The sequence below is a fragment of the Paenibacillus jiangxiensis genome, assembly GCF_046098255.1.
Taxonomy (GTDB): Bacteria; Bacillota; Bacilli; order Paenibacillales; family Paenibacillaceae; genus Paenibacillus; species Paenibacillus jiagnxiensis.
In genome coordinates this window covers 177,442-224,346 of sequence record NZ_JBJURI010000006.1, presented here as the reverse complement: position 1 = coordinate 224,346, position 46,905 = coordinate 177,442, and the positions used below count along the sequence as shown (strand labels likewise).

At 51.8% G+C, this 46,905-nt stretch carries 36 protein-coding genes and 1 pseudogene; 16 read left to right on the top strand and 21 right to left on the bottom strand.

The window, feature by feature from the left end; genetic code table 11:
* Positions 1-388 precede the first annotated feature (388 nt).
* The 8 genes from ACI1P2_RS08900 to ACI1P2_RS08865 form a co-directional block, all read right to left on the bottom strand.
* Entirely contained in the window at positions 389-1,969 is a 1,581-nt protein-coding gene (locus ACI1P2_RS08900; protein ID WP_355318841.1) for an FAD-dependent oxidoreductase, read from the bottom strand.
* 47 nt (positions 1,970-2,016) lie between these two features.
* Positions 2,017-2,934 (bottom strand): ROK family protein, encoded by a 918-nt coding sequence (locus ACI1P2_RS08895; protein ID WP_355318839.1) that lies wholly within the window; start codon positions 2,932-2,934, stop codon positions 2,017-2,019.
* A 78-nt stretch (positions 2,935-3,012) separates the two neighbouring features.
* A complete protein-coding gene (locus ACI1P2_RS08890) occupies positions 3,013-4,605 on the bottom strand; it encodes a DUF4127 family protein (RefSeq protein WP_355318837.1) in 1,593 nt (530 codons plus the stop codon).
* 13 nt (positions 4,606-4,618) lie between these two features.
* Complete coding sequence (locus ACI1P2_RS08885) at positions 4,619-5,419, bottom strand: carbohydrate ABC transporter permease (RefSeq protein WP_408976180.1); 801 nt, start codon at positions 5,417-5,419, stop codon at positions 4,619-4,621.
* Between the two features lie 92 nt (positions 5,420-5,511).
* A complete protein-coding gene (locus tag ACI1P2_RS08880; protein WP_355318833.1) occupies positions 5,512-6,402 on the bottom strand; it encodes a carbohydrate ABC transporter permease in 891 nt (296 codons plus the stop codon).
* Between the two features lie 40 nt (positions 6,403-6,442).
* On the bottom strand, positions 6,443-7,720 hold the full coding sequence (locus tag ACI1P2_RS08875) for an ABC transporter substrate-binding protein (protein ID WP_355318831.1): 1,278 nt from the start codon (positions 7,718-7,720) through the stop codon (positions 6,443-6,445).
* Positions 7,721-7,908: 188 nt separating this feature from the next.
* A complete protein-coding gene (locus tag ACI1P2_RS08870) occupies positions 7,909-9,024 on the bottom strand; it encodes an AbrB family transcriptional regulator (protein ID WP_355318830.1) in 1,116 nt (371 codons plus the stop codon).
* Between the two features lie 826 nt (positions 9,025-9,850).
* The gene (locus tag ACI1P2_RS08865; protein ID WP_355318828.1) at positions 9,851-10,414 is read right to left on the bottom strand and encodes a DUF420 domain-containing protein; all 564 of its coding nucleotides are present in this window, start codon (positions 10,412-10,414) and stop codon (positions 9,851-9,853) included.
* 399 nt (positions 10,415-10,813) lie between these two features.
* Here ACI1P2_RS08865 and ACI1P2_RS08860 point away from each other — a divergent pair, with 399 nt between their 5' ends.
* Positions 10,814-11,242, top strand: a complete 429-nt coding sequence (locus ACI1P2_RS08860) for a chemotaxis protein CheW (RefSeq protein WP_355318826.1) — start codon at positions 10,814-10,816, stop codon at positions 11,240-11,242.
* A gap of 70 nt (positions 11,243-11,312) precedes the next feature.
* On the opposite strand, the gene ACI1P2_RS08855 is transcribed toward ACI1P2_RS08860, so the two are convergent.
* The 5 genes from ACI1P2_RS08855 to ACI1P2_RS08835 all read right to left on the bottom strand — a co-directional run bounded on the left by ACI1P2_RS08855 (position 11,313) and on the right by ACI1P2_RS08835 (position 16,251).
* Positions 11,313-12,116, bottom strand: a complete 804-nt coding sequence (locus ACI1P2_RS08855) for an NAD-dependent epimerase/dehydratase family protein (RefSeq protein ID WP_355318824.1) — start codon at positions 12,114-12,116, stop codon at positions 11,313-11,315.
* Positions 12,117-12,468: 352 nt separating this feature from the next.
* A complete protein-coding gene (locus tag ACI1P2_RS08850) occupies positions 12,469-13,257 on the bottom strand; it encodes a hypothetical protein (protein ID WP_355318822.1) in 789 nt (262 codons plus the stop codon).
* 618 nt (positions 13,258-13,875) lie between these two features.
* Entirely contained in the window at positions 13,876-14,598 is a 723-nt protein-coding gene (locus tag ACI1P2_RS08845; protein WP_355318861.1) for an amino acid ABC transporter ATP-binding protein, read from the bottom strand.
* Positions 14,599-14,608: 10 nt separating this feature from the next.
* Complete coding sequence (locus ACI1P2_RS08840; RefSeq protein WP_355318820.1) at positions 14,609-15,259, bottom strand: amino acid ABC transporter permease; 651 nt, start codon at positions 15,257-15,259, stop codon at positions 14,609-14,611.
* 134 nt (positions 15,260-15,393) lie between these two features.
* Positions 15,394-16,251 (bottom strand): basic amino acid ABC transporter substrate-binding protein, encoded by an 858-nt coding sequence (locus tag ACI1P2_RS08835; RefSeq protein ID WP_408976177.1) that lies wholly within the window; start codon positions 16,249-16,251, stop codon positions 15,394-15,396.
* Between the two features lie 366 nt (positions 16,252-16,617).
* Between ACI1P2_RS08835 and ACI1P2_RS08830 the strand changes: the two genes are divergently transcribed.
* From ACI1P2_RS08830 to ACI1P2_RS08805, 6 genes and pseudogenes are all read left to right on the top strand, one after another.
* Positions 16,618-17,571, top strand: a complete 954-nt coding sequence (locus ACI1P2_RS08830; RefSeq protein ID WP_355318816.1) for an ATP-dependent DNA ligase — start codon at positions 16,618-16,620, stop codon at positions 17,569-17,571.
* A gap of 239 nt (positions 17,572-17,810) precedes the next feature.
* A complete protein-coding gene (locus ACI1P2_RS08825) occupies positions 17,811-18,551 on the top strand; it encodes a hypothetical protein (RefSeq protein ID WP_355318814.1) in 741 nt (246 codons plus the stop codon).
* A 130-nt stretch (positions 18,552-18,681) separates the two neighbouring features.
* Positions 18,682-19,179: a DinB family protein gene (locus ACI1P2_RS08820; protein ID WP_355318812.1), complete on the top strand. Its 498-nt coding sequence runs from the start codon at positions 18,682-18,684 to the stop codon at positions 19,177-19,179.
* 297 nt (positions 19,180-19,476) lie between these two features.
* Positions 19,477-20,448 (top strand): helix-turn-helix transcriptional regulator, encoded by a 972-nt coding sequence (locus ACI1P2_RS08815; RefSeq protein ID WP_355318810.1) that lies wholly within the window; start codon positions 19,477-19,479, stop codon positions 20,446-20,448.
* Between the two features lie 58 nt (positions 20,449-20,506).
* The gene (locus tag ACI1P2_RS08810) at positions 20,507-21,454 is read left to right on the top strand and encodes a helix-turn-helix transcriptional regulator (RefSeq protein ID WP_355318808.1); all 948 of its coding nucleotides are present in this window, start codon (positions 20,507-20,509) and stop codon (positions 21,452-21,454) included.
* Positions 21,455-21,540: 86 nt separating this feature from the next.
* A pseudogene (locus tag ACI1P2_RS08805) lies at positions 21,541-21,669 on the top strand (DinB family protein); the annotation flags it as partial.
* Between the two features lie 80 nt (positions 21,670-21,749).
* Here the strand turns inward: ACI1P2_RS08805 and ACI1P2_RS08800 are convergent.
* Positions 21,750-22,682: a manganese-dependent inorganic pyrophosphatase gene (locus tag ACI1P2_RS08800; RefSeq protein WP_355318807.1), complete on the bottom strand. Its 933-nt coding sequence runs from the start codon at positions 22,680-22,682 to the stop codon at positions 21,750-21,752.
* A gap of 347 nt (positions 22,683-23,029) precedes the next feature.
* On the opposite strand from ACI1P2_RS08800, the gene ACI1P2_RS08795 reads away from it, so the two are divergent.
* Positions 23,030-27,352 carry a S8 family serine peptidase gene (locus tag ACI1P2_RS08795; protein ID WP_355318805.1) on the top strand — a complete coding sequence of 1,441 codons (4,323 nt, stop codon included), beginning with the start codon at positions 23,030-23,032 and terminating at the stop codon, positions 27,350-27,352.
* Between the two features lie 92 nt (positions 27,353-27,444).
* On the opposite strand, the gene ACI1P2_RS08790 is transcribed toward ACI1P2_RS08795, so the two are convergent.
* Together ACI1P2_RS08790 and ACI1P2_RS08785 are read right to left on the bottom strand one after the other, a co-directional pair.
* Complete coding sequence (locus ACI1P2_RS08790; protein WP_355318803.1) at positions 27,445-28,980, bottom strand: sensor histidine kinase; 1,536 nt, start codon at positions 28,978-28,980, stop codon at positions 27,445-27,447.
* Positions 28,977-29,663 (bottom strand): response regulator transcription factor, encoded by a 687-nt coding sequence (locus ACI1P2_RS08785; RefSeq protein WP_355318801.1) that lies wholly within the window; start codon positions 29,661-29,663, stop codon positions 28,977-28,979. The genes ACI1P2_RS08790 and ACI1P2_RS08785 overlap by 4 nt, the downstream gene beginning before the upstream one ends.
* Positions 29,664-29,932: 269 nt before the next feature.
* Here ACI1P2_RS08785 and ACI1P2_RS08780 point away from each other — a divergent pair, with 269 nt between their 5' ends.
* The 5 genes from ACI1P2_RS08780 to ACI1P2_RS08760 all read left to right on the top strand — a co-directional run bounded on the left by ACI1P2_RS08780 (position 29,933) and on the right by ACI1P2_RS08760 (position 35,665).
* Complete coding sequence (locus tag ACI1P2_RS08780) at positions 29,933-32,326, top strand: glycosyltransferase family 39 protein (RefSeq protein ID WP_355318799.1); 2,394 nt, start codon at positions 29,933-29,935, stop codon at positions 32,324-32,326.
* Between the two features lie 20 nt (positions 32,327-32,346).
* Positions 32,347-33,447: a glycosyltransferase family 2 protein gene (locus tag ACI1P2_RS08775; RefSeq protein WP_355318797.1), complete on the top strand. Its 1,101-nt coding sequence runs from the start codon at positions 32,347-32,349 to the stop codon at positions 33,445-33,447.
* Positions 33,448-33,452: 5 nt separating this feature from the next.
* The gene (locus ACI1P2_RS08770; protein WP_355318860.1) at positions 33,453-33,866 is read left to right on the top strand and encodes a GtrA family protein; all 414 of its coding nucleotides are present in this window, start codon (positions 33,453-33,455) and stop codon (positions 33,864-33,866) included.
* Positions 33,860-34,756, top strand: a complete 897-nt coding sequence (galU, locus tag ACI1P2_RS08765; RefSeq protein ID WP_355318858.1) for a UTP--glucose-1-phosphate uridylyltransferase GalU — start codon at positions 33,860-33,862, stop codon at positions 34,754-34,756. Before ACI1P2_RS08770 ends, galU begins: the two co-directional genes overlap by 7 nt.
* An 84-nt stretch (positions 34,757-34,840) precedes the next feature.
* The gene (locus ACI1P2_RS08760) at positions 34,841-35,665 is read left to right on the top strand and encodes a class I SAM-dependent methyltransferase (protein WP_355318795.1); all 825 of its coding nucleotides are present in this window, start codon (positions 34,841-34,843) and stop codon (positions 35,663-35,665) included.
* A gap of 348 nt (positions 35,666-36,013) precedes the next feature.
* Here the strand turns inward: ACI1P2_RS08760 and ACI1P2_RS08755 are convergent, their stop codons facing one another.
* Positions 36,014-36,754 carry a glycerophosphodiester phosphodiesterase gene (locus ACI1P2_RS08755; RefSeq protein ID WP_355318793.1) on the bottom strand — a complete coding sequence of 247 codons (741 nt, stop codon included), beginning with the start codon at positions 36,752-36,754 and terminating at the stop codon, positions 36,014-36,016.
* 125 nt (positions 36,755-36,879) lie between these two features.
* Positions 36,880-38,397, bottom strand: coding sequence for an arabinosylfuranosidase ArfA (arfA, locus tag ACI1P2_RS08750; RefSeq protein WP_355318791.1), 1,518 nt, complete (start codon positions 38,395-38,397; stop codon positions 36,880-36,882).
* Positions 38,398-38,773: 376 nt separating this feature from the next.
* On the opposite strand from arfA, the gene ACI1P2_RS08745 reads away from it, so the two are divergent.
* Complete coding sequence (locus tag ACI1P2_RS08745) at positions 38,774-39,478, top strand: DsbA family protein (protein WP_355318789.1); 705 nt, start codon at positions 38,774-38,776, stop codon at positions 39,476-39,478.
* A gap of 70 nt (positions 39,479-39,548) precedes the next feature.
* Here ACI1P2_RS08745 and ACI1P2_RS08740 read toward each other — a convergent pair whose 3' ends face one another.
* The 3 genes from ACI1P2_RS08740 to ACI1P2_RS08730 are packed head-to-tail and all read right to left on the bottom strand — an operon-like array spanning position 39,549 to position 42,590.
* A complete protein-coding gene (locus ACI1P2_RS08740) occupies positions 39,549-40,421 on the bottom strand; it encodes a carbohydrate ABC transporter permease (protein ID WP_408976176.1) in 873 nt (290 codons plus the stop codon).
* Positions 40,421-41,302, bottom strand: coding sequence for a carbohydrate ABC transporter permease (locus tag ACI1P2_RS08735; RefSeq protein ID WP_355318785.1), 882 nt, complete (start codon positions 41,300-41,302; stop codon positions 40,421-40,423). The genes ACI1P2_RS08740 and ACI1P2_RS08735 overlap by 1 nt, the downstream gene beginning before the upstream one ends.
* A gap of 34 nt (positions 41,303-41,336) precedes the next feature.
* Positions 41,337-42,590: a sugar ABC transporter substrate-binding protein gene (locus ACI1P2_RS08730; protein ID WP_355318783.1), complete on the bottom strand. Its 1,254-nt coding sequence runs from the start codon at positions 42,588-42,590 to the stop codon at positions 41,337-41,339.
* Positions 42,591-42,976: 386 nt separating this feature from the next.
* Between ACI1P2_RS08730 and ACI1P2_RS08725 the strand changes: the two genes are divergently transcribed.
* A complete protein-coding gene (locus tag ACI1P2_RS08725) occupies positions 42,977-46,342 on the top strand; it encodes a GH36-type glycosyl hydrolase domain-containing protein (RefSeq protein WP_355318781.1) in 3,366 nt (1,121 codons plus the stop codon).
* Positions 46,343-46,422: 80 nt separating this feature from the next.
* On the top strand, positions 46,423-46,905 hold a 483-nt coding region (locus ACI1P2_RS08720), incomplete at its 3' end, for a LacI family DNA-binding transcriptional regulator (protein ID WP_355318779.1).

The following is a 46,905-nucleotide window of genomic DNA, read 5'->3' as shown; positions in this document are numbered from 1 at the left end:
AAGAGCGATTAAGCTCATTTGAATCTGACGAGATTAATATCTCAATGTTCGCTCCGCCATTTATTCTGTCATAGACACGAACCAAATGGCTTCGCGGGTCGGTTTTACGATGTAAAACCTACTCACTCGTTGTTCAGTTTTCAAAGATCAAACTTTATAACCTGTCGTTTTGTGACAGCTATAAGATCATAACATGTCAGCCAGTGAATTGCAAGAACTTTTTTTCGAAAGTTTCAATTCCAATCATTCTGCATTTCATTTTCGCCAACTGCTGCTTCAATGTCAGCCGTAATAATATATCACAATAAACTTACCTTAATCAAGCTTTTTTATACATTTTTTTATCAAAAATTATGGAACTCTAATTTCCTCTCGAATTTGACTGGCCTTAAACACCTTCCAGATCGTCAGGCCAGTGCAGCTCCACTCCATGCTCTCGAAGCAGCCCTTGATATCGGTTCAGATGCTCGCAGGATTCCCTTATCTCATACGGGTATTGTTTGCTGCCTATAGCATATGCCGCTAACAGCGCCGCCGACTCCCCTATATTCCACTCTGTAGGATGGAGCCTGTAGCACCCGTTGGCAATTTGCGTCATACCAATATTTTTGCAGGCAGGGAGCAGGTTTTTAATTCTGACTGGTATCAGCGAACCGAGTGGGATTTCATAAGGGTAACTCGGAATATAAAAGGAGCGCTGTGATACGGTCGTCGGATGAAGATCCAGATGATAGCTGCCCACACCGACACTGTCCTTATATCTTTTGATGCCTGCTTCCCCTCGCAGTTCCTTGCTTACATCATGCTCCGTAACGGTGTACAGTGCTTTGATACGGCGCGACTCGCGGATGTAAGGCATTTTGGTCAAGCCATCCTTCGTCCCGAGCGCTCTCCCGCAAAGTCGGACCCCTGGATAGCCTGTTCCACCATCCAAACGTGGAGCCTCGGTTTGCAGCCAATAAATAAGGGATAGGGTAAGGGAGCGTGCGCACTGCAAATGGTATTCCCTTTCTTTTGAAGACACTCCTATAACGGAGCCGAGATAATAATCGTTCTGCGGCCAGTTTAATAAAGTGATCTCTCCATCATAGAGCCGCCTGCACAACAGGGAGGGGTCCAAAATCCTCCGGTAATCCCACAGGGACGTGACACCGCAGTTATTCGGAAACATGGTGAACTTTTTCGTTTTAGTCATATCATTTGAGTCGGAAGCATACCAACTCAAGATTGGAAATGGGGAGAACTCGGGCTTGTAGCTTTCCCAAAAAGAATAGTTATCCGGACGATCGATCACAAAATTGCCGCCCTCAATATACTCCACTGCAGCAACATGGGTAATGGACTGCATATCCAGCGGGTTGGCTTCCGCCAAAGCATGCGGCTCCCCTGTATCCGCAATCGATTCGGCCCCGGACACGAATTCTGCTCCCGCCAGCGGCAGCAAATCCCCGCAATCCGTTGCATCTAGATAGTAAGCCCCTCGGAGGAAGATTTCATCCCCTTTCCGATCACGAACAATAACGGAAGTAACCATATCCCCACAAACTTCTGCTCTATGTATTTTGGTATGATAGAGAATCTTTAACCTGCCCGAATGAATATAAGGCGACATCATATCTTCAAGCACACGCAGGGCAACTCTCGGCTCGTGGCAAAGACGGCTGACCCAGCCGTTGCCCGGATTGAGCACTGGATTTTGACGCGCTTCTTCCGTTAAAGGATAATTTACACGGTAATAATCACGCACCCTGTTTCGGAATTCACGGTAGGATGCCGTACAGCCAAAGCTTTCAATCCAGCGATGCTCATCGGGTGGAACAGCCTGGGATGTGAGCTGTCCGCCGATCCAGTCCGTCTCCTCCGTCATAACCACCTTCATGCCTGCTTTGGCTGCCGCCAGAGCTGCTGCGGTTCCGCCGAGACTGCCTCCGATAATAACAATATCCGCTTCATACAACCGCTGGTCCATGGCCCCTCCTCCATTCTTATTTAAATGATGAATTGTTAAAGGATCGACTACTTACCGCCTAAAACATGGTCTTCTTTGTCAAACGCCAATTTGGCTGCTCCTATGAAGCCTGCTTTGTTGTCCAAAGAGGCTTTGCGGATTTTCATTCCCGGATCACAGCCATCCAGCTCTTCTTCGAGCCATTCCCACCATAGACCAGACGAATCAGCAACGCCTCCTCCAAGGATGACTGCATCCGGATCAAGGGTGCTGTAAATGTTAAAGATTACAACAGCGAGTTCCTGTAAAAATGCCTTGGTCTCCTTCAGTGCCACAAGATCTCCCTGGTGTGCAGCCGCCAGCAAATCAAGCCCCGATGCATATCGTCCTCCAGATGCTTCACGGGCACGCCGATTCAGTGCGGTCCCGGACACGTACTGCTCGACACAACCGCGTTTCCCGCAGTTGCAGGGCAGCCCGCCAGGCACAAGTATGCTGTGCCCCCATTCTCCCCCGCTCCAGCGTCTTCCTCGGCAAAGCTCCCCTTTATTGATGTAGGCACCCCCGACTCCCGTTCCCAGTGTGAGCATAACCAGCTGTTCCCGGAAAGTCCCTGCACCGCACCAAGCTTCCCCTACCAAAGCAGCATTGGCATCGTTATCAACTGCTGCTTTCAGGCCAAACGCCTCCCAAGCCCAATCAAACAGCCGAACCCCCTGCCAGCCCGGCAGATTATCTGTGGCATATACAACCTCACCGGTATCGGAGTTGATCCTGCCCGCCGAAGCAATTCCAAGCCATCGCACCTCCGGCCAGATATTCAACAGTGGACGTATTCCCTCCACCAAGCGGAGCAGCAAAGCATCCCGTCCCTGTGCGGCATCCGTTGCAAAAGAGAACTCCTCAAACAAGGTTCCATCCCGCCCGATTACTGCCCCTTTTACGGATGTGCCGCCAATATCAATACCAATGATCTTATTGGTCATGCCTAATCCACTCCTATGCAACTGACGGTATGGCTTACACACATTTTCAAGCAAACTGCTCCCTAATTCTGTCAAGATTCAAACTGTTTGCTCAGCGGTATGTTTTGCCGACACAGGATGATAGCTAACGCTCAGTCCAACCTCAAAAGTACGGTTCCAGGGCATGTAACAGTCCGTAATTTCCACCCAGCCATCCTCTCCGTTAATCCGTTCCTCAAGCGCCTGATGCAGTTTAGTCCGGATCAGAGCTGCTGCTTGCCCACGCTGCCCATCCAGCATGAATTTACTCAACCCCATCGCCTCAACCACTCCGTTGTTCATTTCCGTGCGAACGAGCGAGCAGTAGCAGACATCCTCTGCATAACGCAGTGCGAGGAAGTTCAAATGCTCTGGGGTGCAGCCATAGTGAAGGAACAGCATGGACTGCGCAATAGCCGTCCCCAGAGTGTTCGAGCTGGTGTTCCATCCGGCATAACCTGCTAGGGAGAACATCATGTTTTTCTGGCGCAGCAGCCGGATCAGCTTCAAGTCGCCCCCATTCGCATACCCGACATCCGCAACAGCCACCGGCTTGCCCTCATGGAAGAGCATGTATCCCCCGAATTCGGCAAGCTCGGCAATATTCCTCAGGACATCATATCCGGCCATAGGCCGCCCCTGCGTAGACGCTTCAGACATGGTGCCCCCCGGCGTGTTCACGAGCAGCACCAGATCCGCTTCTGCAGCAGACGGCACAATCAGCCCGCCCGCAGCCAACACCTGATACTTCAGGGACTCATAAAAATAACGATCCTCATACAAAGGAGTAACAAAAGCCCCCTGCACTGATGACAGCCGCGGATAGATCAGGGGTATCCGGCCTGTATCCTTGTTTACCATTCTGGCAAACAAGGTGCATCCCACTTCATCCGCACCCGGATACATATATACGCTAAGCTCCAGCCCCAGTTCGGAAATCCGCCGCCTGATCTCCTCTTGATCCCTGGCTGTATAGCCATAAGGAGCAGAGTCATCCTGCGGTATAATCAAAAATTCGATGACTCCTTCCGCAACGAGCTCCAGAGCTGCCCGGTTTAGCGCCGCGTTGACTGCCCGACGTCCCAGATAATCGTCCAACACGTCAGAAGGAAGCCGACGATCAATATCCTCCAGCTCGGCCAGTTCATTATTTGTGGCAAGCCCAAGCTCCTTGCGGTGGCTGATGAAGCCTTTGCGGAAAATCTCCCTGCCCCAGTCTTCATAATAATCCGGCTCCTCATCGGCCGATGAATACTGCGGGCAGCGCATAATGAGCTGAAAAGCGTAAATCCTAAGCTCAGGATGATCCGATTTCAAGCCGCGAAACCTGCCCAAACGTTCAAGCAGTTGCTCTCCGTTCATCCCATGAAGACGGGAAGGGACAATGCCTCCATACAGCAGTGTATCCAGAGCCAAAACAGCCCCGTGGGCGCCTGCAGCGGCCTGCTCCAACCAGGCCCATAAACGGTCGGTGTCGCCTGGTGTTTTCTTACGGCCCATTATATCCAGCGAAGGACGCTCGGGCATACAATCCGTCCCCTTAGCCAGCAAAAAAGGAAATTCATAATTGCAGGGCCGCTCATCCAGCGGCATGAATAGAATGCGTTTGCCGTTCTCCACGTATAGTCCACCCGCCTCTCTACGGTTTGACATCCGTTTCCAAAGCTCAACCCTTAACCGCGCCTGCCAAGCCTTCCATATAATACTTCTGGGTAAAAAGAAACACGAGAATAATAGGCAGCACCGAAATCATTGTACCAGCGGCAATCCAGCCGAAATTATACGCAAACTGGCCATTCAGATAAGTCAGTGCGGCCGCGAGCGGGTACAGCACGGGATCATCCAAAATCACGATCGGCCATATAAAGCTGTTCCAGTACCCCATCACCTCCAGCAGCGCAATGACGGCGATAGCCGGTTTTACAAGAGGCAGCACAAGCTGCCACCAGATGCGAAATTCGGAGGCACCATCCATCTTTCCCGAATCCCTTACATCCGCAGGAATGTTCAAAAAAGTTTGCCTCATCAGAAAAATATTAAAGACAGACACAGCGGACGGAAGAACGACCCCCAAATAAGAGTTGCCCAGATGCAGCGCCTGAATGGTCAGATAATGGACAATAATGGCGGTCGAGGCCGGAATAATCATGGTGGCAATCAGGAGGCCGAAAATGACATTCCTGCCCCGGAAACGGAATACCGCCAGCGGATATCCTGTCATACAGGCCAAAATGATATTTAAAGCTACGCCTAGGACAGTAATAATGACCGTGTTGTAGACATACTGCGGAAAATTCATGAACTGCCATACCTGCACGTAGTTATCAAAATCAATAAAGGTCGGAAAAATGGCAGGCGGGGTGGAAAATACGTTGCGCCCCGGCATCAGAGATACACTGAACAGCCATAGAAATGGCCCCGTCATGAACAAGGCGAGCAGGATCAGAAGGGCATACATGAGGATCATGTAAAAGGTTTTTCTGACTTGACGCCTCTTCTTAACAACAGTTCCGGAATAAGGCGGCTCACCGGTACGAAGCTTCGGGTTCGTAGTATCCATCAGTAGGGATTGACACCGCCTTTCCTGTTCAGCCGGAACACAATGACGCTCAGAACTGCGAGAATCACACTGACGATCAGGCCGAGCGCCGACGCATAGCCGAACTCAAACTGCTGCATTCCTTTTTGAAAAATATACAGGCTCGACGTTAACGTGGAGGTGCCGGGCCCTCCGTTGCCATTGGTCAGGATATACACCTCATCAAATACCCGCAAAGCAGACATTAATGAGATCAAGGTGCAGAACAGGATGTAAGGTCTGAGCAGCGGAATCGTGATCGCCAGGATCAGCCGCCATCTGCCCGCTCCATCTACCCGCGCCGCTTCATACAAATCAGCCGGAATGTTCTGCAAGCCCGCCAGATAGAGCATCATATAATAGCCAAGGCCCTTCCACATCGTGATGAACATCAGGACATACAGCGCCGTGGAGCTGTTGGACAGCCAGTAGACCTGCTCGCTGATGATTCCCGCCCTGGTAAGCAAATAATTCACAACCCCGTTGTTGCCGAGCAGCCAGCTCCAGATCAGCGCTACCGCCACCATTGACGTTACTACAGGAATATAGTAAGCCGTTCTGAAAGCTTTGATGCCCGGAATACGGGTATTATTCACAAGCACAGCCATGAGGATGGAGAAAACCTGAATAAACGGAACGATCAGGACATACACAAGCGAGTTCCACAACGAGATCAAGAAATTACGGTCTGCAAAAGCTTTCCTGAAATTATCCAGCCCGACATATTCCGTCCGCGAAATGACCGAATAATTCGTTAGTGACAAAGGAATCCCGTAAATGATCGGCCAAAATACAAATACAGCCAAAAGAATCAGTCCCGGCGCCATAAACGCCCAGGCCGCAAAGGACTCCGTGCGCAGCCATTTATGCATAACGGTTCACCTCCCGCTTGGCGGATATCATGGACTAATACTACTGCTGCAAAATTCCGTTCACTTCCTGCTCAACCTCGTTCAACGTCTTCTGCGCATCCTGACCGTTCAATAGAATATTTTGCAGGCCGCGCGCAATAGCCGAGTTCACGTCCTGCGCATTCGGCACACCCACCATATAGTCCGTGGCTTTAGCAAGACTTTGTGCCGATACAACCTTCGCCTGGGCCTCAAGCGAACCGTCGGTCTCGCTGAAGAACGGGTCCTGTATGGAGGCCTTGGTGGACGGAAGCGTATTGGCTGCCTTGGAGAAGGACGTCTGGTTCTCCGCATTGGTCACAAATGCCGCAAATTCCACCGCCTCTTTCGGATGCTCCGACTTTGCAGGCACAACCAGATTCATCGAATTGGAAAGACGCAGATCCCCCTGACCTGTTGGAAGCGGAACTGCAATTGTATTTTTGTACACATCAGGAGCCGCTGTTTTGATGAAATTGATGAACGTCGGCCCGCCCAGTTGGAACGCGGTCTGTTCCCCGGAGTAATACTGAATCTGTTTGGTAAAATTAGCGTCTTCCTTAATGATTACCCCTTCATCCATCAGCTTCTTCATGTTATTGATCATAGCCACCGCTTCAGGTGTATTAAAGGCGGCTGCCGTTTTATCCTCCATCAAAATGGAAACCCCCTCGATCGGAAACAGCTTCGATACAAGCTGCTGGGCGTAGCCGGCTTTGCCGGTCTTGGCCTTCACCTGGCGCCCCCACTCCGCCAGCTCTTCCCGGGTCGTTGGAGGGTTGGACGGATCCAGTCCGGCTTCCTTGGCGATTTTGGTATTGATGAACAGCACCTCGGTACCCGTGTACCACGGAAGGGCATACGCCTTGCCATCGATGACTGTGGAATTAAATATACCTTCAAAATAAGCGCCTTTCTGCTCATTGCTCAAATATTCACTCAGATCGACAACAGCTCCCTTGGAGCCCATTTGGCTGGCGAACTCCGTGTTGAGATTAACCACATCCGGGCTGCTGCCGCTGGCAATACTGGTCAACAGCTTGTCGGTTATGGCATCATAAGGGTAATCCTTCCATTCGATTTTGACATTCGGATGATCCTTCTCATACTCGGCGATTAAAGTGTTGAAGTAATCGTTAAAAGTCGGTTGGAGCGCAATCGTCCAAAACTCCAGCGTAATGTGTTCATCCCCCGCCTCATCCGTCGACCCGGATTGTCCTCCGCCGCAGCCGGCAGTTATGATGGACAGCAGCAGGATACAGCAAAGTGTCAACAGCAGGCCTCTGTGTTTCTTTAGCACAGTGCAACCCCCTCAGCTTGAATTTTGGATTACAGATCACATAGGTAATAAAATGGGTAAAAAACCTCTTATGCCCAAAATTATAGCATCGTATTTTTACAAAAAGAATCATTTTCTTTGACTTAGTAAAAAAAGTGCCCCCGCAAGAGACACTTGTAATAAGCACAGTACATTCCATAAAACACGCCTCATTTGGCTTTAGTCATCGCCTTTCCCGCCTGGCGGCGGGAGTACCACTGAAAGCCGAATTTGAGGGCACCAGCCACCACAAAATAAATAAACAATACCCGAAAAAGCTGATATCCGGACACAAACAGCAGGTCCGCACCCACTTCATGCGCCATAATCCCCATCTGATCCATGCCTCCGGGAGCCATGCTGAGGAAAGCTGTGGCCGGGCTGACATGATGAACGGCTTCCAGCCATTTGGCCAGTCCCATCGTTCCGAGGATCAGGATAGAGCCTCCGGTTACAGCCATAATTACCGTTTTAGTTTTGTTTTTCAGATTCTCGGGATGCAGCAGAAGCCCTATGTAAGTACCGATCATAAATTGAGACGCGTTCATCAGACCGTCCGGAAGGGCAGGCCCCTTCAAGCCGGCAACCTGAGCGGCGGCCGTTCCGATCAGAGGACCAAGCATAACCGCGGTTGGAAGCCCGATTTTTTTGCTCGCCCAAGCACAGACGACACAAATAGGCACAAATATGAACACACCCGGAAAGAGCCCGGACCAGGCAGCCGAGGACTGAACAGCTTCCACAGCTGCTGCGGCTTCCGCACCTCCATACACGGGGCTGAACAGTAAAAACGGCACGCAAAACGTAATCATGATAAGCCGTGTGACCTGCATAAAAGTAACGATGGTTACATCCACGCCCTTCACCTCGTCCGCCAGCACCACCATTTGCGTTAACCCTCCGGGAATGCTGCCTGTCATCAAGGTCGGAAAATCAACATCCGTCAGCTTGTAGAACAAATAGGCAACCAGTACGCAAAATGAGATCAACGCAACCGTCATCAGCAGCATGGACGGAAGCTGATAGGCTGTTTGCACAAGCGTATTCAATGTCAGAGTCAGTCCGATAGAATACCCGACGATTCCAATCCCCGTATCCCTTACCGCTGAAGACCACCACAAGGGCAGCTTGAACACCTTAGCTCCAATCAGCGCCGCCGTCATCGGCCCAAGCAGCCAGGGGATCGGGGTGTGCAGAATTGTAAAAAGGGAGCCGCCGATCAACGAGACGGCACATGTCAGCAAAAAGCGCCCCCATTGGGTCAGCCGGATTTCCTGCAACCTCAATTTCGCATTCCTTCCGGCATTCCGTCCCGGTTCCGATTCATCTTCATATGAATATTCCTCCTTATTCTGCGGCAGAACGACCTCTGCCCTTTTCCCACCCGGCTCGTAGAGTTATTTTTATTATACATCACATCCGAAGGGAGACGGGGTTTCAGGAGGATTTTTCTTATTGGCACCATCGGCAAGGCAATGGAAAAAGGGCTGCTCATGAATGCAATCTTCCTTTTGTTCCGGCTCAATTATTGAATCAGTGGGCAGGATGGCAAAATAGCGTAGCGAATACATAGGGTTAACTGAATTATGGATGTTATAAAGGAGTGTGAATTTAAGTTGGGGCAGTTGGGGCAGTTCGTGCAAGACTATGGAGCAGTTCGATGGGAAGGCCGCAATATAAAAGTATCGGCTTTGTAATAATTAGAAATCAACGTTCTTGGAACCAATAACGGTGGTGGCATCCGTTAGAATCGTTTTGTGGTTAGAAATGTACCTTGTCAGATTTGTTGCAATGCTGTTGGTTTATAGCCAAATCAGTGAATTAAAGCCTCTCCTGTCCCGCGGGAGGCGGGTTTCGTGTTTCATTTTTCATCACACCTTCGAATAAATCAACAAAAAAAATCCCTTGAACACGCGAAGCGTTCAAGGGATACTACCCTGCCAAGTGCCCGGAATTGTTCTGGAGAAGCGAAGCGTTCGCCTTTGTCCCCGGATTTCTACCACTGTCCGCTTCAATCAGGGAATCCGGGGACAACAGCGATCGGAAGAACAAACCGGGAACACCCAACCAGCGATCGGAAGAACAATCCGGGTACATCCCGGGCACGCCCACTTAATAATAGGGGGCCATAAAGAGGTACACCAGCACCCCGGTGAAGCTGACATACAGCCAGATCGGCATCGTCCAGCGCGCGATTTTACGGTGCTTCTGCACCTGCATGGTCCATCCCCATACTACGGAGAACAGCGCAAGCGGCACGATAACCGCGGCCAGCACACTATGCGTAATCAGGATGAAAAAGTAAATCGGGCGCACAATACCTTGTCCGCCGAACTTCGCGGTTTCCGGCGAAATGTAGTGGAAGGTCAGATAGGTGATCAAAAACAGCAATGTAGAGGCGAATGCCGCCAAAACGAGCGCCTTATGCACCTTCACATTTTTTCTAAGTATGGCAATCAAGGCTCCCAGCAAAAAAATAAAGGTAAAGCTGTTGAATATCGCATTCATTCTCGGCAGCAGGCTCAAATCAAAATGAACCTCGCCCTGATATCCGATCGGCGAGAAGAACAGCAGCAGAATAATAATATTCGCCACGATGGAAACCGTAACAATCAGCCCGGCAAAATTACGGCGGCTGGTTGGGACATACTGCTCGTCCTTGGTCGCTTTGCTCATGTTGGTTTCTCCTTCATCATAATTATATTGGTCAAACCAGTTGTTTTAACCTGTTGTCCTATAATTCAATTATATTGAACACAATGATCCTCTGTGAAGTGACAACACTATGAACAATTTCACATCCCCTCCACTTTCTCTTATTTAGAATAACTTCATCTAATAAGAAAATTGCATAGTGAAGAAAATAATTTTCGTTTTTATGTAAATTCATGGTTTAACCTCTTCGTTTCTCTCTTGCAGCAGAATACGAAAAAAACGTCGGCATTGTTAGCGAGACCGTTTCACAGTCTAATCAAACAGAAGAAGTTTTCCGACATATTATGGAGATGGTCAATCAATCTTCCCTAAAGGTCAACGAATTTACCGGACAAAACAGAACAACAGGATGTGAGACAAATGTCAGCCTTTCAACAAGCAACTTATATTGAGATTACACTAGATCATCAAAAATTCGCGTTGCCTATAGAAGATACCCGCGAAATTCTCCGCATGCAGCCGCTGACAGCCCTGCCCGATGCTTCCTTTGGCACCAGGGGCGTCATTCATTTGCGCGGGGAGATCGTGCCGGTTGTCAGCCTGCGGGATCTGTTCGCGCTTGCGGATCAGGAGCCTGACGACGCTGTTCGAATCGTAATTGTTCCTTCTTCCGAAGGAATGGTCGGTCTCGTTGTGGACGAAGTGGTGGGCGTTGCTTCCTACGGTGAAGTCAAGCCTGTCAAAGCAGGCTGGAACGGTGGAGGTTATTTGAGCAGTCTGGCTCCCTCCAAGGAAGGGCTTGTCGGTATTTTAAACCTTGGTGACATATTAAAGGATGTACATTTATAGAAATCATCGGGAATTTGGGGGCAGCGGCGGTTGGAAGAACGGTTAGTTCCTGGAGTGCCTGCAAGCATGGTCAGCCCCGTTCCATCGGCTGCCGCTTGTTCAGCGTGCCCCCGCCTTGATATTCCGTTTCATCCTGCCTGAGCGGCTGCCCGCTGGCCTCCGCCTCATAAAGCCATACCGCACCGTTATCCCGGGGATGGTAACCGATCAGCTCCTTTAAATATCCGATATCATAGTAATTCTCCTCATTCGCCGAGGTCCCGTATAAGGACAGAAACTTCATATGATCATCCGCCTCAATACAGCATTCCGCGAGATGCACCAGATCATGGCAGGAAATGTAGATACGCGCCGACCTCTGTGAATGCGGGCGGTTGTCGCCTGCGAAATTGCCAATCCGGACATTAAAGGAGGACAGCCCGTATTTATCGGCATATAATCGTCCAAGCAGCTCAATATAACACTTGCTCAGCCCGTAAAAGCTGTCCGGCCGGTAAGGGGCGTCCGGTTCAATCCTTTCACCGCGTTTGTAAAACCCTGTCGCATGATTGGAGCTCGCAAACACAATTCTTCGCACCCCACTCAGCCGGGCAGCTTCATACAAATGGTAAGCTCCCGTTACATTGACAGGCAGCACTTTGCCGAGAAAATCCTCCTTATCCTGCATCCAGGCACAGTGCACAACGGTATCCACCCCGCGGGTCAGCTCCTTCAGGCATGCAGCATCCGTTACATCAAGAGCTGTGATGCCTCTGTCCGCATCAGCCTTCAGATCTACGGCCACAATGTCGTAGTGCTCATTATTCCTCAGGCCGGCAGCCAAACAGCCCCCGACTTTGCCCGCCGCTCCCGTGATCAGAATCTTTCGTTTCATTCAGGCCTATCCTCCCAGGTTTCAATCTAAATATGTATTAAGAAAAACTCTATCGACGTAAATAGTTTCCCCCTTTCTTCCTTCCGTGAAACGCGGGAATGCCAAAAAGGCGCCGCAAAGGGCGCCCTGATTAAGTCATTCGGTTACAACATTTATAAGATCTTGGGGAGGAAGCTCATCACACGTTCATAGGATGGCCGCTCAAACAGCTGTTGCGGACTGGGTTCTTCGACGATAACACCGCCCTTTATAAACAAACTGATGCCCACTTTACGTTCGAACCTCATTTCACTCGCTACAATCGCTGCGAATCACAAAGAACATCTGCTTGAGCTTCAGGTTTTCACGTATTTCAGGGAATATAAGGATCCCCAACAATCATTAAGCCCACTGTGAAAAAGTCAACCCGACCTCCACTTACAAGCGGATATACATCCGCATCAATTCGAGCACCAACTGAAGATGCACCGCTTGTCTCCAATACGGGAGACCATCCATTATTCCGCACGAGCTCTGTTACCAACGATCCATCTTTTATTATACTCTTTTTATTTAATTTATACTGTTTAGAGCCATTTGCCCCATTTGCAGTAGGACCGACTTGAAAATAGTCCAAGTCAGCTGATACATACCAATTACCCCAGTTCTTATTAGTAAATCGATAATCTATCTTATCGATACCTACATAAAGTTCTGTTGGATCAGATGGTTTTCCTTTATACTTGTCCCAGTAAATTGAAATGTATCCTCTAATGTTCCCTTTATTATCACCAGAGTTTTCGTCCCATTTTCTAATAGCCTGTATCTCTATATCTGTTTTGTACTGAGTAATAACCTCTTCAGTAGTCAGACTTCTCAGTTCTTGTAATGGTCTGGTTTCGTTTTTTACAATTTGAACATCTGAAATTCCTTCATCTGTCCCTACTTGACTATTTGCTATTCCTTGAAGAGAATTTTGTACTGCGTAAATTTGCACTGAGGAATCTTCTATTGGCCCTTCTGAACTATCGAAAATCTTAGCTGTCTCAAAACCTTCTGGTATGTATAGCTCTTCTTGTTGTTCTTCCCCATATACCCTACTCTCAATCCCTAAAAAAGATATGAACAAAGCAAAAACAGTAAAAACTTTTAAAAATTTCAATAATTACATCTCCTTTCGATAATATATAATAAGTATATCATAAATACCTTTTTTTGTAATGGTTTTTTTGGGAAAAAAGGTGACTTTTATGAACCTTCGTCAAAGTTAGTACTTGAGTTTCGTGCCAGCGCTCGATTATATTCAATGAGTAGACTTTGTACTTAACCATCCGTCTTAATTGTAAAATGGTGTCACTTCTACCACCTTGATTCGGTTATTCCTTTCTTCTTACTGTAGCGTTGTTCCCGCCGAAATGCTGGTACCAACTATGCACCGTGAATAAACAAGACTTCGGTTACTAGCCCCCTTTGTAACAAACCCTTATGGAGATGAAGTAGCAACAAACACCGTTAAACCGATGGCGTTAATACCAAAACCGTTTCGAGCCAAAATCAGGATAATACATAACTCGACATATGTGAGCGAGACCTTATTTATTCATGTATTCATGTTGTCGTGAACTTCGCTTTCCATGTGAATTGTTACTGAACTATAAATATATAACAGAAATAGTTTCACTTTATTTTCCTATCGCAAAACGCGGGAATTGCAAAAAAGGCACCCCGTGGGCACCTTTATGCTTTTGTTACTGATTGCTTTAAAGCTGCGTTACATCACTTAGAGAACCTTGGAAAGGAAGCTCTTCGTGCGTTCATGGGATGGTTGTTCAAAAATCTGTTTTGGAGAACCTTCCTCGACGACAACTCCGTCTTCCATAAAGAGTACCCTGTCGCCGACTTCACGCGCGAATCCCATTTCATGCGTCACGATGACCATCGTCATCCCCTCTTCGGCCAGCTCCTTCATAACCCCCAGCACTTCGCCCACCATCTCGGGATCGAGCGCCGAAGTCGGTTCGTCGAACAGCATCACCTTCGGTTCCATGGCCAAAGCCCGCGCAATCGCCACACGTTGCGACTGTCCCCCGGACAAAGAAGCTGGATAAGCGTCCGCCTTCTCAGCCAGATCGACCTTGGCGAGCAGCTCCATCCCCTTGGCGCGCGCCTTGTCGGGAGACCATCCTCGTACCCGGATCGGGGCGATCATAATATTGTCGATCACCTTCATATGCGGGAACAGATTAAAGGACTGGAACACCATCCCCATTTCCGCCCGGATTTCCGTAATTTTCGTAGCCTTGTCCATCAATGATTTACCTTCAAAAAGGATATCCCCCTTATTGGGTTCCTCCAGCAAATTCAGACAGCGCAGAAAGGTCGACTTACCGGAACCGGACGGACCGATCACGACCACCACCTCGCTGCGGCCGATATCCGTGTTGATATCCTTCAGAACGACATGAGAGCCGTAGGCTTTTCCCAAGCCCCGGACCTGGATGATCGGCTCCATACTATTTCATTCTCCTTTCCCAATACTGCAGCAGCTTGCTGAGGGAGTACGTCAAAATCAGATAAATAATAGCCGCTGTTAGATAAGGCTCCCATACCAGTATGTATTGCCCTCTCATGTTGTTGCTGTAATACATCAGCTCAGGGGCCGCAATAGAGGCTGAAAGGGAAGAGTCCTTAATAAGCACGATAAATTCATTACCGAAAGCCGGGATCATGCGCTTGATGGCCTGCGGAAGCACGATATGCCACATCGCCTGACGGCGGGTCATGCCAAGCGACAACGCAGCTTCGGTTTGCCCCCTCTCTATGGACTGAATGCCTGCCCGGTAAATTTCCGCCGTATATGCCGCCGAGTTCAGCGTAAGCGCCAAAATAGCAGCAATAACAGGATCAGTCCGACCAATTATCATCGGAACCAGCCCGAAATGGACCAGTAGAATTTGCACAAGCAGCGGAGTGCCCCGGAAAAAGTTGATGTAACCTGCCGCCGGGAAACGAATCCAGGCATGCCGGGACATTCGACCGAACCCAATTGCAAGTCCGAGAATGGAGCCCAGCAGAATCGAGGCCAAGGAAACGCCAATCGTCAGAAGCGTCCCTTTTAACAACAATGGTAAGTAATACGCAACAATATCAAACCTGAAATCCATAACGGTCTTCCTTTCCCTGATCCAAAAATGTTCAGCTTCCGCCTTGATGTGAAGAAAGCATGCGACGGGTTCTCCATGCGCATGCTTTCTTTGCGGTGTTTCCCACCATACGAAGGCGGGTTAATTCACAGGCATTACTGCTTCGCCATCTCAGCTTTCAGATTTGTCAGGTCCGGTTCTTCGCCAAACCATTTTTTATAAATTTCCGCATAAGTTCCGTTATCAATGATTGCTTGAATTGCAGGGTCAAGCTTCGCCTTGAGCTCGCTGTTTTTCGGATAAGCGATACCATAGTACTCGGAATCGAAGTTTTCAGGATCCATAATGCCTACCAGCTTGCTGTTTGGATTGTTTTTAACATATTCACGAACAACGGCGATATCGGCAACTACGGCATCAACGCCACCGCTAGCCATTTCCTGCAGCGCAAGCGCGTTACTTTCAAACTTCTTCAGGTTTGAACTGTTCTGCCCCATGATTTCGGACATCAGGATATCGGCGGTTGTACCATTCTGAACGGCAACAGTCTTACTCTTCAGATCAAGGGCATTTTTGACGTCACTGCCCTCTTTCACCATAATGATGTTGGTCGATTCAAAATAAGGCAGGGAGAAATCATAGGTTTCCTTGCGCTCATCCGTAATGGATACTGAGGAAATTCCAGCCTGATATTCTGTACCTTGCCTTACGCTCTCCAACATGGTATCCCAGCCGGTATTGTTGACTTCATACTCCATTCCCGCTTCCTTCATTACCGCATCAATAAAGTCGATGTCAAAGCCGGTTACTTTGTCCAAATCCATAAATTCCATAGGCGCATAGGAAGCGTCTGTCGCAAATTTCACCGGACCGCTGGCCGCAGGCGCTTCAGTGCCTCCCGATGCTGCCGGAGCAGGATCCTTGGCGGGTGGAGCCCCGCAGGCGGCGAGCAGCACAATGATCAGCGTCAGCATTGCTGACAAGTATACCTTTTTCAATGTTACAACCCCCATTTGTTCTTTTAAATTAATTAAAATTCTATCAAGAAGTTGATTAAAGCTCAATAAATAAATTCAGATATGTCAACATTCTTTACATTTTATTATTCGGCGAAGGCCAGTCATATCAATTGAGTTTCTACGTTACTATACTAAAGAATACAATTAAACACCAGTAGTAAATTAATATTTTTAAGATATTTTGTATAGATATGCACAAATACGATTCTCTCATTGTAAAATTTGCATGACATCATGTTTGAGATTGATAGAGTTCTTAATACAGAATAAGGAAAACAAATGAATGCCAAATGGAAAAAATCCACATCCTAAAATGTACTTCAGATCCTGATCGTTTAAGGTCTATAAAAGGAGATAACGATGGAACTGCAGCCGATTATTCCCTTCGAACCGGTCAGGACCGAGAATATTCCTGCCGGCCCGGAATGGATTGCCCAACTGAAATGGGATGGGGTAAGAATGCTGTCCTACTGCAGCGAAGGGCAGGTACGCCTTGTCAACCGGAGGCTGAATGACAGAACACTGCAATACCCGGAGCTGCTGCAGCCTTCCGAATATTGCTCTGCCTCCTCCTTCATTCTGGATGGGGAGCTGATCGTTTTTGACGGGGGGAAGCCTTCTTTCCATGAGATTATGAAAAGGGACAGTCTGCGCAAGCAGCAGTCCATTAAGCAGGCGATCAGCAGAACACCTGTCGTTTATATGGTGTTTGATGTGTTGATGGCTGATGAGCGCTGGGTAACGGAGCTGCCTCTTTCACAGCGGCAGGCCGTGCTGCAGGATATGATCAAGCACGAGCAGCGGCTGGTGCAGGTCGTGCAGAGCTTTCCGGATGGAAACGCGCTGTTCAGGGCGGTATCGGAGCAGGGGCTAGAAGGTATTGTTCTGAAACGGACGGACAGTACCTACCTCATCAATGGCAAAGACAAACGATGGCAGAAAAGGAAAATCAGCCGCGATTTATACGCCGTGATCGGAGGGGTGACCTTCCGGGACAAGGTGGTCAACTCTCTGCTGCTGGGGCTTTATACGCCGGAAGGGCAGCTGATGTATATCGGCCATGCCGGCACGGGACAGCTTACCGTCAATGATTGGGGCAGCCTTACCAAAAGAGTGAAGCCGCTGGCTATTGGCGCGATTCCATTTAACGCCAAGCCTCCCCTGCTGCGGGACACGACCTGGATCCGGCCGCAGCTGGTGGTCAAAGTGACCTTTCTGGAATGGACACCGGGCGGAACCATGCGTCACCCGAGTATCGAAAGCATTGTGGAGCATATAACACCTGGGAAATGCACAACAGAGCAATTGAAATAGCCGGACCGGATGCCCGGTGCCTGCAGGCAGCTTGCTCCTTCGTTGACAAATTCGTGGCTGTGGGGTATGGTAGAAGCACATTTTTTAACATGCTGTGCGGGTGAAGCACCCCGTAGGATAGGCCATTGCGCCTTTCTTGCGGGGTGCTTTTTTGCGTTTGTCCCGATATGCAGCGCATTTTTGAACAAAGGAGAGGAAAATCATTGGTGAACAGAGGGAGCATGAAAAGCTGGAACAGGATGCTGATAATGCTGCTGATTGCGGTGTTATGGTGGGGGAGCGCTATTCCCGCTCAGGCCGGCAGCTGGGAGGCTGCACTGGACGGGCTCGATGCCGTATACGATGACGTTACGGAGCTCGAGACGCTGATTCAGCTGGAGAGCAAGCAGATCCAGACCCTGCGGCAGAAAAATAATGAACGTCTGAAGGCCCTTAATAAGAATATTCAGGCTATTGATGCGGCGCTGCTGTCCAAGCTGACTGCTGAAGTCAAGCATATCGAGCAGAAGCACGCAACTCTTCTGAGCCAATACTCGTCCCTCACCAAGCAGGCATCTGCGGCAAGAAAGCAGAAGAACACCAAAAAAGCGGCCCTTCTTGATTTGCAGCGCAACAAGCTCAAGCCTTCCTACACCCAGGCCAAGGCGGAGATCAAGGCCAAGAAGGATGCGCTGACAGCGGCCAAGAAGCAGGCAGCGGCCAAGAAGAAAGCAGTCAAGGATGCCCTCAGTCCCGTTACAGCGCTGAAAAAGCAAATTACCACGGAAAACAAAACGATCGCCGCTGCCCGCAAGAGCAAAACGGCGGCCAACAAAAAATACCGCAGTGCCATTAAAGCAGGCGATGCGGTAACAGCTCTGACCCAAATGATGGTGGTGTATGATCAGATGGCCCGCATTCATGCCTCCCTGCAGAAAACATACAGCTGGGAGAATAAGATCACGCAGGGACTACAGGCCGCGGAGGCGAAACTCCCGTAAAAGGCATCGGCTTCAGCTTCGGCAGCCCAACAGAAATTAATTATCGAAGCGGCACTTCACTGACCGTAAATGTCAGTGAAGCATGTCTATAATGCTTACAGACACTTACTATTGCTATGGAGGGATTGGAATGTTTGTAACCATTAAAGATTTTGCCGCAGAATGGCTGGATGAGAGCGCGAATACGGAGCGGGTGCTGTTCCATTTGACCGACACTTCGCTTTCACAAAACATGGGGACGAAATACCGAACCTTGGGACAGGTGGCCTGGCATCTGGTCGAATCGCTGAACTACATCACAGCTATGGGCCTTTCTTTTCCGGGATTGAAGGAAAGCGCAGCAATCCCGGCCTCTGCACGGGGCATCCTGGATGAATATCGCCGGCTAAGCGGGGAAATGCTCCATGCAGTGCAGACACAATGGACGGATGCGGAGCTGCTGAAAGACACCGAAATCGGCGGAGAAGTATGGACTAAAGGGGCCTCTCTTCACTTTGTGATCATGCATCAGGCGCACCACCGGGGGCAAATGACCGTTCTTATGCGGCAGGCTGGCTTACCCATTCCCGGTGTTTACGGCCCAACCTATGAAGCCTGGATTGAGATGGGCCGCGAACCGCTCGCATAACTTCGCAGATTTGTATAATTTGCACATTAAATGAAACGAAAATATATGGAACATCCGGCAGCCCTCCTCTAAAATAACAGTACATATGCTGATTTTAAGTGCGTGTTCAAAAAGTCAGGTTTTCAGCACCGAGAAGGTTGGATGAAGCACGGGACTGAGGAGCGGAGCGTACTTGGGGTACGTGAGCACCGGAAGGCCCGGCTGAATTCAAGATTCGATGTCGAGTCCGCTTCCTGACTTACTTCGTGATCAAAAGCTGACTTTTTGAACTACCTCTTTTAAGGAGGGTTCACGGCGATGGCTAAAGCAGATAACATGCTGTCGATCTTATGGCTGCTCAAATCCGGCAGACAAATGACGGCGCGTGAGCTGGCGGATGAGCTGGAAATCCATGTCCGGACCGTCTACCGCTGTATAGATTCATTGTGTGCCAGCGGCGTGCCCATCATAGCCGATGCTGGCCATAACGGCGGGTACCGTCTGCTGCACGATGCAGTCGCTGCCCCGTTATTTTTCGATATGGATGAACAAAAAGCGCTCATTCATGCCTCCATCTTCGCCAAAGAAGCCGGATACCCGTTTACAGATGCACTGCAAAGGGCAATCGATAAATTAAGAAGATATGCAAACGAAGAGCAGTTGCATCATATTGAACGGCATGCGGACAGGCTGTCAGTTCTCGAACCGCCCGCAGATCCGGGAAAGCAGACTGTGCTGCAAACTCTGGAGCTGGCGGCCGGCAGCGGGGAATCCCTTGATATCCTGTATCTGAGCAGAAAGAATCCGGCGCCACAGCAAAGAATGATCGACCCATACGGCATCGTGTATTGGAAAGGAAGCTGGTACGCTGCGGGCTACTGCCACTTGAGGAAGGAACTGCGCAGCTTTCGCGTGGACCGAATCGTCCAGGCAGAGCCCACCGGCCTCTGCTTCGAGAGACCGGAGCAATTTTCCGCCAAACAATTCCTTATGGGCAATCTGCTTCCGAAATCGCTGGAAGACCCGGAGCTGGAGACGATTGTTATTCAGGCACCGGAACAGGTGCTGGATGAGCTGTCCAAGCATTGGTTGTTCGGGCATACTCAGACTGTTCGACTAGAAGGGCAAGCCGTATTCAAAGCAGATCGGGATTCGATGCTGACTTATATCCCCTATTTTTTACTTCCTTACGGAAGGGCAATCCGGATTGCAGAGCCTCAACTATTAATCGAGAAAATGGCTGAGGTTACTTCTGCCATGGCGGAATACTATCTCAGCATGAAGGGTTGATTGCAATGGGGAAAAATAACCGGCGTCCAAGACTGCTGCGAAGAAAGGAACAAACCGTGTGAACAAAACAGACCGCATGCTGGCCATATTGCTTGAGCTGCAGCGCAGGAGCGTAGTACGAGCCGGAGACTTGGCGGATATGTTCGAAACAAGCATCCGCACGATTTACCGCGATATTCAGGCCCTGAGCGAAGCAGGGGTGCCGATCGCCGGGGCTCCCGGTACGGGATATTCGTTGATGGAGGGATACTTTCTGCCTCCCGTGAGCTTTACTATGGAAGAGGCGGTAACCCTGCTGATCGGAACACACTTTGTCGAACAAAAGTTTGAAGTCCCCTATGTCAGGAGTGCGCAGTCATCCCGGGCCAAGATCGAAGCTGTTCTGCCTGAAGACATCCGTAAGGATGCAGCCCGGGTACAAATGTCCACAAAACTGGTCAATCCAAGCGCTGTGGCGGTTAACGAATTTGAACTAAAATGGATTGAACTGCTCAGACAGGCTGTTCTGGAGCAAAAAAAGGTGAGGTTCCGGTACTCCAAAAAAGTCCCTTATGCTGACGGCACCCGCCAAAGCAGCCGGACGGCCTCGCCTTATGGCCTGGTGCTTGTCAATGGTTCGTGGACATTACTTGCCCATTGCGATTTGAGACAAGAACTGCGGCATTTCCGTTTGTCCCGCATAAGCGAGCTTACTGTTCTGGAGGAATCATTTGTACGCCCGGAGCATTTTAATCTTCAGGAATATCGGCCTCCAGATGATAGAAATGTTCATGTCCGCATTTTTGTCCAGCCCCGTATAGCAGATAGAGTAAGAGAAACAGGCAGTTTTTATTTAGAAAAGTTTCTCGAGCATAAGGAGGGCTACATTGCGCATTTACGTGTCAGGCAGCCCGAGGAAATCCTGCAGTGGGTGCTCGGCTGGGGGGCGGATGCCGTTGTTCTGGAGCCCGAATCGCTCAGGCAACGTGTCCGTGAAGAAGCCAAACGAATGTTGGATCACTACTGACATAATGCTGTCAGCAGCACCTATGTACTGAAAACAGTTCATTAAAGGAGCTTGCCCCGTCTCTGGAGACAGCTTCTCTGCACCACACCATTGCTCATCCCGGCTTTGGCGCATTAAACGCTATGGAATGGTTTATGCTTGTGGAAATGCATTATCGCCATCATTTACTGCAAATGGACCGGCTAAAAAAGCATATTGAGCTGTGCGGCGCCTAAGCCGTAAGGTGAAAATCCCAAAAAGCCCTTGTCGGACAGGACAAGGGCTTTTTCCACGATGCCTCGCTCTTGAAACCCGCTTACTTCCCGTTAAAAGTTTCAGTCAGCACAGGCACGATCTGCGATTTGCGGGAAACCACACCTTCGAGTACCGCTTTGTTGGCGTCCAGCTTCACATTATAGGCAGTCTCCACTGCCTGTGCCTGGCTGCCCAGGGCGATGCCAACAGAGTTGCTGTTAACGATGTCTGTAACCACAAACAGGAACAGGTCCAGGTTTTTATCAGCGATCGTCTTGTTCAATGCGGCTTCCAGTTCAGACTGACGGGACAGCACGTCATTGACGTCAACCGCGTTGACCTGGGCGATCTCCACCTTGCGGCCGTTCATATCAAATTCCTTGGCATCCAGACTGATCAACTGCTCAATCGTATGCTTGCTAAGGTCTGCGCCTGCTTTCAGCATGTCGAATCCGTAGCTTTCCGCATCCACACCGGCAATTTCGGCCAACTCGCGCGCTGCGGCTACGTCCTGCTCCGTGCAGGTTGGTGATTTGAACAGCAGTGAATCCGAAATGATGGCGGACAGCATCAGCCCCGCAATCTCTTTCGGTATCGCAACACCATTTTCCTTGTAAAGCTTGTTCAAAATGGTAGCTGTGCAGCCTACAGGCTCGGCACGGAAATACAGAGGATGAGCTGTCTCAAAATTCGCGATACGGTGGTGATCGATCACCTCGGTAACGCGGACCTTATCGATATCGTTGGCGCTCTGCTGGCGCTCGTTATGGTCGACCAAAATTACTTCCTGCGCTTCTTCAGACACGTTCTCCACAAGGCGGGGAGCGCTTACTTTAAAGTAGTCCAGAGCGTATTGCGTCTCTCCGTTCACTTCTCCCAGCCGTACAGCCTCAACGTCAGCTCCCAGCTGTTTCTTCAAAGCAGCATAGGCAATCGCTGAAGTAATAGTATCCGTGTCCGGATTTTTATGCCCGAAAATGAGTGTTTTTGCCATTCCAATCGACTCCTTATAAGAGTGTAAATTTCAAAGTCAACAATTCCAATGCAGATTATATCATTAATGCTTACAGCTTTGCCATCCGAAAGCGCATTTTCCTCAAAATATTTCTCTCTACTTCCACGCCAGGGCGTTAACCGCAATTCTCTATTTTATCCCAAACCTATTAAAAAAATGATAGTAAACCGTCATTTGATATGGTAACATATGGCTCAAAACTATATATTCACCCAGTCACCATGGTGTAATTCCCAAAAGGAAGGAGGCCAAGCACAACCCGGCAGACGCTCCAACTCGTTGCAATTCAAAGAATTATATTTTGGATGAAAAGAGGGGAATCGTTGTTGAAAAAGCATTCTTTCCTGCGAAAATTACCAGCCGTTTCACTTGCATTTATTCTTGCTGCCGGACTTTCTCTGCCATCCACCGGCCTGGCTTCCCAAGTTGATCCTTCACAGACCGGGCTTGAACTGGATGCTCCGCGTTCAGAGCTGCAGGCCGCTCCGGAACCTGCCTACATTTCACCGGAACTGGACACCTCTTCTTCCAAGAAAGTAAATGTTATCGTTCAGCTCAGCAGCGAGCCAATCGCTGTCAAAAGATTCACCGCCCGGGGATTGGGAACATTCTCCGCCCGTTCCGCCGAATCCTCCATCTCCAAGGAACAGAATTCATTGGTCGAACTCGCCAAACAACAGGGCATCCCTCTGACCGTCAACTATAAGTACAATACGGTGCTTAACGGTATGGAAGTCACGGTCCCTGCCGATAAAATTCCCGCCCTGTCCAAGCTGCCCGGAGTGAAATCCGTCTATGAGAACAAGACCTATTTCTCCATTCCGGTTGAGGAACCGGCGGCTCCCACAGCGGAAGAAGCGACTTATGATATCCTCTTTGATGAAGCGCCGCTGAAGCAGATCGGTGTGCCGGAGGCCTGGGCTCAGGGACTGACAGGCGAAGGCATCAAGGTCGGCGTCATTGATACCGGCATTGATTACAACCATCCCGACCTGAAGGATGCCTACAAAGGCGGTTACGACTCCTTCTATCAGGACAACGACCCATATGAGGAACCGCCGCTTACGGTAAGTGAAGACCCTTACGGTGTCGGCTTCACGGGAACTTCGCATGGCACACACGTGGCCGGTACAATTGCCGGACAGGCCAAAAATACCACATCCGACATTGTGCAAAAGGGCATTGCCTACAATGTTGACCTGTATGCTTACAAGGTGCTTGGCCGCAACGGGTCCGCAGCTCGGGCTTCCGGCTCTTCCGCCCAGGTCATCGATGGCATCGAACGGGCCGTCAAGGACGGGATGGACGTCATCAACCTGTCCCTCGGCTCTGATCAGGAGAAGGACCCCAACTCGCCGGATTCCATCGCCATCAACAACGCGGTGCTGTCCGGTGTGGTAGCCGTCATTGCAAACGGCAACGCAGCAGATGCGACAAACGGGCCCTATTTCTATTCCATGGGATCTCCCGCCTCCTCGCAGCTTGGGATTTCCGTAGGTGCGGCAACGTCGCCGGGTTATACCTTCACCGCATCGGCGTTCGTAACGGCGGATACGTACAGCTCGGTCACCGATACCACCTATCATGATTTCAATATGATGGGCTGGAGAACAAGCGATGAGGATTTTTCCAGCATTCTCGGCATCGAGCCACTGGATCTTGTATATGTGGATCTGGGTCAGATAGAGGACTATGAAGGCCTTGACGTGGAAGGCAAAGTAGTTCTTATTTCCCGCGGCAACCTGGCCTTCGTGGACAAAATCGCTATCGCCAAGGAGCATGGCGCCAAGGCAGCCATTATTTTCAACGGCAATGTCAGCGGCCAGGACAGCAATCAGGCGGATCTGTCCGAGAACGTTCCGAACCGGAATGATTACAGCTATACCAGCCTTGGGGATAGCCTGGGCTTCATTCCAACGTTCGATATGAAAGGCGGAGAGGGCCGTGCCCTGGCGCGCAGCATTCTGGCCAGCGGAGGACAGTTCGCATCCGTCACGTTCGGTAACGATTATCCACGGTACGATGTCGCCGGAGACACCATCGCTTCATTCAGCTCCCGTGGGCCGAACAGCGACGAACTGCTTGGAATCAAGCCGGACGTGGTTGCTCCGGGCGTAAATATTATGTCGTCTTACCCTGAATGGAGCAAATATATTGAAGATGCTTCCTATGAGGAGGCCTACGAACGCAGCAGCGGAACGAGCATGGCTTCCCCGCACGTAGCCGGTTTGGCGGCTCTGCTCGTGCAGGAGCATCCGGATTGGACTCCGTTCGATGTGCGCGCAGCCCTGGCCAATACATCCGATGCCCTGCATGACGAGGACGGCACGCTATATGACGTCTATTCGCAGGGTGCAGGACGCGTCAATATCGCCAAAGCCATCGAAACCCCTGCCCTGCTGCAGACGGTTGAGCAAATTTCCATTTTGAATAAGGATCTGAATTACCAAAATGTCACCAACTACGGCTCTTCCGCAAGCTTCGGCGTTATGCCGGCCGGCAGTGCAGCCAAGCAAATCCAGCTTCAGCTGAAAAACGTATCCTCAGGCAGTGTGAAGTACAATGCTTCAGTTGTGATGCATCCAGACGTAACTTTGGAACTTCGTGTTGACGATCCTGTACCGACACCGGATGTGAACAACATTAAGGTCGAGCTGCAAGGAATCGACGGAGGAACGGTTTCGGCGGCGGCTGGCAGCACAGAGTCCTTTGCATTGTCCGTACAGCCAACGGCAGGAGCTGCTGACGGTGTGTATGAAGGCGAAGTCATCCTGGAAAGCGCAGGTCTTCCTACGCTGCATCTGCCATTCTCCGTCCATGTTGGGGACGAGCAGCCGGTTACCGGCTTAGGCTTGCAGGAGATGACCTTGTCAAATCCGGTCATCACTCCTAACGGTGACGGCAAGCAGGATACAACCGACATCTCCTTCCGCCTGACCGCAGGCAATACCGACTACATTGAGCTTCAGATCTACGGTGTGAATGACCAATTGGTCGGAGTAGTGGATGCGATTTCCAGCGATTCTGGCTTCCTGCAGCAGGGTGCCTACCAGTTTAAAGACTTCGACGGTTCCTATGTAGGGCTCGATGTCTACGGCAACCTGGAAACAGATGAGAACGGGAACCCGATATACCGACACCTGACCGATGGAGTCTATAAAATAACGCTTCTTGCACCGAAGCTGGACAAAAACGGAAACTACACCTTCTATGAAGGCGCTCTGGACGCATACTACGCATCCAAAGCACTGCGTGTCGATAACACGCCAGCTAACCCTAGTAACCCTGGTAACGGCGGTGGTGGTGGCGGACATGACGATGACGACGATGATGACAAAGGGTCCGGCGGCAGCGGCGGATCTGGTGGTGGCGGCGGTGGTTCCACAACCCCAAGCCCGACACCGACACCAACTCAGTCTGCTCCTGTGAGCGCCGGCAGCATTCAGACGGTTGTGCAGCAAGGACAAACCGCCCAGGCTGTGGCAGCCTCCGCGATTATCAGCGGCAATGCGCAGGCATTGACCGTAACCGATGCGAACCTGCAAGCTGCTTTGACCGCAGCCGGCCAGTCACCGGCAGCCATCATCGTCTCGGCCAACAATCAGGGCACGGCTACAACCAAGCTGACGCTTACTGCTGCACAGATTGAAGTGCTGAAAGGCGCAGCCGCAGACAGCAGCCTGATTTTGAACAGCAACGGAGCTTCGTTGGCTCTTCCGCTGTCCCTGTTAAGTTCCGTGACTTCCGGCGCCAGCCTTGAGCTGATCGTCAGCAGCGAAGCACAGGCGGCATCTGACTTCACGAACGGCTTTGCAGGGGCTTCGGTCATCGGCACGCCGACAGCGTTTGAAGTCAATGTCCTCTCCGGTTCGGCCAGCAAGCCCATTACCGTACCGGCCGGAGTCCGAATTCTCCGCGCCTTCACCGTTCCGGGCGAGCTCGAAGCCAATACGGCAGGCGTATTGTATACCAACAACGGCAAGGTGTATCCTGCCCCTTCCGTCTTCAGCAGCCAGGCGGACGGAACGACCGTCGTGAAAGTGAGCCGTTCAGGCTTCTCGACCTATGCGACGGCTTCCAGAGCAGTGAATTTCAATGATATTTCGTCATCGTACGCTCAATCTGAAATTCAATCTCTGGCGCGCAAGCTACTGGTCAACGGCACCTCGGAAACGGCCTTTTCACCGAAGAAGAACGTCACACGCGCCGAGTTTGCAGCCATGCTGACACGTGCGCTCGGACTGCAGGCGGCAGCGAGCACGCCATTCTCCGACGTAAGCTCAAGCAGCTGGTATGCCAGTGATGTCGGGGCAGCTTACCAGGCCGGATTGATCACCGGACGGCCGAACGGCACGTTCGATCCAGGCGCCAATATTAGCCGTCAGGAAATGTCGGTCATGCTGGCCAAGGCCATCGACCTGCTGAAAATCACTCCTGATGCACAGGGTTCAGCACGTGCCCCTTACGCCGATGCTTCCTCGGCCGCTGCCTATGCTCAGGGCAGCATTGAGAAAGTAACGGCCGCCGGGCTGATGAACGGCGAAATAGCAGGCGGCTCTTCCTTCTTCAAACCGCAGGCCCCAACCACACGTGAGGCGGCGGCAAAAGTGCTTTACCTGCTGTTGCGGGAAGGCGAGCTGATCAACTGATAAGCAGACAGGCAAAAAAAGCTGCAGCGGAGGTTCGCCTCCGGCTGCAGCTTTTTCATTTTCAGTAGACTGAACAATTCCGCCCTGAAAATTCAAGGCAGTTCTCCAATCCGTCCGGGATGCTGTCCGGGCAAGGGCAGCTTTACCCGAAAGACGCTGCCTTTTCCGGGCTCGCTCTCTGCCTCAATCACACCGCCGTGCGCCTCCACAATGGATTGGGAAATGGCCAGCCCCAGTCCGGCGCCGCCGGAGCTGCGCGTGCGGGACGAGTCACCGCGGAAGAAACGTTCGAAGATGCGTGCCAGCTGCTCTTTGCTCATACCAGCTCCGTTATCGCGCACCGACAGCACGGCTGTCCTGGAACCCGCTGAAAGCGTGATGGCAATGATCCCATGCTCGGGGTACGTGTGCTGAACTGCATTATGAAAAAGATTTAGAATGACCTGCTTGATGGCATCCGGGTCTGCTAGCACATGCACTGCCCCCGTAAGATTAAAGGTCACTTCCCGGTCGCCTGCGAGCATCCGGAGCTGTGGCTTCATGGAGAGCAGCAGGTGATCGAGGGCCGTATCCTTCAGCTCCATCTCCGGCTTCCGGTCCATTTTTGCCAGCAGCAGCAGATCCTCCACCAGCTTGTTGATTCGCTTGGATTCCCCGTGCATGCTCTCCAGCGCAGCCTGCAGCTGGGCCGGATTGGACGCAGCCCCCCGCAGCAGCACCTCCAAAAAACCGTGGATCGACGTCAATGGTGTACGCAATTCATGCGAGGCATCGGCAATAAACCTCCTCATCTGCTGCTGTGCCTCCCTTTCGGCAGCAAAGGCCGCTTCCAGACGGCTGAGCATCCCGTTAAAGGACACCGCCAGCCGGTCGATTTCATATTGTCCCTGGTTCGATTCAAAGCGCTCGGTTAAATTTCCCGCATCAACTCTCTTTACCGCCCTGACCATCTCGGAGAGAGGAACCAGCGTCCGCCGCAGTACAGGCAGCATCAACGCAAGCCCGCCGGCCAGAGCGAGTAAAGCCAATGAAATAAAGATCAGGAGCTGTCTCAGCAGCAGGTCACGCATGGGACCTATGCGGTAACCCATCTGTACAAGGTCACCGCCATTCCCTCTTGGGCCTCTGCTTGGCCGGACAATGACAAGCTGCTCGTTTCCTTGCACATCCTGTACGAGCAGATAATCTCCCCTCCTGCCCGGCACGTCTGCAGTATTGCGCGCTTCCTCGTACTCCTCTGCCGACAGCTGTGGAGACGAAAGACCATTTTCAGCAGACAGATCCGTAAAGGTGCCATCCTTTCCGATCACGGCAACGGAGGTATCCGGCATAAACAGAAACCGCGGCCGCTCCTGCTGCGGCATCTGGTCTTTCTTGCTCCTCGTATCCGGAGCACCGCTCTCCGCGAGCGGCCGCCATTTGGCGAATAACTCTACCGGCATCGTGCGGAGCTGGGCTTCCATCGTTTCCACACGGCTGCGGTACAGGAAATCCTTCATCAATACATATTGGAGAAAGCCGATAAACGCCAGCAGCACAGCCACGATAAGGATCGTTCTCGCCAGCAGCTGCGATCGCAGGGAACGAAGCGCAAGAACGTCCCGCCAGCCTTTTTTTCTCCTTATCATGGCAAATCCATCCGGTAGCCGACACCGCGCAGTGTCCGAATCAGTTTGTGCTCCTTGTCCTGCAGTTTATCGCGCAGAGAGCGGACATAGACCTCCACAATGTTGTCTTCCCCGCCAAAATCATAACCCCACACCCGGTCCAATATCCGGGCTTTGCTCAGTACCAGTCCATGATTTAGCACCAGCAGCTTAAGCAGCTCATATTCGGTCGGAGACAGCTCCAGCACACGGTCGGCATATTTGATTTCCCTGCGCCGGTCATCGATGCAAAAAGGTCCGTAGACCACCTCGCCCAGCAAATCGGGAAACTGATTGCGCAGCCGTGCTTCGATGCGGGCCAGCAGCTCTTCAAAATTAAATGGCTTGACCAAATAATCGTCAGCGCCCAGCTTGAGCCCTTTCACCCGGTCGTCGACCTCATCCTTGGCCGTCAGCATAATTACGGCAATATTGTCCCCCGTCTCCTTCAGGCTGCTGCAGACCTCAAAGCCGTTCATTTCCGGCATCATGACATCCAGCACCGCCACATGGGGCCTGAATTCTCTCGCCGCCTCCAGCGCCTCTTCGCCGTTCGCGGCTTTCCTGACCTCAAATCCCTCATTTGCCAGCCCAAACTCCAAAAATTGCAATATATGCGGTTCATCATCCGCAATTAATATTTTCACGCCGTTCAGCGTACTCATCCCGTTTTCATCCTTTCAAGTCAGACCGCGCTTGGCGGCAGTTTTCCTTTCGATATCCCGAATCCATCCTTCGAAATTTATACTTTCGGACAATTAACATACTTATTATGCCGCCCTCACCTGAATTTTGGCTGAAAATGACGGCAGAGATGACTTTTTGAACAACCTCTTTCAGCGAACATTCAGCCAGGCTTCATAGCTGATTCAGGTAGCGGGGGCATGATGGAAGTACCCAATAAGCTAACAAGCACAAGGAGTGATTGATGCATATGAACAAAACATGGCAAAGCCGGATGGACATCCCGCTAATGCTCATTATGGTTTTATCCGCATTTCTGGGCGGATATAACATCTGGCAGGATCAATACGCCAATACCTACTACACGACGGCCGTGGCGGCCATGCTGGAAAATTGGCATAACTTTTTCTTTGCTTCCCTGGACTCGGCAGGCTCGGTGTCCATTGACAAGCCCCCTGTCACCTTCTGGATTCAGACGCTGAGCGCCTACATTTTCGGGCTTCACGGCTGGAGTGTCATTCTGCCGCAGGCCTTTGCCCAGGTAGGCTCGGTGCTGCTGATCTACCTGCTCGTTAAGCCAACCTTCGGTCTTGCTGCGGCACGCCTCTCGGCGTTTGCCATGGCATGTACGCCGGTGGCGGTAGCCGTGGCGAGAACGAACAACATTGACAGCATGCTCGTTTTCACCCTGCTGCTGGCAGCGTGGTTTTTGTTCCGCGGTATCCGAAAGGGCAAAATCGCAAGCGTCATCGCAGCATTCGCCATTATAGGCGTCGGCTTTAACATGAAAATGCTTCAAGCGTACATGGTTCTGCCCGCCTTCATTCTCATTTATGTATTGGCAGGCAAAGTGAACTGGAGACGCAAAACAGCCGTGCTGGCCGGATCGGCGGCAGCGCTGCTGCTGGTGTCCCTGTCGTGGCCGCTGATCGTAGATTCAACCCCCGCGGATGAACGACCCTACGTCGGAAGCAGCGGCACCAACTCCGTCATGAATCTGGCATTCGGGTACAATGGCGTGTCCCGCCTGACGGGAGACCGCAGCACAGGTCAATCCGGCGGGGACGGCAATATGAATAGAACCGGTATGATACGACAGGATCAAACGTCCGCAGACACCAGCTCACAGTCCGACGATGCGGGCACAGACTCAAGCTCAATGCTGCAGCAGAACGGAGCAGGAAGCTCCACCGGAGATAACAGTTCCGGCAGCGTTTCGAATGGTTCAGGAAGCTCGGGCAGTTCGGACAGTTCGGGAAGCTCGGGAGATTCAGGAGACTCAGGCGATGCGAGCGGCCAAATGCAAATGCCTTCGGGTGGCTTTGGCGACAATGCAAACGGTGGTCCGGGCGGCACAGGCGCAGACAGCGATGGTGGAATGATCGGAGGCCCCGGAAGCGGCATGGGTGGTGCCCCCGGCGGCGGAAGTGGAGGCGGCATGTTCGGCACCGGCGATCCCGGCCCGCTGCGCTTGTTCCAGAAGGAGCTTTCCGGCCAGGCCAGCTGGCTGCTGCCGTTCGTCGCTCTGGCCAGCGTAGCGTTGCTTGCAAGCTTCAGATGGCGCAGCTTCACCATGAAGCATAAGGAAATTCTTTTCTGGCTGGCATGGCTGGTGCCGGTAGTCGCATTTTTCAGTATCGCGGGCTTCTTCCATCATTATTACCTGATTATGCTGGCTCCTCCGATCGCCGCTCTGTTCGGCGCAGGATCAATGGAGATGTGGAAGCTGTACCGCGATCGCGAGAAGCGCCTCGGCTGGCTGCTGCCGGCGGCGGTGCTCGTCACTGCCGTCTTTGCATGGTACATCATGCAGGCATATAACGACACGATCGGTAGTTACTGGTCTATCGGCACGCTAGTCCTTGGCATCATCGGCGCGGTTCTGCTTGCGGTATTCCGCAGCGGCGCTCCTGCCAAGGTAAAGACAGCTCTTGTCATCAGTCTGCTCGCCGTGTTCATCGGTCCGGTATATTGGGCTTTCACCCCCATTGTATACGGCGGAAACAGTATGATTCCCCAGGCCGGACCAAGCCAGAGCGGCTTTGGAATGGGCGGAGGCTCCGGCAGTGGCGGTATGACAATGCGGGAAGGCCGTGGCTTTGGAGAAAACGGTTCCTCTAATACGGGAGCGGCGGCAGATTCCGGGAACGATGTGCCAGACGCTCCAGCGAGTAATAACCGGACGGATCGCGGAAGCGGCTTTCAGGGCAGTTCCATGAGGGGTGGCGGCGGTCCGGGCGGCTCGGAGAGCGTAGACGAAAAGCTGCTTGAGTATCTGCGCGACCATAACACTGGCGAAGAATATTTATTCGCCACGATGAACTATGGCACAGCGGCTCCTTATATGATCGATGAACGCGAAAAAGTCATCATTTTAAACGGGTTCGTGCAATCGGATCCTGTCTATGACACTGCAAAGCTTGAGGCTCTCGTGAAGAGCGGGAAGGTTAAATATTTCCTGGTGTCCGAAGGCGGCCAAGGCGGCCCGGGTGGTGGCAATTCCGAACTGACCGAATGGATACAGGAGAACGGTACCGAAATTCCTGCCACAGAATGGCAGTCATCATCAGATAGCGCGGATTCCAATGCCTCACAGGGCGGGAGAAGCGCAAACCTGACTCTGTACGAAGTGACACTTCAGTGAATAACAAAGGAGGAATCACCATGACGGATGGGCGGAATACGAAGCAGGTGCGGTACTCCGTAATCATACCGATGTATAACGAGGAGGCGGTCATCACCGAGACCTATCGGCGGTTGAAGCAGGTCATGAACGGGATGGGCGAACCTTATGAGCTGATCTTTGTAAATGACGGCAGCAAGGACAGAAGCGCGGCGCTGGTCCGGCAGTTTAGCAAAAGCGATGACACGGTCATGCTGCTTGATCTCTCCCGCAACTTTGGCCATCAGCTGGCCATCACGGCCGGTATGGATTATGCCTCGGGGGATGCGGTCATCGTCATTGATGCCGACCTCCAGGACCCTCCGGAGCTGATTGCGGATATGGCCGCCAAATGGAGGCAAGGATTTGAGGTGGTTTACGCCAAGCGGACCAAACGCAATGGGGAGACCTTGTTCAAAAAATGGTCAGCTAGCCTTTTCTACCGTGTACTGCGCGCATCCACCGAAATTTCCATCCCGGTGGATACCGGGGACTTCCGCCTGATGGACCGCAGGGTCGTCGAGGAACTGAAACGGCTGCCGGAAAACAACAGGTTCGTACGCGGATTGGTAAGCTGGGTTGGCTTCCGCCAGACAGCTATCGAATACGAGCGTGATGAACGACTGGCAGGCGAGACGAAATATCCGCTCAAGCGGATGATCAAGCTCTGCCTGGACGGAATTACCTCATTCTCCTACAAGCCTCTCAAGCTTGCAGGTTATCTGGGCGCATTGCTGTCCTTCGCCGGCTTTCTGTTTCTCGTCTACGCGATTGGCGTAAAGCTGTTCACGGATACGGTGGCCAAGGGCTGGACCTCCATGATCAGTCTGCAGCTCATCTTCAATGGCGTCATTCTGATCATGCTGGGCATTATTGGCGAATATGTGGGGCGGATCTATGATGAGACCAAAGCACGCCCGCTGTACATCGTTCGTGAATGCGTGACCGGCGGTAGCCTGGAAGATCCGCAAGACCCGACCTATACGCCCGGGGACATAGACACATCCACAGGGCGGGATCGCCCGGAAGCGGCGTCTGCCGGCAGAATGCCCCGGGCAAGCGGCAGCGCTTATGCGAACCGCAGCTCCGGCAAAGGCGCGTGACGGCGATGAGAGCCCTCATCGGTCAATTTCTTCGCTTCGGCACGGTCGGAGCGCTGAACACCGGCATCGATTATATCATATTCATTGCGCTGACCTGGGGAGGCATGCTGCCTCTGCCTGCACAGATCATTTCGTATCTGTGCGGTGCGGCCAACAGCTACCTGCTGAACCGCGGCTGGACCTTCCGCGGCAGCAGCGACCAGTCCCCGCAGTCCAGGCAGCTGATCTCTTTTATCATTGTAAATTTGATTACACTGGCCATTACGGCAGCAGTGCTGGAGGGGCTCCGGTATGGAACCTCCTGGTCCCTTCCCGCCTGCAAGCTGATTGCAACACTCGCCGGACTGGCCATCAACTATACAGGCAGCCGATTCTGGATATTCGGCTCCAGACAAGGAAAGGAACGTGATGCATCATGAAAATCAGAAAAGCTGTCATTCCCGCCGCAGGCCTCGGAACCCGTTTCCTTCCGGCAACCAAAGCGCTTCCCAAAGAAATGCTGCCCATCGTCGACAAACCGGCTATTCAATATATTGTAGAAGAAGCGGTTATGTCCGGTATCGAAAGCATCATCATTGTCACCGGGCGGAATAAAAAGGCCATCGAGGACCACTTTGACAAGTCGGTCGAGCTTGAGCAGGTGCTGAAGGACAAAGGCAAGTCAGATCTGCTGAAGCAGGTGCAGAGCATCGGAGGCACCGCCAGCATTCACTACATCCGGCAGAAGGAGCCGCTCGGACTGGGGCATGCCGTATTATGCGCCCGCCATTTCATCGGCAATGAACCCTTTGCCGTCCTGCTCGGCGACGATATTATGGTGTCCCACCCGCCTGCCATCCGGCAGCTGATGGATGTGTACGATACGACCGGCAAGCAGGTAGTCGCGGTCCGAACGGTGCCGCAGGAGGATGTCAACAAATACGGAATTATTGCAACCGCTTCTTCAGACGCCCAAGTGCAGGAAGTCACCGGTCTCGTGGAAAAGCCTGCCCATGAACAGGCGCCATCCCGCAGTGCGGTCATCGGGCGTTATGTGCTTGATCCCTCCATTTTCCCGATACTGGAGAGCATGAAGCCCGGTGCGGGCGGCGAGTACCAGCTGACCGACGCGCTGCATGAGATTGCATGGCGGCGCGGGCTGCTCGCTCTTGAGCTGGAGGGCCGCCGCTATGATATCGGTGATAAAGCAGGCTACCTGGAGGCGGTGCTGGAGATGGGCATGCAGCGTGAAGATCTCTATCCAGCCTTGTCCTCGCTGCGTGAACGTTTTGCACAAATCTCAGGCATTCCTGACAAAAAAATCATTTAAGCCGCTCTTTCTCTCCTTTTCTTCCGGGATATACAATACAATGGATTATAAGCTATCTCGAAAATACGAGACAGGAGGCGTCCCATGAGCATCCCGGAAGGAAACCTGCTTAGCAATGTCGAGCGTTTTACAGGATTTGCTGACGGTTATGACCGCAGCAGGCCGCAAGCGCCGACCGTCGTCCCGGAGCTGATCCTCCGCTATTTAGGGCGCAAGCCCGCGCTTGTGGCGGATGTCGGCTGCGGCACCGGATTGTCCACCATGCTGTGGAGAAGCTGGGCGGATCGGATCGTTGGTATTGAACCGAATACCGATATGATCACTGTTGCAAGAGAAAAACTGGCTAATTCCAATGACACGGACAACATTTCGTTTGAACACGGTTTTTCCAATGCTCTTCCCTTTGCGGTCCAATCCGTTGATGTCATCACATGCTCACAATCCTTTCACTGGATGGATCCTGACAGTACGCTGAAGGAATTCGGACGCGTACTCGTACAGGGCGGTGTATTTGCGGCCTATGACTGTGACTGGCCTCCCTCGCTGGAGTGGGAGACGGAGGATGCTTACAACCGAATTTTGGCTAAGGCTGATGATATTATCCAACGGCTTGCGCCTGAGCAGCAGCAGGCACGTAAATGGGATAAAAGCAGTCATTTGGACAGAATGGCAGCCAGCGGTGTTTTCCGGTTCACCAAAGAAATCGTATTTCATCACCATGAGCCGTTCGACGCAGACCGCTATGTACGGCTTGCCCTCAGTCAGGGAGGCGTTCAGACCGTCTTCAAGCTCGGCTCCTCCGAGCTCGATGAAGACCTGGTTCACTTCAGCGCGCTCGCCGGCAAAGCCTTCGCTGGCAAAACGCTTGAGCTGATGTTCAGTTATCGGATGAGGGTGGGAATCAAATAGGTAGGATCTATTGAGCCGAGAGATCTGCTTTTGTGCTTAGTGAGGCGCTCCGAGAACGAAGCATTCCTACAATCGCTGTTGACCCTTCGGGCCAAAGGCGAACGCTCCGCTTTTCCGGAATTGCTTCGTCTTCTCCGCTGCTTCGTGCAATGGCTCAAACTAAACAACACAAAAGTTACTCTTGCGCGGCTCAAAAAGCTCCTTCAGTGATTCCTGTTATTGCAAAAAAAGGTCAAAGACAGCGAGAAAAATTCTACTGCCTTTGACCTTTTTGCTCGTAGAATGGAAAGGGAATGATCCTTATATCCCTACCGAAAAATAATATGATTCATCTGGCTGTATATCGATTTAGGACACACTGGCCGTAAGCAGCTCATGAAGGAGCTCTGGGTAGTCCGTAATAATCCCGTTCACGCCCGCTGCAATCAGCGACTTCATTTCTTCAGCTTCATTAACCGTGAACGGGTTATACACAACCCCCGCCTCTGCAGCGGCGGCAACCCATTCAGGGGTGACAGCTTCTTTATAAGGGTGGAGGGCTGTGGCGCCGAATGTGCGCGCATATTCCCACGGCTGATACAACCCTTCTATATAGAGAACCCCGGTCTGGATATCGGGGGCTATTTTGTTACACTCTGCCAGTGAATAATGGTTGAAGCTCGAAATGAGAACCTGTTCCTCCAAACCGGCCTTTTTAACGGCAGCAATCACTTGCTCTTCCATACCGGAATAGGGACGGATGCTGTTCTTCAGCTCCAGATTGAGGATGATGCCGGTACCTGCCACCAGGTCAAGGAGCTCCTCCAGAAAAGGCAGCTTCTCCCCCTTAAAAGCTTCGCCAAACCAGGAGCCCGCATCCAACTCACGGATTTCCTCTGCCGTAACCTCCTCAACCAGGCGTTCATCTCCAGTCGTGCGCAAAAGATATTCATCATGGATGAGGACAAGCTGACCGTCCCGTGTCCGCTGTACGTCCGTCTCAATCCCCGTTGCGCCTAGCTCCAGCGCCTGCCGAAAAGCGGCCATCGTATTCTCGGGACAGGTCCCTGAAGCCCCGCGATGGGCAAAATTGATCACTTTGTTAGTCATTGCAAGCCCTCCCTCATTTCTGTTGCCTGGACTCATTGTACCCCGGCTGTGTACGAAGGATGTTAAAAAGCCAAAAATATAAGCCATGCCCGAATCCAACAGGCATGGCTCTATGCATAAAAAAATCACTGTGCTTTACGCAACCTAATTACATTCCAGGATGCTTTGCCAAGGCGTGCGGTCAGGATGCCACCGTCCAGCTTGGAGCTTCCGCCGCTGCGGGGAGCTACCTTTTCCTCGCCAGGTCCGTTCGCCGCTTTGAGATCCTCATGCTCCATGACAATATGCTCCACGATGCTGTACCCCTCGAAGCTGCGCACGTCACACGTCAGGTCCAGTCCTTCAGATAGATGGCGATTCACCGCGAAGATGGTCAGCGCCTCTCCCGCCTCATCATATACAACAGCACTGTCCAGATACGGAACATCCGTGAAATCCTTGGCGTCATATTTAGGAGAATCCACCACAGGCATCAGGGACACGCCACGCCCGAATTGGGAAGCATGCATATAAGGGTAGAAAATCGTCTGCTTCCAGGCACGGCCGTTGTTCTCCGTCATGATCGGAGCGATCACGTTTACGAGCTGGGCAAGGCAGGCCATTTTCACACGATCGGCATGACGGAGGAATGTAATCAGCATGCTGCCGACCAGCAGCGCATCCTCAAAGTTATAAATATCCTCCAGCTGCGGAGGAGCGATCGTCCATGGTTCAATCTTCGTGTCCGCTTCATTGGAATGGTACCAGACGTTCCATTCGTCAAAGCTGAGCATCATTTTCTTCTTGCTGCGCTTCTTCGCCTTGATGTAATCGCATGTGGAAATGACTGTATGAATAAAATGGTCCATATCCATGGAACGCGCAAGATAGTTGGCGGTGTCATTGTCCCGGTTGCCATAATACTGGTGCAGGGATATGTAATCAACCGCATCGTACGTATGATCGAGAGTAGTGGCCTCCCATTCCGGGAAGGTAGGCATGGCGGAGCTTGAGCTGCCGCAGGATACCAGTTCAATGTCGGGGTCGATCAATCTCATCGCCTTCGCTGTCTCCAGCGCCAGTCTGCCGTACTCCTCCGCTGTCTTGTGTCCGATTTGCCATGGGCCGTCCATTTCGTTGCCGAGACACCATGTCTTGATCCGATGTGCCTGCTCCACCCCATGACTGCGGCGCAGGTCGCTGTATTTGGAGCCTCCCGGGTGGTTGCAGTATTCCACCAGATTGCGGGCGGCGTCAATGCCGCGTGTGCCGAGATTGACGGCCATCATGACCTCCGAGCCAGCTTCTTTGGCCCATTTTATAAATTCATTCGTGCCTACTTCATTCGGCTCCACCGTTCTCCAGGCAAGCTCCAGCCGCTTCGGCCGGGATTCAACAGGACCGACGCCATCCTCCCAATTGTAGCCGGAGACAAAATTCCCGCCCGGGTAACGGATAATCGGCACGTCCAGCTGCTTGACCAGCTCCTTCACATCATTCCGGAAACCGCTTTCATCAGCGGACGAGTGCGTGGGCTCGTAAATGCCACCATACACCGCACGTCCCAAATGCTCAATAAAGGAGCCGTAAATCCGTTTATCCACCTCGGCAATCCGGAAAGATTTATCAACGATCATTTTGGCTTTCAGACCTGTTGTTGCCATGGATACCATCCTCTCTCAATAAGAAAAATTCGGAATATGCAAACCTGATCATTACCGTTTCGCGCACAACGAATATAGCATACGGTCGAATAGTCGTCAATATATACATTAATAGTTAATGTTTTTATTAATTATTGTATTCTCAAAAACAGGCGGGCAAAGCAGGTAGGACCTTCATGGTTGCCCATAACAGCATCATATCCAGCTATATGGAACTTTTAGGAGAGACAAACTTGTCTTGAGAGGTCTTTTTGAGAGAAACCGGGTGGTATAGCGTAAATTCATAGAACATCATTATGACAAATGTAATTCTATCAATCACCTCTCTTCTGGTATAAATAAATGGATATTCACCTTTGAAAAGGAAGGGAGATGAATGATGAAACGGAATAAGGGATTCAGAGTCATCTGGTGGTGCGCAGCGCTTGTTGTTCTGCTGCTTGTTTTAACAGGGCTGAACTGGTATGGAAAGCAGGCCTCAGGTATCGAGGATTTGCCCAATTATACGGATGTGAAAGGCAAAATTACGGTGGACGGCTTTAAGTACGAGAAACAGCCTTTTATCGGGCAGCCGGACGCTCCGGTGAAGGTCATCGAGTTTGGGGATTTTAAATGCCCGGCCTGCAAGCAATGGCATGCCACCGTGTATCCACAGTTTAAGGAAGAGTTTGTGGACACAGGCAAAGTGCAGTTCTATTTCATGAACTATGCTTTTCTGGACAGGGACTCCATCCTTGCAGGCAGCGCGGGGGAAGCCATCTATCGGCAGAATCCGGAGGCTTTTTGGGACTACTATAGCAAGCTGTATGAGAATCAGCAGTCCGAAAGTAAAATCTGGGCGACACACGAATTTCTGATCAACTTTGTGAAGAAAAATATAACAGCAATTGACTACCAGCAGTTCGAGGCCGACCTGAGGGGCAACACTTATCTTGCAGACGTAAAAGAAGATTACAAAATCGGCGGGTATTACGGCGTGAACGGCACCCCCGCTTTTTTCGTGAACGGCAAAATATTAAGAAGCATGGATTACGAAGAACTAAAAGCGGCGATCAACCGGGAACTGCAGGCCGCTCCGTAATCGTAATCCGTTAAATCGACAGAAAGAGGCGACACCGCCTTGAAGGGATGCCGCCTCTTGATCGTTCACTCTACTTGATGCCTGAAATGGTGTAGTTGTCGATAATGTATTTTTGAAAAATGATAAAAATGATGATGATCGGAACGACCATGAAGGCCGATCCGGCCATTTGCAGCGCATATTGGCTCTCGTTCTGTCCCTTCAGCAAAGAGAGGCCGACCGACAGGGTATACAGCTTCTCATCATTGGCAACGATGAGCGGCCACAGAAAGCTGTTCCAGCCCCCGATAAAAGTCAGAATGGCCTGCACTGCCAGAATCGGCGTCGAAATCGGAAGCACAATCTGCAGGAAGGTCCGGAACTCCCCGGCTCCATCCAGACGGGTCGCCTCAAGCAGCTCGTCCGGAATAGTGGTCATAAACTGGCGGAACAGAAAGATGGCAAACGCCCCCACCAGCCCCGGCAGTACGATGCCCGCCATCGAGTTGGTCAGGTTCAACTGGTTGAGGATCAGATATACAGGGATCATGGTCACCTGCCCTGGGATCATCATCGTAGCCAGCACCAGATAAAAGAGAACTCCTCTTCCTTTAAAATGGAACTTGGCAAAACCATATCCGGCCATCGCATTCAGGAACAGACCGATGAACGAGAAAAAAACAATGATCAGCGTATTTTTCAGATAAACCCCGAATGCCATGTCGTCAAACAGATTGCGGAAGTTCTCCAGCGTGAATTGCTGCGGCCAGAGCGTCGGCGGAATCTGCTTTACTTCTGCTTCCAGCTTGAATGAGGACAGGATCATCCATACAAAGGGGAGCAGCATCAGCAGCCCGCCAATAGTCAGGAGTATGCCGATCGTCCATTGAAACGCTTTTTCTCTGCTTTTGGTTTTGCCGCCGGACTGTTCGATTGCTATTTTCACAGAATCACCTCTCTCCATCAGGACTCCGCTTTGTTCTGCAGACGGAACTGGATCAATGTGATCGCGATGATCGCGAAGAACAGCACGAATGACCCCGCCGCCGCATAACCGAACTGGCTGAACTTGAATCCGTTGTTGTAAATAAACAGAGCTGCTGAGATCGTGCCGTCGAGCGGTCCGCCGTCGGTCATGACAAACGGCTCCTCGAAAAACTGCAGCCAGCCGATCATCGTGGTGATCGAGACAAAAAAGATCGCAAAGCGCAGCTGCGGCAGCGTTATATACCAGATTTGCTGCCAGCTATTCGCCCCGTCCAGTTGAGCCGCCTCATAATAGGATTTCGGAATCCCCTTGATCGCCGCGATGAAGATGATCATGTTCAGCCCTATCCCCCTCCATACCGCGAGAATGATCAGCGATATTTTGGCTGTCGTCGGCTCGGTCAGCCACGGAACCGTTCCCAGATTCCACTCCGAAAGCAGATAGTTGAACAGCCCAAGTGTAGGGTTGTACAGGTAGCTCCAAACGACTGCCACCGCGACCACGTTGGTTACGGACGGCAGATAATATACGACGCGGAATGCGCTGAACAGCCGAGATTCCCCCATATTAATCAGGATGGCCACGGCCAGTGAGAGCAGCAGCACAAGCGGTACGCCTATGACCACATAAAACAGCGTATTTAAAATTGCTTTATGGAAAGCAGGATCTGCCAAAACATTGATGTAGTTCTCCAGTCCAATGAACTGAATATTGCCGTAATCGACCAATCCTGACAGATCCATATCCGTGAAGCTTATGACAAGCGCGAGCAGAATCGGCACCAGCGAGAACACGGTAAGCAGTATTACCGAAGGGCCTATGAATAAATATGGCGCTAATTTCGAGCTCCCTTTCATACATTCACTTCCTTTGCTTAATCCGGATACTTCCCTACTTTTTCAAAATGCTCGCCGCCTGCTCGTTGAAGGCATCCAGTTCTGTCTGCGCGTCAGCCCCGCCGCGGTAAATGCGCTCAAAGCTCTTCAGATACTGCTGGGCGATCTCCTCCCATGCGGCAATCTGTGGCATAGGCTCGGCATGATCCAGCTGCTCACGGATAATTTTCAGGTTCGCGTCTTCCTGAAGACCGGGATCTTCCCATGCTTTCTTATTCGCCGGCAGCACACTCGCTAGCTCCATCCATTTCAATTGGGTCTCAGGCTTGCTCATGTAAGCCAAAAATCTGGCAGCTTCATCCTGACGCTCGCTGAACTGGAAGATCGCCAGATCGGAGCCGCCCAGCACGGAGGTATTGTTCTCTTTGGCCGGAAGCTGTGTGACCGCCCATTTGCCTTTCAGCTCGGGGGCCTGCTCTTCAATCTGCTTGATCATATACGGTCCGCTGATGAACATCGGAGCGATGCCTTCCCCCTTAAGTCCCTGCACCGAATCAATGCCAAGATCAGTTGCATTGGAGCCATTCTGGAAAAAGCTGTTCAAGTATTCGACGGCCTCCACAAATTCCGGCTGATTAAACAGCGGATTGCCCTGCTCATCCATAATCCTGGAGCCGTTTTGCCGTGCCAGCATAAAGGAAAGCGACTGCTCCTTCGGGTTGAACGAAATGCCATATTTGCCTTCACCGCGGGCAGCCAGCTTCTGCGCCGCATCGGACAGCTCTTCCCAGGTCTTCGGACCTTGAGGATAACCGACTTCCGCAAGAAGATCGGTGCGGTAGAACAAAATCTGCGCTTCCGTATACCACGGCACGGCAATCATCTTGTCCTCAAATTTGGTGGTGGAAACCGCCCCATCAAAGAAATTGTCCTCCGCGAGCTCGGGATACTGGCCGGCATACTTCGAAAGATCAAGCAGCGCGCCTGCGCTGGCAAACTCAGGAACCCAGGAGGTGCCCATCTGCACCACGTCCGGACCTGATTTCGAAGCAACCGCCGTCAGCAGCTTATCGTGGGCGTTATCCCATGGCAGAGCCTGTACCTCTACCTTGATGTCCGGATTTTCCTCTTCAAATTGTTTGACGATATCGGGCAGCGCCTGCGCTTCCGCGCCCATCCCCCACAGGGTGAGTGTCGTCTGCCCATCCTTCTCCGCTCCTGGCGACGTATCCCCGGATGAGCAGCCTGCGAGCGCCCCCATCATCAGCATGGAAGCGGCCAGTACGATCCCCAGTTTTCTTTTCCACATATCCATTCCTCCCGATTGTGCTTTGAAGTAATATGCCCGGAAATGCTTGTAACCCCTAATCCATGTACAGTCTATTGTGATGACTTTATAGAAACGTTTCGATTGTCATTATAAAGCAAAATGAAACCGTATTCAATAGGGTCCGAAAATATTATAATGCATGGGAAAATGATCGGATATACACATATATCAACCTATAAACGGTTAACTTTCGGCAATATAGCCACTCTTCTTTCGTTTGACTCCCTTTCCGGAAGCAGATATAATCCACTTAACCCCTTTATAGAAACGTTTCGAAAGCTTGTTTTCCGTCTATGCGAAGCCTAACAACAGGGACTGCCTGAAAGGAAGCTTGCGCTTAGTGAAATAAAGAAAGGAATGAGCTCATGACTACGTACACCGACTCCGGAACCCGCCTGCAGGCAGGCAATCTGTCCTTTGAATTTCTGAACAGCGGAGATATTTATCAAATTCGCTCCGGCGGTATGATGATCAACCAGCTGTTATCCAATGAGATTGACGGTTCTCTCAACAATTTGTATCTCCGTCTCCATAGAACTGACGGCATCCGCTCCTTCCCCCTGCTCGGTGTCCGCTCGTCCAGCCGGATGCGAAAGCACCGGAATCATATCGTGTGGGAAGGCTGTGCGGAAGATGTCGAATATAAAGTGATTTTCAGCCTGAGCAGCCGCAATGTCTGGTTCTGGGACGTTGAAATTGAAGGCAGCGGGGTGGACGCTGACCTGATTTATGGTCAGGATGTCGGTATAGCCGGCATAGGGGCCGTGCGCAGCAATGAGGCGTATTTGTCCCAGTACATTGATCATACCGTCTATCATGACGACATTCGGGGATATGCGGTATGCTCACGCCAGAACATGCCGCAGGAAGGGGCTTTCCCTTATTTGCAGCAAGGCTCCTTGACGGGAGCGGCCGCTTACTCCACGGACGGATTCCAGTTTTTCGGCCTATCGTATAAAAAAACGGATCTACCGGAAGCTCTGCTCAAGGATTCACTGGCGAATGAAGTCTATCAATATGAATTTGCCTATACGGCGCTTCAATCCAAGCATGTCTTCCTGAATGGAAAAGCGAGCTTTGTGTTCTATGGCTTGTACAGAGCTGACCACCCGGCAGCCGTGACGGCGCTCGAGTTCACAGACGTATTGGCCCAGGCCCGCGAAGAGGTGAGCGCTTCTCTCACCCTTACCGCTGCACTGCCTGCGGATATGTCCCAGGCACCAGCCCCGTCCGGAACAGGGCTTGCTGCAGGGGCGCCGTTGTCTGCGCTCCCGCTGAGCGAAGAGGAGATTAACGCCCTCTTCCCTAACCGCCGTGAAGAAGAGCGTGAAGGGGACGAGCTGCTCTCCTTTTTTACAGATACCTATGAGCATGTCGTTCTGCCAGCCAAAGAGCTGCGTGTTGAACGCCCTCACGGCCATATTCTGATGGGCGGGCACCTCGGCTCCAGGGAGGAAATCGTCACAACCACCTCCTACATGTACGGGATATTCAATTCCCAGCTTGTGGTGGGCAATACGAATTTCAATAAAATGATCACCCATGCCAGAAATCCGTTAAATGCACAAAAATCCTCCGGGCAGCGCATTTACGTTGAGATGGACGGCATTTACCGGCTGCTCTCCCTCCCCTCCCTGTTTGAGATCGGCTTTAATTACGTACGCTGGTATTACAAAATGGAAAAGGATACGCTGGTTATAACGAACAGTACGAATGTGGATTCCCCTGACGTACAACTGCATGTGAGCTCCATAAGCGGGCGTTCTTACCGTTTCCTGGTCACCCAGCAGATCTCCATGCATGTAAACGAATACGAACTTACGTTCCACATGGAACAATCCGGCGACAGCCTCGTCTTCCGATCCGGCCGGGCCGCGCTTAGTACGGAGGCCTACCCCGACCTGCAGTACAGCCTGCAAGTGCGGGGAACAGCCTTTGAAGCAGGTGATGAACGCATACTGAACAGCAGCGCAGTACCCGGCGGTGCATCCCTTGTTGCGCTTAAACTGAGCAGCACTCCCGAATGGACGCTCACCGTTCAAACCATGCTGTACGGCAAGCGAAAAGCCGCTGTCCCGACAGAGGATTGGGACACAGCTCGGGAAAATTACCGGCGCTGCCTGGGTTCGCTCATGAACGGCTTCAGGCTCCGGCAAAACGGACGCGAAACGGATCATCTATTCCGTTTTAATGCCCTTGCGTGGTGGTATACGCACAACATGCTCGTCCATTACACCGTTCCTCACGGCCTTGAACAGTATGGAGGAGCCGCCTGGGGAACACGGGACGTCTGCCAGGGGCCTGTGGAATACTTTTTGTCTACCCAGCATTTTGATGAGGTCCGCAGCATTCTACTGACGGTCTTCAGCCATCAGTACGAGGATACGGGAAATTGGCCGCAGTGGTTCATGTTCGACAACTATGCGAAAATCCAACAGGAAGAGAGCCACGGCGATATTATCGTATGGCCGCTCAAAGTGCTCGGGGATTATTTGACCGCAACTCGGGACTACAGTATTCTGGAGGAAAATGTGCCCTACACGGACCGGCATAGCTTCGAATTTACCCAGGAGACAGCTCCTGTACTGGAGCATGCACTGAAAGAAATCCAATATATCCGTGAACACTTCCTTCATGATACACACCTGTCCGCCTACGGGGACGGGGATTGGGATGATACGCTGCAGCCCGCCAATGCACAGCTCAAGCAGTATATGGCCAGCAGTTGGACGGTGGCCCTGACCTATCAGGCGGTCAGCCGTTTCGCCGCGGTGCTGGACGATTCCCCGTCAGCCGGAGCTGCAGCCCCGCTGCACGAAATAGCGGAGGGCATTCGCCGCGATTTTGAGCGCTACATGCTCGGCTCGGACGTAATCCCCGGCTTCGTCTATCTTGAAGATCCGGACAGCCCCAAGCTGATGCTGCATCCTACCGACTCGGAGACCGGCATTACCTGCCGCCTGCTGCCGATGACGCGCAGCATGATCAGCGAGCTGCTGACCAGAGAGCAGGCGCTCGCGCACGAAGCGCTGATCCGCGAGCAGCTGCTGTGTCCGGACGGCGTCCGCCTCATGAACCGCCCGGCATTCTATACCGGCGGCGTCAGCACGCATTTCAAGCGGGCGGAGCAGGCCGCCAATTTCGGACGGGAAGTCGGGCTGCAGTACGTCCATGCCCACATCCGCTACGTGGAAGCGATGGCCAAGCTGGGCCGGGCACAGGAGGCGTGGCACGGGCTCAGCGTCATCAACCCGGTGGGCATCCGGCACACGGTTCCGCATGCGGAACTGCGGCAAAGCAACGCGTACTTCAGCAGCTCGGACGGCAAATTCCGGACCCGTTATGAAGCGCAGGACCGCTTCGCAGAGCTGAAAGACGGCTCCGTTCCGGTTAAGGGCGGTTGGCGGATTTATTCCAGCGGTCCCGGCATCTATATGAACCAGCTGATCGCGGGCTGCCTGGGCATCCGCCAGTGCGAAGGCGATCTCGTCATCGATCCGGTGCTGCCCGCCGGGCTGAACGGATTGGAGTTCCAATTTGCCTATGCGGGAACACCGGTCACCTTCATATACCATCTGCAAGGCGGGGAACGCTCGGTGACTCTGAACGGCAGCTCCCTGGAATGGACGCCGGAAGGCAACCGTTACCGCGAAGGCGGCATGAGGATTACGCGGAAGCAGTTTGACAAAGGCCTCCTGGCAGATGGCAACCGGATCGAAATCACGCTGTAATCAACATCCGGAGGATTGGCTGAGGATGGCGATCTCTTCACGATCGCCATTTCCTTTTTGGAAATAGAGGAGGAACACCCATGGTCAGTATTAAAGATATTGCCCGGAAGGCAGGCGTCTCCATTTCGACCGTCTCTTATGCCCTGAACGGCAGTGACAAGGTGACGCCGGAAACATGCGCCAGAATTCTGGCAATCGCCAAAGAAATGAATTATGTGCCCAATGCGGCCGCACGCAACCTGAAGAAAAGGGAAACCCGCATCATCGGTGTATTTCTGACCGATTTCAGCGGTGACGTATACGGTGATTTATTGTACGGCATCAAGGAGATTCTAAACCGAAAGGGATACGATCTGATCGTGTGCAGCGGCAAGCAGTCGCACCGCATGCTGCCCGAGCGCATGATTGACGGAGCGATCGTGCTGGATCAGACGTTCTCCAGTGAGGAGCTGCTGCAGTATGCCGAACGCGGGCATAAGATCGTCGTCCTCGACCGGGAGCTGAACCACCCGAATGTGAACCAGGTGCTGCTTGACAACAAAGCGGGCGCCACGCTCGCCGTG

Bases quoted from the DNA above. Each gene is read 5' to 3' on its own strand.
- ACI1P2_RS08900 (WP_355318841.1), bottom strand. From the start codon at position 1,969: ATGGACCAGCGGTTGTATGAAGCGGATATTGTTATTATCGGAGGCAGT.
- ACI1P2_RS08895 (WP_355318839.1), bottom strand. From the start codon at position 2,934: ATGACCAATAAGATCATTGGTATTGATATTGGCGGCACATCCGTAAAA.
- ACI1P2_RS08890 (WP_355318837.1), bottom strand. From the start codon at position 4,605: ATGTCAAACCGTAGAGAGGCGGGTGGACTATACGTGGAGAACGGCAAA.
- ACI1P2_RS08885 (WP_408976180.1), bottom strand. From the start codon at position 5,419: ATGATCCTCATGTATGCCCTTCTGATCCTGCTCGCCTTGTTCATGACG.
- ACI1P2_RS08880 (WP_355318833.1), bottom strand. From the start codon at position 6,402: ATGCATAAATGGCTGCGCACGGAGTCCTTTGCGGCCTGGGCGTTTATG.
- ACI1P2_RS08865 (WP_355318828.1), bottom strand. From the start codon at position 10,414: ATGAGCAAAGCGACCAAGGACGAGCAGTATGTCCCAACCAGCCGCCGT.
- ACI1P2_RS08860 (WP_355318826.1), top strand. From the start codon at position 10,814: ATGTCAGCCTTTCAACAAGCAACTTATATTGAGATTACACTAGATCAT.
- ACI1P2_RS08855 (WP_355318824.1), bottom strand. From the start codon at position 12,116: ATGAAACGAAAGATTCTGATCACGGGAGCGGCGGGCAAAGTCGGGGGC.
- ACI1P2_RS08840 (WP_355318820.1), bottom strand. From the start codon at position 15,259: ATGGATTTCAGGTTTGATATTGTTGCGTATTACTTACCATTGTTGTTA.
- ACI1P2_RS08835 (WP_408976177.1), bottom strand. From the start codon at position 16,251: ATGGGGGTTGTAACATTGAAAAAGGTATACTTGTCAGCAATGCTGACG.
- ACI1P2_RS08830 (WP_355318816.1), top strand. From the start codon at position 16,618: ATGGAACTGCAGCCGATTATTCCCTTCGAACCGGTCAGGACCGAGAAT.
- ACI1P2_RS08825 (WP_355318814.1), top strand. From the start codon at position 17,811: ATGCTGATAATGCTGCTGATTGCGGTGTTATGGTGGGGGAGCGCTATT.
- ACI1P2_RS08820 (WP_355318812.1), top strand. From the start codon at position 18,682: ATGTTTGTAACCATTAAAGATTTTGCCGCAGAATGGCTGGATGAGAGC.
- ACI1P2_RS08815 (WP_355318810.1), top strand. From the start codon at position 19,477: ATGGCTAAAGCAGATAACATGCTGTCGATCTTATGGCTGCTCAAATCC.
- ACI1P2_RS08800 (WP_355318807.1), bottom strand. From the start codon at position 22,682: ATGGCAAAAACACTCATTTTCGGGCATAAAAATCCGGACACGGATACT.
- ACI1P2_RS08790 (WP_355318803.1), bottom strand. From the start codon at position 28,980: ATGATAAGGAGAAAAAAAGGCTGGCGGGACGTTCTTGCGCTTCGTTCC.
- ACI1P2_RS08785 (WP_355318801.1), bottom strand. From the start codon at position 29,663: ATGAGTACGCTGAACGGCGTGAAAATATTAATTGCGGATGATGAACCG.
- ACI1P2_RS08780 (WP_355318799.1), top strand. From the start codon at position 29,933: ATGAACAAAACATGGCAAAGCCGGATGGACATCCCGCTAATGCTCATT.
- ACI1P2_RS08775 (WP_355318797.1), top strand. From the start codon at position 32,347: ATGACGGATGGGCGGAATACGAAGCAGGTGCGGTACTCCGTAATCATA.
- ACI1P2_RS08770 (WP_355318860.1), top strand. From the start codon at position 33,453: ATGAGAGCCCTCATCGGTCAATTTCTTCGCTTCGGCACGGTCGGAGCG.
- ACI1P2_RS08760 (WP_355318795.1), top strand. From the start codon at position 34,841: ATGAGCATCCCGGAAGGAAACCTGCTTAGCAATGTCGAGCGTTTTACA.
- ACI1P2_RS08755 (WP_355318793.1), bottom strand. From the start codon at position 36,754: ATGACTAACAAAGTGATCAATTTTGCCCATCGCGGGGCTTCAGGGACC.
- arfA (WP_355318791.1), bottom strand. From the start codon at position 38,397: ATGGCAACAACAGGTCTGAAAGCCAAAATGATCGTTGATAAATCTTTC.
- ACI1P2_RS08745 (WP_355318789.1), top strand. From the start codon at position 38,774: ATGATGAAACGGAATAAGGGATTCAGAGTCATCTGGTGGTGCGCAGCG.
- ACI1P2_RS08740 (WP_408976176.1), bottom strand. From the start codon at position 40,421: ATGGAGAGAGGTGATTCTGTGAAAATAGCAATCGAACAGTCCGGCGGC.
- ACI1P2_RS08735 (WP_355318785.1), bottom strand. From the start codon at position 41,302: ATGAAAGGGAGCTCGAAATTAGCGCCATATTTATTCATAGGCCCTTCG.
- ACI1P2_RS08730 (WP_355318783.1), bottom strand. From the start codon at position 42,590: ATGTGGAAAAGAAAACTGGGGATCGTACTGGCCGCTTCCATGCTGATG.
- ACI1P2_RS08725 (WP_355318781.1), top strand. From the start codon at position 42,977: ATGACTACGTACACCGACTCCGGAACCCGCCTGCAGGCAGGCAATCTG.